We start from the raw sequence: 55,244 nt of genomic DNA, 5'->3' as shown, positions 1-55,244 counted from the left end.
CCCGCCGCACCACCCAGATCAGCCTGGTGGCCAGCGTGGCCAATGCCTACCTGACCTGGCAGGCCGACAAGGAACTGCTCAAGCTGACCCAGGACACCCTGGCGGCTTACGAGGAGAGCTACAAGCTGACCGCCCGCAGCAACGAAGTCGGCGTGGCTTCCGCCCTGGACCTGAGCCAGTCGCGGACATCGGTGGAAGGCGCGCGGGTCAAACTGGCGCAGTTCACCCGCCAGGTGGCCGAAGACCAGAACAGCCTGGCCCTGCTGCTCGGTAGCGGCATCCCGGCCAACCTGCCGGCGGCTCAACCGCTGTCGGCCAAACTGCTCAGCGACATGCCGGCCGGCCTGCCGTCCGAACTGCTGCAACGGCGTCCGGATATTCTCGGCGCCGAGCATCAGTTGCAGGCGGCCAATGCCAATATCGGCGCCGCCCGCGCGGCGTTCTTCCCGAGCATCAGCCTGACGGCCAATGCCGGGACCTTGAGCCCGGATATGGGTGGTCTGTTCAAGGGTGGCTCGGGGACCTGGTCGTTCGCACCGAGCATCAACATTCCGATCTTCAACGCCGGTAGCCTGAAAGCCAGCCTGGATTACTCGAAAATCCAGAAAGACATCAGCGTCGCCAATTACGAGAAAGCCATTCAGACCGGCTTCCAGGAAGTCTCCGATGGCCTGGCCGCACGCCAGACCTTCAACCAGCAGTTGCAGGCCCAGCGTGACCTGGTCGCCGCCAACCAGGATTACTACCGCCTGGCCGAGCGTCGCTATCGCATTGGTGTCGACAGCAACCTGACCTTCCTCGATGCCCAGCGCTCGTTGTTCAGTGCCCAGCAATCGCTGATCAGCGATCGCCTGTCGCAGCTCACCAGCGAGGTCAACCTGTACAAGGCCCTCGGCGGTGGCTGGTACGAAAACAGCGGCCAGGCCAAGCCGATCTCCGAGGAACCGCCGAAAGGCTGACCCCTCACCAGCCCACCGCTTCCAGGTGGGCTTTTTTTTGCCTGGACAAAAGGGCTAGTGGGAATCGCCGTCCCACCACCAATTCCAGAACCCCGGCAGGTGCACGGGCACGGTGCTGTCATGCACCGTGCGCGCCATGATCGCTCGCAACAAGGCCGAACTGTCCGTATAGAAAGGCTGCTCGGCGGTCCGCACACCGGTGTCCCGCGCGCAGTCCATCAGGATTTGCAGATATTCCTGCATATGCCGGGCGGTGTAGCGATTGAGGTCGTGAAAGGTCACCACCACCGGAATCACCCCATCGACCACCGGCATTTCACCACGGGCGATCTGCTCGCGGACTTCGGCCAGGTGCTTGAGCAGGTTGGCTCGCCGCTGCGGGCTGGCGGTGATGCCCCAGACCTTGCCGTCGTTGGCACTCAGGTCGGTCAACAACACGTGCAGGCCATGCTGCTGGTAAGCGGCGAAGGTGCGCTTGTCGTAGTTCCAGAACGGCGGACGCAAGATCGTCGGCGGCGCGCCGGTGATCGCCGTAATGTCCGCAATGCCATTGTTGAGCGACTGCTCCAGTTCTTCCGGGCTCAAGGAGCGGTGATTGGTGTGCGAGGGGGTCGCGGTATGAAAGCCGAGGATATGCCCTTCGGCATGCTCGCGACGCATCAGCGCACGACCGATATCGCTGTTACCCGCTCGGGTGGCACGGGTCTGGACGAAAAATATCGCCTTGATTCCCGGTTGGATCGGGTTATGCGCCAAGTCATCGAGCACCGACGCTGTCGGGTTCCAGAAACTCGAGGCGTTGGGACCGTCATCGAAGCTCAGCAGAAAACGGATCGGCGGCTGCGAACGCAGGGCCTGTTCGGTTTGGGGTGTCAGGGGCATCGGCGGACCGATGCAAGCGGCAAGGCTCGTGGCGATCACAAGCCCTGACAGCAATGCAGCAAACGACTTCATGGATAGGGTGGGTCCGGATCAAGGCAATGGCAGAAGGGCCATCGCCCTTATCAGAGCACAACATCCGCGAAGGCGTTCAGGCCGCGGTGAAAGTTTCATCTAAAAGAGAAGGATTTCACTCGGAACGTTTCACACCCTGGCGGACAGGAAATCCAGCACCCGCTGGCTGAAGCCGTCGCCGGCCTGCACGTTGGACAGGTGCGCGGCATGGAACTCGGCGTATTCGGCGCCCTCGACGTGCTGCTGGATAAAGATCCCGCCCGAAGGCGGCGTCACCGCGTCCTCGCTGCCGGAAATCACCAGCAACGGCAGTTGGATCTGCGTCAACTGATCGCGAAAATCGGCGTCGCGCACGGCGCAGCAGCTGGCCGCATAGCCCTCGGGCGAGGTGGCCGCGAGCATCTCGGTAATCGGTTTGACCCGATCCGGGTGCGCCTCGGCGAATGCCGGGGTGAACCAGCGTGAAACCGCCCCGTCGCGCAGGGCCAGCATCGCCGCCTGGCCGCCCGTCGAAACGGCTTCGATCCGTGGATTCCAGCCGGCCGCATCGCCGATCTTGGCGGCCGTATTGCAGACAATCAGCCGGTGCAGGCGATGGCCGGCATTGATGCCCAACCATTGGCCGATCAGACCGCCCATGGACAGGCCGCAGAAGTGCGCCCGCTCGATCTCCAGCGCGTCGAGCAACGCCAGGACGTCATGCCCCAGTTGCTCGATGCTGTAAGGCCCCGGTGTCACCAGCGAGCGACCATGACCGCGGGTGTCGTAACGCAGTACCCGAAAGTGCTCGGCAAACAGCGGAATCTGGGTGTCCCACATCCCCAGGTCAGTCCCCAGCGAGTTGGACAGCACCAGTACCGGAGCCTCGGGCGGTCCATCAAGCTGGTAATGCAGTTCACCTTCGGCAAGTCGTACGAAACCCACGGTTATCCCCTTCAAATAAAAACCCAACGTATTGACGCGCGTCCGTAAAGGACGCGCGCGAACCGATCAATGATCGTGGTGCAGGTAGGCCGCTTCTTTCGGCAGGCGCAGGCTGAACAGGAAGGCCACCGCCATCATCACCGTCACATACCAGTAGAAGGCGTTTTCCATCCCTACCGACTTCAGGTTCAGGGCCACGTATTCCGCCGAACCACCGAAGATCGCATTCGCCACCGCGTAGGCCAGGCCCACGCCCAGTGCGCGCACCTGGACCGGGAACATCTCGGCTTTGACCAGGCCGCTGATGGAGGTATAGAAACTCACGATCGCCAGTGCCAGGGTGATCAGCACAAAGGCCAGGAACGGGCTGGTCACGGTCTTCAGGGTCAGCAGGATCGGCACGGTGCACAGGGTCCCCAGGGCGCCGAACCAGAGCATGCTGTTACGCCGGCCGATGCGGTCCGAGAGCAGGCCGAACAACGGCTGCATGCACATATAGAGGAAGAGTACGGCGGTCATGATGAAACTGGCGGTCTTGGCCGTCATGCCGGCGGTGTTCACCAGGTACTTCTGCATGTACGTGGTGAAGGTGTAGAAAATCAGCGAGCCGCCGGCGGTGTAGCCGAGCACGGTGATAAAGGCGGCCTTGTGATCGCGGAACAACGCCCGAATGCTGCCGGCGTCCTTGTCCTGGCGGGTTTCCTTGCTGGTGGTTTCCTTCAGGGCGCGACGCAGCAACAGCGAGATCACCGCCGCGATGGCGCCGATCACAAACGGAATCCTCCAGCCCCAGGCCTTGAGCTCAGGTTCGGTGAGGAACTGCTGCAGGATCACCACCACCAGCACCGCCAGCAACTGGCCGCCGATCAGGGTCACGTACTGGAACGAGGCGAAAAAGCCGCGCTGGCCGCGCAGGGCCACCTCACTCATATAGGTCGCGGTGGTGCCGTATTCACCGCCCACCGACAGGCCCTGGAACAGTCGCGCCACCAGCAGCAACACCGGTGCCCAGGCACCAATGGAGGCATAGGTGGGCAGGAAGGCGATGACCAGGGAGCCGCCGCACATCATCAGCACCGAGATCATCATCGAGTTCTTGCGGCCGTGCTTGTCGGCCACGCGACCGAACAACCAACCACCGATGGGCCGCATCAGGAAGCCGGCGGCGAACACCCCGGCAGTGTTGACCAGTTGCACCGTGGGGTTGTCGGAAGGAAAAAACGCCGGAGCGAAATAGATCGCGCAGAAGGCATAGACGTAGAAGTCGAACCACTCGACCAGGTTGCCGGAAGAAGCACCGACAATCGCAAAAATTCTCTTGTTACGTTCTTCGGAGGTGTACGGCATCGTTGTTGTTGTCATGTCTCATCACTCGAAGGAGGTAAGTTGCAGTCTAGACATACTTTGCAACAGACCTGTTTTGCAAGAACATTCGCCCGAATGACAGTGCGTGGCAGTCATCCGGGCGCCTGTTTTGTTGCTCGCGGATCTCAGATCCGTTCGATCGCCAGCGCCAGCCCCTGCCCGACGCCGACACACAGGGTTGCCAGGCCTTTGCTGCCGCCGGTTTTTTCCAACTGGTGGAGTGCTGTCAGCACCAGGCGGGCCCCGCTCATGCCCAGCGGATGACCGAGGGCGATGGCACCACCGTTCGGGTTGACCTGCGGCGCATCGTCAGCGATGCCCAGTTCGCGCAGCACCGCCAGGCCCTGGCTGGCGAAGGCTTCATTCAGTTCGATAACGTCGAAGTCGCTGACGGCCAGCCCCAGCCGCTCGGTCAACTTGCGCACGGCCGGTACCGGGCCGATCCCCATGACCCGGGGCGCGACACCGGCACTGGCCATGCCGAGCACCCGGGCACGGGCTGTCAGGCCATGTTTCTTCACGGCCTCGGCGGAGGCCAGGATCAGCGCGGCGGCGCCATCGTTGACACCCGAGGCATTGCCAGCGGTGACGGTCTTGTCCGGACCGTTGACGGGCTTGAGCCGGGCCAGGGCCTCCAGCGTCGTGTCCGCCCGTGGATGCTCATCGTGCTCGACCAGGGTTTCGCCTTTTTTGTGGGCGATTCGCACCGGCACGATTTCCTCACTGAAGAAACCGGCGGCCTGGGCGACAGCCGTGCGTTGCTGGCTGCGCAGGGCAAAAGCGTCCTGGTCGGCGCGGGACACCTGATAGTCGTCCGCCACGTTGTCGGCGGTCTGCGGCATCGCATCGACACCATATTGAGCCTGCATCAGCGGGTTGATAAAACGCCAGCCGATGGTGGTGTCTTCCAGTTTCATATTGCGGGAGAACGCCGCGTCGGCCTTGCCCATCACGAAGGGGGCACGGGACATGGACTCCACGCCGCCGGCAATCGCCAGCTCCATTTCGCCGCTGGCAATGGCGCGGAACGCGGTGCCGATCGCGTCCATTCCCGAGGCGCAGAGACGATTGAGGGTCACGCCGGGCACCGTCTCCGGCAACCCCGCCAGCAACAGCGCCATACGGGCGACGTTGCGATTATCTTCGCCAGCCTGGTTGGCACAGCCGAGAAACACTTCATCGAGCTCGTTCCAGTTCACCGACGGGTTGCGTTCCATCAGCGCCTTGATCGGCACAGCCGCCAGGTCATCGGCGCGCACACCGGCCAGGCCGCCACCGAAACGACCGATGGGGGTACGAATGGCGTCACAGATAAAGACATCGCGCATCAGGCTTCTCCAGGGGTTTGGCCGTGGGCCGCGGCGGTGCGGGTTTCGAGGTCACGCAAAGCGTTCAGTTCGATCTCGCTGGGGGCATCGCTGACCGCAACCTGATCGGCAAAGCGCACGGCCCAGCCGGTGGCGGCGATCACTTGCTCGCGGGTCACCCCCGGGTGCAGCGCGGTCACCACGAACTCGTGGCTGGGGGCTTGCGGCTCCATGATGCACAGGTCGGTGATGATCCCCACCGGGCCAGCCCCCGGCAGACCCAGGCGTTTGCGCGAATCACCACCTTCGCCGTGACCGACCGAGGTGATGAAGTCCAGCTTGTCGACGAAGGAACGTGCCGACTGCTTGAGGATGATCAGTACGCTTTTCGCCGAGCCGGCGATTTCCGGGGCGCCACCGGCACCGGGCAGGCGGACCTTGGGCGAGAAATAGTCGCCAACCACAGTGGTGTTGATATTGCCGAAACGATCGACCTGGGCCGCGCCGAGAAAGCCGACATCAATGCGCCCGCCTTGCAGCCAGTAGCGAAAGATCTCACCGGTCGGCACCACGGTGTCGGCGGTTTCCGCCAGTTCGCCGTCACCGATGGACAGCGGCAATACACTGGGCTTGGCGCCAATCGGCCCCGACTCGTAGATCAGCACCACATCCGGCGAAGAGGTCAGGCGCGCCAGGTTGGCGGCCTTGGATGGCAGGCCGATGCCGACGAAGCAGACCGAACCGTTCTTCAGGCGGCGGGCGGCGGCCACCGTCATCATTTCATTGGTGGTGTAGGTCATCACTTAACCTCCGAAGCGTGGGCCAGTTTGCTCTGGAACTCGGCAAAGTTCGCGGTGCCATGGATGTACTCGTCGATCCAGGCAGTGAAGGTGGCGCGGTCGCGGGCGATCGGGTCCCAGGCCTGGTAGAAACGGTTATCACGTTCGGTATAGCCATGGGCGTAGGACGGATGGGCACCGCCGGGGACATGGCAGACGGCGCTCAGGGCCCAGGTCGGCAGGACACAGGCGTTCATCGGCGCCTGCAGATCGTCGACGATTTCCTCGACGGTGACGATGCAGCGCTTGGCCGCCAGGGCCGCTTCCTTCTGCACCCCGAGAATGCCCCAGAGCAGCACATTGCCCTTGCGGTCGGCTTTCTGCGCGTGGATCACGGTGACGTCCGGGCGTACCGATGGTACGGCGGCCAGCACTTCACCGGTGAACGGACAGGTGACCGTCTTGATCAGCGGATTGACCTTTGGCAGGTCGGAGCCGGCGTAAGCCCGCAGGACCGCGAACGGCAAGCCGGAGGCGCCGGCCACATAGGCGTTGGCCAGGTCGGCATGGCTGTGCTCTTCGATTTCCAGCGGGTGCGGCCAGTGTTTCTCGACGGCATCGCGCAGGCGGTGCAGCGAGCCCACGCCCGGATTGCCGCCCCAGGAGAAAATCAGCTTGCGGGCGCAACCGGCACCGATCAACTGGTCATAGACCAGATCGGGCGTCATACGTACCAGCGTCAGGTCTTTCTTGCCCTGACGAATGATTTCATGACCCGCCGCCGTCGGAATCAGATGGGTGAAGCCTTCGAGCGCGACGGTATCGCCGTCGTTGACGAACTGCTTCACCGCGTCATGCAGCGAAAGGATTTCAGCCATGGATGCAGACTCCCGGTTTCAACACACCTGAGGGGCGGCGCGAAATTCAGCGCCGTGATGAGCTCAGGGTAAGCCGGGGGTCGGCGGCCAAACAATCCGATAATCGATTAACTGTTCGGTAATCGAACAGATTGTTTGCAAGCTACCGTTTAATCCTTCAAGCGATTCGTCCAGGAAGGCGCAGCCGCGTCGACTCAGGAAAACAGCTGCGCACTCAGTTCACGACTGGCCTTGAGCATGCTCGGCAGGAAACGTTGCTCCAGTTCGCTACAGCTGACACGCCCGGCATGAGCGCTGACGTTCAGCGCCGCCAGCACTTGCCCGGAGGCGTCGTAGACCGGCACGGCAATCGAACGCAAACCTTGCTCCAGTTCCTGGTCGACAATACACCAGCCTTGCTGGCGAACCTGTTGCAGGCATTCGAGCAAGGCGTCGGGGGTATGCAGGGTCCGACTGGTCTTGGCCTGCAGGTCGGCGTGTTCGAGATACTCGTGCAAGGAAGCATCGTCCAGCGCCGCCAGGAGGATTCGGCCCATGGACGTGCAATAGGCCGGCAAGCGGCCGCCCACCGAAAGATCGACCGAGATCAGCCGCCGGGTGGTGGCCGAGCGGGCGATATAGAGGATGTCGTCGCCTTCCAGGGTCGCCATGTTGCAGGCTTCGTGCAGTTGCTCGCTCATGCGATCGAGATAGGGCTGCGCCGACACCGCCAGGGGCGTGGACGACAGGTACGCGTGTCCCAGGGTCAAGACCTTGGGCAACAGCGAATAGGTCCGTCCGTCGGTGGTGGCATAACCGAGCTTGATCAAGGTATGCAGGCAGCGTCGCACCGCCGCCCGCGGAATTTCCGTACGGTGGCTGATCTGCGCGATGGTCAGGTGCCGCTTGCGTTCCTGGAACGCCTGCACCACCGCCAGGCCACGGGCCAGCGAAGTCATGAAGTCGGGGTCGCCGGTAAACGCCTGGATACGCTTGGCCGGCGAGGCGACGATGGGCGGTGCCACGGAGGCGAAGGCATCACGCAGTTGGTCGTTCATTACAAATTCCTTGTCTGCCGTGGAGGCCCATTACAGGCCGGGCCCGGGCAGATAGGCAAGCCGGGGCCACTCAACTTTGTGCGATTATCGAACCACTGGCCGATAATCGCAATTGACCCTGATCGCCGCAGCTTATACCTTGGACGCGCCGCTACGGTTTTCCCGGGATACTGGTCAGGTACCCACCGGGAGGGCTGCGTCGGTCCGGCCTCACCCACGAAGTGAGGCCGTTTTTTTTAATCCTCTGGCGGTCACGCCCAGGGCGTCGATCAAGAAGTTGAACAACGGCGCCTCAACAGAACCGGGATTGTATTTCCAAGTATCGGGTTTATTGCACTGCAACTTGAATTGATAACTGTCGTCAAAAAACAGGCAGCGGTTACCTCGCCCTCAAGTTACAGTTAAAAACTCCTACACCACAAAACTCACCAACAAAGTTGACGAATTCCCTTATCTTCGCGATAGTATCAGTCAAACCGACCGCTATAATACCCTGTACGACCTCAAGGCCGTCTGGCCCGACAGGGGTTCCGACTCTCAGCGCTCAAGCCCGAGATTGAACGTCTCGTCAGGGCGGTTGTGTTTAATTGAACACAATAACTCAACTCAAATTAGGTAGTACTGTGACGAAAGACGAACTGCGCGCGGAACTTGAGCGCCAGGAACAACGTTACAAGGATGTTTACGGCGGGGCTGTCACCACCTACGCCGCGCAACCCGATCCGGAGCGCAAACCCTGGCGCAAACGAGCCAGTCTTCTGGACCAGGCATTTACCCAGGAACTGCAAAAAATGGAAAAGGAACTCAAGGCCGAAGAGCCTTAGGCTTATCGGTATTGATACCTTGCGGGCCTCGCCCCTCGCCGCCAGGCCTTTCCTACCCGGACAACGCCTGGTCCGCTGGACACCAAGACCTACGCCATCCGCGTGTCAACCGTCGGGCCTGACCGCCCACCCAGGTCAAATGGCGTCAGGCAGGCCCTCACCTGAAAGTTTTCTGGCATAATCGCGCCCCCTTATGACCGGGTCAGAAAACCTTCATGATCGATTTATTCAGCGGACTGGATGCCTGGGTGATTGTAAGCCTGGTGCTCGCCCTGGCCTTTGTCCTCAGCTTCGAGTTCATCAACGGCTTTCATGACACCGCTAACGCGGTGGCCACTGTTATCTACACCAAAGCCATGCCACCTCATCTGGCGGTGTTCTTTTCCGGTGTATTCAACTTTCTCGGCGTGCTGCTGGGCGGGGTCGGCGTCGCCTATGCGATCGTCCACCTGTTGCCGGTGGAACTGCTGATCAACGTCAACACCGGACATGGCCTGGCCATGGTGTTCTCGCTGCTGGCGGCGGCCATCGCCTGGAACCTGGGCACCTGGTACTTCGGTATCCCGGCCTCCAGCTCCCACACCCTGATCGGCTCGATCCTCGGTGTCGGCCTGGCCAATGCCCTGCTCAACGGTATTCCCGTGAGCGAAGGGGTGAATTGGCAGAAAGCAGTCGACATCGGCGCCTCGCTGATCTTCTCGCCGATTGCCGGCTTGCTGGTGGCGGGCCTGATACTGGTCGGCCTGAAATGGTGGCGCCCGGAGTCCAAGATGCACAAGACCCCGGAACAGCGGCGCAAGATCGACGACAAGAAACACCCGCCGTTCTGGAACCGCATGGTGCTGGTGATCTCCGCCATGGGCGTGAGCTTCGTGCACGGTTCCAATGACGGCCAGAAAGGCATCGGCCTGATCATGCTGGTGCTGATCGGTATCGTCCCGGCGCAGTTCGTCCTCGACCTGAGCACCACCACTTACCAGATCGAACGTACCCGCGACGCGACCCTGCACCTGAGCCAGTTCTATCAGCGCAACAACGCCACCCTGAGCGAATTCCTCGCCCTGGGCAAGAATGTTGCCGACGATATGCCGGGCAAGTTCCGCTGCAACCCGCAACGCACCGAAGCGAACATCAACGCCCTGATGAGCAACCTCACGGGCGTGACCGACTACCATTCGCTGTCGCCGGACAAACGCATTGAAGTGCGTCGCGACCTGCTCTGCCTGGATGACACCGCCAAGCAAGTCGGCAAGTTGCCGGGCCTGGATTCCCGGGAAAAGGCCGACCTGGAAAAACTGCGCAAGGACCTGACCGCCACCACCGAATACGCCCCGTTCTGGGTGATCATGGCGGTAGCCCTGGCCCTGGGCCTGGGCACCATGATCGGTTGGAAGCGCGTGGTCCTGACCATCGGCGAGAAAATCGGCAAACAGGGCATGACCTATGCCCAGGGCATGTCGGCGCAAATCACCACCGCCGGTTTGATCGCCCTGGCGAATATCGTCGCCCTGCCCGTCTCGACCACCCACGTATTGTCGTCAGGCGTGGCCGGGACCATGATTGCCAGCAAGAGCGGCCTGCAAGGCAGCACCATCAAGACCATCCTGCTGGCCTGGCTGCTGACCCTGCCAATGACCATCGGCTTGTCCGCCGGCTTGTTCTGGCTGGCGACGAAGGTGCTCGGCAGCTGATTCCGGGCGGATAACAAAAAAGGTGCGCTCCCATCGGGACCGCACCTTTTTTATTGTCGATAAAAAGAGCAAAAAAAAGGGCGACCGAAGTCGCCCAAAATGCCTTGCGTGCTCGTTCCCTGGAAGCTCTACGGTTTTTTCCGTTTATGTGAGTCTTTCCAGATAAAAAATCCAAAACCGGCGAAGAACATCACCATGAGGCCGACGGTCAGCACTCCGGCGATCACCACGTTATCGAAGAACATGACTGGCCTCCTGCACTTGCCCTGTTGCGATGGGGCTAAGTTAGCCCAGGGGGCACAGTGAAAAATTGACCAGGATCAATGCCGCCCAAGGCCGGGCGCGGGAGAAGGGGAATAACTGATCCATATCAAGAATCAGCGGGGGTATCAGCGCTTTTTCGGTTTGTTCTTCGGTTTTTTCTTGCCCTTGCCCAGCGGCATGGCCTGTTCGAACGCCTGGCGAACTTCATTCAGGCGTTTTTCATTGAGATCATGGACACGCTTGGCCCGTTCGGCATTAAGGTCGATCAACTTGTCATCTTGGTTCATGGTCAGATTACATCGCTATCCGTCGAGTTACATCAAAGGGCCACTATCGGTAACCTTCAACACGCGCTATGGGTTAATAATGCGGGCAAGTCGGTCGGTTATCCAGACCTCACGCACAACAAGGCCTGGGCAGTCCCGCAATTTCCCAGCACAATCCCCCGACCACGATCAAATGCAAAGGAGCGCCGAAGTGGCGTTACACCGGGATCTGCCGCCCTTGATGGCCCTGCGCGCCTTCGAGGCCGTGGCCCGCCACCTGAGCTTCATCAAGGCCGCCGATGAGCTGTGCGTCAGTCAGAGCGCTATCAGCCACCAGGTGCAGAAACTCGAACAGCATCTGGGTCGACAACTATTTATCCGACGCACCCGCGCCATTGATCTCACAGAGGATGGCGACCAGTACTACCAGCAAATACGCCCGGCCCTGGAGCAGATCGCCCTGGTGACCCGCCAGCTCAGCCTGCCCCGAGCCAACCAGGTGCTGCGCATTGGCCTGCTGGCCTCCTTCGCCACTCTCTGGTTGGCCCCACGCCTGACCGGCTTCACGATTCGCCACCCGCAAATCAGGGTCGAGCTGGAACCCACGATCCAACTGGCCGATGTGGCCGGCGCCCAAGTGGACCTGGCGATCCGCTATGGCAAAGGCGGCTGGCCCCATGTCGACGCTGTACGCTTGATGGGCGAGCGCCTCTTTCCAGTCTGCAGCCCGGCCTTCAAGGCCAACGGCATCGAACACGGTCCGCTGCTCATGTCACAGGCACCGCAACCGTTCGAATGGATCGACTGGTCCCGCCACTATCACCTGGACGTTCAGCACTACCCCAGCGTCATGCTCCACGACTACAACATAGTGGTCGAAGCGGCCATCGCCGGGCAGGGTATTGCCATGGGGCGCCAGCGCCTGATCGAGCGCCGCCTCAAGGAAGGTGTGCTGGTGAATGCCTTCGACCAACCGGCCTTTGAAAGCGAGATCGGCTACTGGCTGGTCAAACCCAACAGCGCATTGAGCCCCGCCGCCGAATGCTTCTGTGAGTGGTTGCTGGAGCAGTGCAGCGCCGCCGACCCATGAGTTATCTGGATACGTCGGATTGAATCTATCCGTTTGTCGGCCCCAGGCCGGCCCAGCATGCTCAGGCCTCTTTCCCTGAGGTTTGCCCAATGAATCATTCCCTGTCCGACCGAGTGGCCCAGCTAGGCCTGAACCTGCCGCAACCGGGGCAGCCGATCGCCAACTATGTGAACTACGTCATCAGCCAGAACCAGCTGTTCATTTCCGGACAGATTCCCCTGCAAGACGGCAAGACGGCCTTTATCGGACGCCTGGGCGACAGCCTGGACGAGGCCCAGGGTGCACAGGCCGCCGAACTCGCCGCGCTCGGCCTGCTGGCACAACTGGGCCACGCCCTTGACGATGATCTGTCGCGCCTGGTGCGGATCGTCCGTCTGGGTGTCTTTGTCGCCAGCAGTCCCGACTTCCAGCGCCAGGGAGCCGTGGCCAACGGCGCCTCCAACCTGCTGGTCAATGCCCTTGGCGACAAGGGCCGCCATGCGCGCACCGCCGTCGGCGTCGCCAGTCTACCCAGCGGTGTGGCCGTGGAGATCGACGCGATTTTCGAGCTGCGGCCATGAACGATCTGCTTGCGGACGAAATCGTCCGCCTGCGTGCCGCCACCCCTGGCTGCGCCCGGGTGATCCATTTCAATCACGCCGGCGCCTCCCTGCCCAGCCAGGCCACGCTGGACGCCATCAACGCGCAACTGCTGCGCGAAGCGACCATCGGGCCCATGGAAGCCGGCGTTGAAGGGGCCAGGCTGCAAGAGCAGGCTCGCCACTGGGCGGCCCGACTGCTGGGCACCGACAGCGCCGCCATCGCCTTTACCGGCAGCGGCTCGGCGGCCTGGGGCATGGCCTTCAGTGCCCTGGGGGAGTGGCGCCCGGGCGACCGGATTCTGGTGGGGCGGCATGAATGGAGCGGCAACCTGGCCTGCATGACCCAGGCCGTCCAATCCGGAGCCCGGATCGAGGTGATCCCCTGTGACGAGAGCGGCGCGGTGTCGGTGCCCGCCCTGGAACAAATGATCGATTCGCGCGTGAAGCTGATCGCCCTGACCTGGCTACCGGCCAACGGTGGCCTGATCAACCCGGCCCGGGCCATCGGCGAAGTGGCACGCCGACATGGCATTGCCTACTTCATCGACGCCGGACAAGCACTGGGCCAGTTGCCCTGTGATGTCCAGGCCCTGGGCTGCGATGTGCTCAAGGGCGCCGCCCGCAAGTTCCTCCGCGGACCGAGGGGAACAGCGCTGATGTATATACGCCCGGAATTCATGGCACGACTCAAGCCGGTCCAGCTCGATGTGCTCTCGGCCCCCTGGGACGGCCATGCCTTCACCCCGAGGAACGATGCGCGCCGCTTTGAAACCAGCGAAGTCTCCCTGGCGCTGCTGGCCGGACTGGCAAATGCGCTGAAAGAAGCCGTGGAGGTGGGAATCGAGCGCATTTATCAGCGAATCCAGGCGTTAAGCCAGCCACTGCGCCAGGCACTGGGCCAGATCAATGGCCTTGAACTGCGCGACCTGGGCCTGCCCGGGCAGCAATCAGGACTGATTGCGTTCACGCTGGAAGGTTGGGATGTTTTTGAATTGAAACAGCGGCTGGCCGCAAGCGGCATCAACCTGGGAGCCAATGGCACGGCTTATACGCCACTGGATATGCAAGCCCGGGACCTGCCGGCCATTGCGCGGATCGCCGTCAGTCATCTCAATACCGGAGAAGAAATCGACACCTTGCTCCGGGCCCTGCGGCTACTGGTCAACGAGCGCCGTCAGACCTCAACGTCCACCAGCAGGCCCTGACGCGGCTGATCGTCCATCAGCGCCACCACCGGTACGGTGTTGTCGGCATTCAACTCATCGCCAGGGACGGCCAGATGCAACTCGGGGTCGTCGTCGGCTTCGCGGCGGCGTTGTTGCTGTTCCTGCTGGCGCCGCTGTTCCTCGCGCAGCAGCCAACCGGCCTCGTCCGGGTCACGCTTTTGCAGGTCGATGGTGCTCTCATTGGAGCTTTGCTGGACCGGCACCACGGGGGGGATATTCGGTTGCGGTCGAATCGGATCCGTCTGGGACGTAATCGGTACGACACTCAAGGGCAATATGGGTGGCAGCATTATGGCATTCTCCTGTCGTCAGGCTGTCGGCGGCGCGCTCGGCGACTTGAGCCCAGGATGGTCAAACTGTGACCGGATTAACAGACAAAGGTGCCCGAGATCCCGATGAGCTACCCTTTCCTTCAGGTCTCGCACCGACTAAAGGCGGGATGCTCGCTAAAAGCGCGGTATTTGTGAGCTTCTTTTGGCCTGAAAGCGTCGATTCCGTTAACATAGTCGGCTTTTTCAAGGCGGGAGTCAGGCAGCATGGCGCAGCAGTATCAACCGGGGCAACGCTGGATCAGTGACAGCGAAGCGGAGTTGGGTTTAGGCACCGTTCTGGCACAGGACGGCCGCTTGTTGACCGTGCTCTACCCGGCCACTGGCGACACCCGCCAGTATGCGCTACGGAATGCGCCCCTGACCCGCGTGAGGTTCTCGCCGGGCGACACCATCACCCACTTCGAAGGTTGGAAGATGACCGTGCGGGAAGTCGACGATGTCGACGGCTTGCTGGTCTATCACGGCCTCAACGCGCAGAACGAAGCCGTCACGCTGCCGGAAACCCAGCTGTCGAACTTCATCCAGTTCCGCCTGGCCAGCGACCGCCTGTTCGCCGGGCAGATCGACCCGTTGGCCTGGTTCTCGCTGCGCTACCACACCCTGGAACACACCAGCCGCCAGTTGCAATCCTCGCTCTGGGGCCTGGGCGGCGTGCGCGCGCAACCGATCGCCCACCAGTTGCATATCGCCCGGGAAGTCGCCGACCGCATCGCGCCACGGGTCTTGCTGGCCGACGAAGTGGGCCTGGGCAAGACCATCGAAGCCGGCCTGGTGATCCATCGCCAGCTGCTCTCGGGCCGCGCCAACCGCGTACTGATCCTGGTGCCGGAGAACCTGCAGCACCAATGGCTGGTGGAAATGCGCCGGCGCTTCAACCTGCAGGTCGCGCTGTTCGACGCCGAACGTTTTATCGAAAGCGATGCCAGCAACCCGTTCGAAGACACCCAGTTGGCCCTGGTGGCCCTGGAGTGGCTGGTGGAAGACGAGAAGGCCCAGGATGCGCTGTTCGCCGCCGGCTGGGACCTGCTGGTGGTCGACGAAGCCCACCACCTGGTCTGGCACGAAGACCAGGTCAGCCCGCAATACGCCCTGGTCGAACAACTGGCCGAAACCATTCCCGGCGTCCTGCTGCTGACCGCGACCCCGGAACAACTGGGCCAGGACAGCCACTTCGCCCGTCTGCGCCTGCTTGACCCGAACCGTTTCCACGACCTCAAGGCCTTCCGCGCCGAGAGCGAGAACTATCGCCCGGTGGCCGAAGCCGTCCAGGAACTGCTGGATAAAGGTCGCCTGTCGCCTGCCGCGCACAAGACCATCCAGGGTTTCCTCGGTGATGAAGGTGAAGCCTTGCTGACCGCGGTCAACGACGGCGACGCCGAAGCCAGCGCGCGCCTGGTGCGTGAGCTGCTCGACCGCCACGGCACCGGCCGCGTGCTGTTCCGCAACACCCGCGCCGCCGTGCAGGGTTTCCCGGAGCGCAAGCTGCACGCCTACCCGCTGCCATGCCCGGACGAATACCTCGAACTGCCCCTGGGCGAACACGCCGAGCTGTACCCGGAAGTCAGCTTCCAGGCCCAGCCGGACACCGACGACGAAGCTCGCTGGTGGCGCTTCGACCCGCGTGTCGAGTGGCTGATCGACCAGCTGAAAATGCTCAAGCGCACCAAGGTCCTGGTGATCTGCGCCCATGCCGAAACCGCCATGGACCTGGAAGACGCCCTGCGCGTTCGCTCCGGGATTCCGGCCACGGTGTTCCACGAAGGCATGAATATCCTCGAACGTGACCGCGCCGCCGCCTACTTCGCCGACGAAGAGTTCGGTGCCCAGGTGCTGATCTGCTCGGAAATCGGCAGCGAAGGCCGCAACTTCCAGTTCTCCCACCACCTGGTGCTGTTCGACCTGCCGTCCCACCCGGACCTGCTGGAGCAGCGCATCGGCCGTCTCGACCGGATCGGCCAGAAGCATGTGATCGAACTGCATGTGCCGTACCTGCAGACCAGCCCGCAAGAGCGCCTGTTCCAGTGGTACCACGAAGCGCTGAACGCCTTCCTCAACACCTGCCCGACCGGCAACGCCTTGCAGCACCAGTTCGGCCCGCGCCTGCTGCCGCTGCTGGAAAACGCCGACGACGGCCAGTGGCAGGCGCTGATCGACGAAGCCCGTGGCGAGCGTGAGCGCCTGGAAGCCGAGTTGCACACCGGTCGCGACCGCCTGCTGGAACTCAACTCCGGTGGCGCCGGCGAAGGTGACGCGCTGGTCGAGGCGATCCATGAGCAGGACGACCAGTTCGCCCTGCCTATCTATATGGAAACCCTGTTCGACGCCTTCGGCATCGACAGCGAAGACCATTCGGAAAACGCCCTGATCCTCAAGCCGAGCGAGAAGATGCTCGACGCCAGCTTCCCCCTGGGCGACGACGAAGGCGTGACCATCACCTACGACCGCAACCAGGCGCTGTCGCGCGAAGACATGCAGTTCATCACCTGGGAACACCCGATGGTGCAGGGCGGCATGGACCTGGTGCTGTCCGGTTCGATGGGCAACACCGCCGTGGCGCTGATCAAGAACAAGGCGCTCAAGCCCGGTACCGTGTTGCTGGAGCTGCTCTATGTCAGTGAAGTGGTCGCGCCGCGCTCGCTGCAACTGGGCCGCTACCTGCCGCCGGCGGCATTGCGCTGCCTGCTGGATGCCAATGGCAACGACCTGTCGACACGGGTGGCCTTCGAAACCCTGAACGACCAGCTGGAAAGCGTGCCACGGGCCAGCGCCAACAAGTTCATCCAGGCCCAGCGCGACAGCCTGACGCCGAAGATCAACGCCGGTGAAGCCAAGATCGCACCACGTCACGCCGAGCGTGTGGCCGAGGCCCAGCGACGCCTGGCGGCGGATACCGATGAAGAGCTGGCACGCCTGACCGCGTTGCAGGCGGTCAACCCGAGCGTGCGAGACAGTGAGCTGGTGGCCTTGCGTCAGCAACGTGAGCAAGGTCTGGCCATGCTGGAAAAAGCCGCGCTGCGCCTGGAAGCGATTCGGGTGTTGGTGGCGGGCTGATAACTACCTGACGGTCCTGCATCGTTAGAACTGACGTCTTCGCGGGCAAGCCCTGCTCCTACAGTGCTGTGTCGTACACACCATCAGTGAACGACAATGTACTGTAGGAGCAGGGCTTGCCCGCGAAGAGGCCCTTGAACCTTGCGAGGATCTGGCGTCAGGCGGTAACCGGCGCCACAGCCGGCGCATCCGCCACCATCCCCTCGCGCATACGCTGCGCATCCTTGCTGAAACACCGCGCCGCCTGGAACAGGAACGCCAGCGTCAGCAACAAGGCGCCCGGGATCAAATACATCGCGTCATGCAGCCCGACCGCCTTGAACGCCTCGCTCATCTGCTCGGCCCCCGCCGCCAGCATCGCCGCATGGGCGAAATGATCGGACAGCAAACCCACCACCACCGGCCCCAAACCACCGCCCAACAGATACAAACCGGCAAAGTAGACGGCCATCGCCGTCGCCCGCAGCCGTGGCTCGACCACGTCCTGAATCGCCGTATAAACACAGGTGTAGAAGTTATAGGCAAACAGCCAACCGACGCTGAACACCGCCACGAACACGCCGATCTCGATCCGCCCGGCATGCAGCGCCCAGCCGGTGGTCAACGTCGAGATCACCAGGCTTACCGCTGCGAACAACAGCCGACCATTGGCAACACGCTGGTGCAGCTTGTCCGCGACCCAACCGCCCAGCGTCAAGCCAACCAAGCCGGTGACCCCGACAATAAAGCCGGTCGCCACCGCGGCTTCCTGCAAGGGCATGAGGAAATAGCGCTGCAGCATCGGCACCAGAAACGAGTTGCAGGCGTAGGTGGCAAAGTTGAAGGTCAGCCCCGCCAGCACCAGCCAGAGAAACGTCGGGATCGCCATCAGGCGACGCACAGGACGGTCGACCTTCTCCTGGGAGACCTTCACCGTTTCCGCCGCACCGCGCTTCGGTTCCTTGATCAAAAACATGAACCCCGCCAGCAGCAACCCCGGCACCGCCGCGATAAAGAACGGTGCGCGCCAGCTGTCGAAGGCCTTGACCATGGCCCCGGTGGTGAAGAACGCCAGCACCAGCCCCAGCGGCAAGCCGAGCATGAAGATGCCCATGGCCCGCGCCCGGCGGTGCGCCGGGAACAGATCGCCGATCAGCGAATTGGCGGCGGGCGCATAAGCGGCCTCGCCGATGCCGACACCCATGCGCACCAGCAGGAAGGTCGCGAAGCTGCCCACCAGGCCGTTCGCCGCCGTCAGCCCACTCCAGACCGCCAGGCCCCAGCCCATCAGCTTGCTGCGCGAACCGTTGTCGGCCATCCGCCCCAGGGGCAGGCCGGCAATGGCATAGACAATGGTAAATGCGGTGCCGATGATGCCGATCTGGAAGTCGCTCAGATGCCACTCCATGCGGATCGGCTCGATGATGATCGCCGGCAGGGTACGGTCGTAGAAGTTGAAGAGGTTGGCGAGGAACAGCAGGAACAGAATGCGCCAGGCATTCGCCGCTTGGGTCGAGTTCTGCATGGGGTCCGTCTCTTTTATTGTTATAGGGGCCAGCCCGCCAGACGCGTTGAGCCCGGAGCCCTCAATCTAGTGAGCGGCGCCGGGACTGTCTGCCACCATTCGTGGCGCTGATACCCGGCAATGCCCCGCGCGCCCTGCCCTATCGCCTGATTGCCGCAGCCCCGGAGGTCGGCAAAGGTTATGCAAAAAAATACCTTTCAAAGCCCGGGCCGAAGCCTAGAATAGCCCTCGATTGACTCCCCCCACCTTCTCCGTGACCTTCCATGCCCGACGCCAATCCGTGTCTGAATTGTGGTGCCTGCTGTGCGTATTTCCGCGTGTCCTTCTATTGGGGTGAATGCGCCTCGGCCGGCGGCCTGGTGCCCGACGAACTGGTCACCCAGGTCGGCGTCAACCACGTGGCCATGCTCGGTACCGAACGCAGTGCCCCACGCTGCACCGCCCTTGAAGGCAAGGTCGGCGAGCAGGTCAGTTGCTCGATCTATCATCAACGTTCAAGCACCTGCCGGGAATTCGAGGCCTCATGGGTCGACGGCGTGCACAACGAGTACTGCGACAAAGCCCGCGCGGCGGCCGGACTGCCACCGCTGGAGCCGGAACAGGCCGGTTTTTTAGTACCCATCGCTATTTAGGTCATTTCCAAATCATTGGTGTCGCTCTGCCATGCCCCCTTGCAGCCTGAGGTGAGCCTCTATACTCCACCGCACTGGTCGGTGCTGAGTCACCGGTAGTCCAAGGCGTCAAGTAGGGCATGCTATGGAATGGCTGGGCTTGCATTTTGTTAACGAGCTTCCCGAAACCGGGCAGCTGCTGCTCAATTGCAGCCACAATCCGTTGTTGGTGCTGCTGGCTTATCTGGTCGCTTGTGCCGCCTCTTTTGCCATGCTGGATATGGCCGAGCGCGTCGGTCATGTGGAAAAACCGTCACAACAGCGGATCTGGCGCTGGGTCGGTGCCTGTTGCCTGGCCGGTGGCATCTGGGCCATGCACTTCATCAGCATGCTGGCATTCCAAGCGCCCATCGACATTCAATACGACCTGTCGATCACCCTCTCCTCCCTGCTGATCGCCCTGCTGGCCTCCTTCCTGGCCATGCACACCCTGGGGCATCCCGAGCTGCGCACCTCACAGTACGTGCGCGCCGCGCTGTTCATGGGATTGGGCATCGCAGCCATGCACTACGTCGGCATGTCGGCGTTGCAATCGAGTGCGGTGCAGTACTACAACCCCGGCCTGGTCGGTCTTTCTGTCCTGGTGGCCATCGGCACCAGTCTCGCGGCCCTGGTCTTGTCACGGCGCTTTCGCACCGGCAGCGGGATCTTTCACCAACTGCTCAAATACACCGCCAGCCTGGTGATGGGCGCCGGCATCTTCAGCACCCACTTCATCGGGATGTGGTCGTTGCACCTGATGCTGCCGGCAGGCAGCGCCTTGCCCGCACTGGCGGACAACCATCACCAGCAATTGGGCATGACCATCGCCCTGATCACCCTGCTGATCATCGGCAGCAGCATCAGCGCGGCCCTGGCGGACAAGAAGCTGCAGAGCAAGGAACATGACCTGCGACGGGTCAACGCCCTGCTCAGCCAGCTCGACCAGGCGCGCCTGTCACTGGCGCAAGTGGCCCACTACGACGCCCTGACCAACCTGATCAACCGCCGCGGTTTCAACCAGATCTTCGCCGAACGGCTGATGGAGCGCAGCACCAACGGCGGCATGCTGGCGGTGATGTTCCTCGATATCGACCACTTCAAGCGGATCAACGACAGCCTCGGCCACGATGCCGGCGACGAACTGCTCAAGGTCATCGCCGGACATATCAAGAGCGCGACCCGCAGTCACGACGATGTGGTGGCACGCTTTGGCGGCGACGAGTTCTGCATCCTCATCGGCCTGCACAACCGCGAAGAAGCCCGGCACATGGCCCAGCGCATCATGCTGAAAATGAAGGAGCCCATCGAGCTGGCCGGGCGACGCATGGTCATGACCACCAGCATCGGCATCAGCGTGTTTCCCGATGACGGCAAATCCTGTGAGGAACTGCTGAAAAACGCCGACCTGGCGCTGTACCAATCCAAGGGCGCGGGGCGCAACAGCCTGCACTTCTTCAGCTCCAACCTGAAAACCCGCGCCACCCTGGAGCTGCAACTCGAGGAGGAACTGCGCCAAGCCCTGCGCGACGGCAGCGGCCTGGCGCTGCACTACCAACCGATCTACGACCTCAAGAACGGCCAGGTCGCCAAACTCGAAGCCCTGGTGCGCTGGCAACACCCCCAGCACGGACTGCTCTCGCCCGACCGGTTCATCGGCATCGCCGAAGCCAACGGGATGATCGCCGAACTCGACGGTTGGGTCATGCGCAAAGCCTGCGAGGACCTGGCCTGGCTCTCCGAGCGCGGCTGCGACGAACTGAAGATCGCGGTGAACTGCTCGGCCCTGAACCTGGCACGGGAAGAACTGGCCGATGAAATCGAAAATATCCTGTGTGCCGCCGGCATGCCCCCCCAGCGCCTGGAACTGGAAGTCACCGAGAACGCCCTGATGGGCAATATTTCCAGCACCCTGCAACTGTTGCGGCAGATCCGCAGCCTCGGCGTGTCACTGTCCATCGATGATTTTGGCACCGGCTACTCATCCCTGGCCTACCTCAAGCGCCTGCCCCTCAACACCCTGAAAATTGATCGCTCGTTCATCCTCGATGTGCCCAAATCGACCCAGGACATGGAAATCGTCCAGGCGATCATCGTCATGGCCCACACCCTGCACTTGCAAGTGGTCACCGAAGGCGTCGAAACCCAACAGCAGTACGAGTTCCTCGCGCAGTACGACTGCGACTTTATCCAGGGCTACCTGCTCAGCCGACCGGTTCCGCTCGAGGAGTTGTTGCCGGTGCTGCGCCAACTCAACCTGCGCCGGCAACTCCCCAGCACCGCGTTCAATCCGCTGATAGTACAAAATTCATAAAAAGTTCCACGCCAATTAAAGAACGCCAATTTTTGGCCGATCCATCGGTACTACAAGCAAGGATTCCCCCTAGGGGAGCCTAGGGATAAACCCTATCGCTCAGGCCAATATCGCGAGGTACAGTCGCGATCTCTCACTCCGTGATGGCGCGTTGATACCCCTTCGACCGCCGAACCAGACCAGGCAAATGGCGCACAATGACCTCTAAAAATACTCCAGCCAACGCAGTATCCGATCTGATAGCGCCCACGGTCGCGGAAAAACCCTACAAGGCCTATTCAACTCCCCGTCCGCTGTCGACTCAGCAATACCTGTACTTCACCGAAACCAACACCGACCGCATCCTCGACAACCTCGACGGCCTGCGCGACATGGTGTTCCCCCGTTCGCCCCATACCGAAGGTGAAAGCGAGGCGCGCCGCGAGCAGGAATTCCCATCGGTATGCCTGATCGGCCTGGGTCGCTGCGGTTCGAACATTGCCCTGGATGTCGCGGAACTGGTGTACAACGCCCGCAAGTTCTACCTCAACGAGTTCAACAACGAAGACAAGGTCAGCGACAAGGGCTACCGCCCGGCGCAATGGATCCGCAACAACCTGCGCCTGGTACAGAACAAATCCGCCAAACCGGTGTTCCTGGTGGAGCCGCTGGTGATGCTCGGCGACCTGGACAAGGACATCGCCGGGCGTATCCGTTTCTCGCGCAAGGGCGAGAAAAGCGGTTTTATCCGCGACTACAGCAAGATGAAGATCATGGACCTGTCGGAAGTCCATGCCGGTGGTGCGGGCAACGCGCCGATCCTCGGCCAGTACCTGGCCAAGATCATCCTGAACAAGGACACCCAGCGCTTCTCCAGCCCCGACTGGAAGATGATCCACTCGTACCTGATCGACTCCTGCGGCATCAAGGCCAACCAGTCACGTCTGTACTTTTCGATCTTCAGCGCCGGCGGCGGTACCGGTTCAGGCATGGCCTCGGAATTCGGCCTGGCCCAGCAATACTCCTACATGAACAAGACCTTCGACACCAAGCCGGCCGACGAGCACGACAGCAAGAGCGGCCACTCCTTCGTGTTCGAACCGATCTTCACCAGCGGCATCTGCGTACTGCCGAATATTTCCGACCACCGCAGTGAAATGTCCGAAGCACTGCACATCAACGCCGGTCGCCTGCTCTGCAAGTACCTGTCCGAAGAGTGGGACTTCTCGTACAACTTCGACAATGACGACAGCAGCGAAGCCAGCGTCATGGGCCGTATTCGCCCATGGAACGCGATGATGCTGATCTCCAACGACATCATGCGTTATGCCGAAGAAAGCGATGACGGCAACATCCAGAACATTGATGTCAATGCCATGGAGAAACACGCCAACCAGTACATCTCCCAGCAGATCTTCAACATCCTGACCGCCCAGGCGGTAACCACTGACTACGACCAGAACTATTTCCGGCGTGCCGGCATCGACATCGGCGAGACCATTCGCCTGGATGCCAACGACCTGTTTATGAGCCTGGCCGGCCCGGTGGCGATTGCCTACGCCGAATCCGTGGTACCGGAACAGCCGGCGCCCACCGGCGACAAGTTCAAAGTGTTCGAGAAAGAACCCCAGCGGCTGAATATCGACGACCTGTTCTTCCGTTCCATCGACCTGCCGCACTTCAACAAAGTGACCCAGGCGATCGAAGGCATCAGCCTGCTACCGATCGAGTCCAAGCGCTATCGCGCGGCCCTCGACCAGTACAAGACCTCGGGCTACGACGCCGCGGCGCTGCACGACCTGCACTTCTTCAAGAACTGCTCGTCGGTGGTCTCGATCGTCTCCCTGCCCAAGGACTACAAACTGTCCTATATGGACCTGAACCGGCTCAAGACCCACCTCAACAGCCTGTTCCCCAACACCACGCTCAAGCGCTACGCCCTGGTGATCGGTGCCTCGGCGAACCTGTCGCTGACCACCCTGATCGCCAAGAGCCCGTGCCTGTCGGACGACTTCCTGACCCTGATCGTGGCTTTTATCAAGCGTTGCTTCGCACGTAACCCGTACCGTTTCGACGATACGCTGGACAACTCGATGCTGGACTTCATCACCCGCGATGAGTTCGACGAAGACAGCCTCGACGAATTGCTCAACGAGTTCGAAAACCCGGCGAAAATCCTCGATACCAACTGGTACGCGATCAAGCCGATGTACGAGAAGAAGTACCGCGAGCTGATCAACGACAAGGAAAAGTTCGTCTCGATCAACGATATCCGCCTGTCCCGCGACTGCGTGAAGAAGGCCATCAAGTACCTGCGCGAGATCTACCGTCACCGCATCGGCAAGACCAAGGTCATTTCGCTGAACAACCACACCGGCAAGACCGAGTACTAGAAAAGCTCCCACGAGCCGCAAGCCATTGGCTGGCGACTCGTGGGGTGCATCTGTCTCTGTGCATTTTCTCCACGGGCAAACTGCCATTACTGCGCAACGCAGTTACTGACCTACACACCGGCAAGCTATAAACGCACAAGGGTTATGCACTATTAGTGGGCGCTGAATTATTTTGTTGCTCTTTCCTGGATCATCACCCAGGGCGAAACCACCACCGCCCACAACTCCGGATCGCGTTCGAAAAGATCCAGCGCCCGCGACTCAGACACCTTGGCGAGATCCCCGCTCGCCAGCCATGCGGCGACTTTCCCAGCCTGGTTCTCGGCCACGGCCTCGGCGGCGGCGATCAGATCCAGTGCCGGCTCGACCCACAATAGGGCACCCCGGGCAAAGAACGGTTGCAGCTCTTCCCAGCGAATAGATGCAGTTTCACCAAGCAGCTTGGCATAGAGGGTGCTAGGTTCTTGAATCATGGGGTTCCACCTGAGAAAAAATCGGCGCAATCATAACGTCGAGGCTCGCTTGGAAACACCCAGATGAAACTGAAGGGGTGATCGAGGGGATGGAAGGCGCCAGGGATTGCAGCTGAAAGCTAGCAACATCCAGACAAAAATCTGCATGACAATCTGCCGCCATTCTGTCTCTTTCTTTCACTTAAGCGACATATCTCGATTTTGCCTCCGGCTGCCCGCTATCCAATCGATGAGGGCGCACACTAAACTGTATCGGTACAGTTGCCGGGGCAAGAACCGGGATATCGGCGTTAAATCTGACCCGGTCCCACAGCTCCGGCCGTAGGACTCTAAAAACTACAACAGCAAGAGTGGAGCACTAATGACTAAGCAGATTTCCAAACTGTTCGCCGCTATGGTTCTGGCCGGGGTTGCCAGCCATTCTTTCGCTGCAGACACCATCAAGATCGGCATTGCCGGCCCGAAAACCGGCCCTGTGACCCAATATGGCGACATGCAGTTCATGGGCGCGAAAATGGCCATCGAACAGATCAACGCCAAGGGCGGCGTCGACGGCAAGATGCTCGAAGCCAAGGAATACGACGATGCGTGCGACCCTAAACAGGCCGTAGCCGTGGCCAACAAAGTGGTCAACGACGGCGTCAAATTCGTAGTCGGTCACCTCTGCTCCAGCTCTACCCAACCGGCTTCGGATATCTACGAAGACGAAGGCGTGATCATGATCACTCCGGCTGCCACCAGCCCGGAAATCACCGCTCGCGGCTACAAGATGGTGTTCCGTACCATCGGCCTGGACAGCGCCCAGGGCCCTGCCGCCGGTAACTACATCGCCGATCACGTCAAACCGAAAATCGTTGCTGTCCTGCACGACAAACAGCAATACGGTGAAGGCATCGCCACCGCGGTCAAGCAGACCCTCGAGAAGAAAGGCGTGAAGGTTGCCGTCTTCGAAGGCCTGAACGCCGGCGACAAGGACTTCTCCTCGATCATCCAGAAACTCAAGCAAGCCAACGTCGACTTCGTCTACTACGGCGGCTACCACCCGGAACTGGGCCTGATCCTGCGTCAGTCCAAGGAAAAAGGCCTGAACGCCAAGTTCATGGGTCCGGAAGGCGTCGGCAACGACTCCATCTCGCAAATTGCCCAGGACGCTTCCGAAGGCCTGCTGGTGACCCTGCCGAAGTCCTTCGACCAGGATCCGGCCAACAAGGCCCTGGTAGATGCGTTTGCGGCCAAGAAAGAAGACCCGACCGGCCCATTCGTATTCCCGGCCTACTCGGCTGTGGAAGTCATCGCCGAAGGCATCAAGGCCGCTAAGAGCGAAGACACCGCCAAGGTGGCAGCCGCCATCCACGCCGGTACCTTCAAGACTCCGACTGGCGACCTCAGCTTCGACGCGAAGGGCGACCTGAAGGACTTCAAGTTCGTGGTCTACCAATGGCACTTCGGCAAACCGAAAACCGAAGCATCCCCTCAGTAAGCCAGGCCTGACCGGTCAAGAAGCCCACTGTGCAAGCAGTGGGCTTTGTTTTACGAGGTTTATGGGCCCGACACCCGCGATCCGGGAGCTGGCTCACCTGAAAATCTTAAAACCGTCACCAGCGGTTCGCTGGCAAACGCTCGTGCCGACGTGGCCACAGACCACGGCACCGGGCCGGAACATGACTCCACCAGTGAAATGCGTATCGGGTTTTTAGGAGCGCTGTAATGCCTGAGATCTATCACTTCTTCCAACAGCTGGTTAATGGCCTGACCATTGGCAGCACCTATGCCTTGATTGCCATTGGCTACACAATGGTTTACGGCATTATTGGAATGATCAACTTCGCCCATGGCGAGGTGTACATGATTGGTTCCTACGTGGCCTTCATTGCCCTTGCCGGGCTGGCCATGCTGGGTATCCACTCACTGCCGCTGTTGATGACCGCCGCGTTTATCGCGTCGATCGTCGTGACCAGTGCCTATGGCTACAGTATCGAGCGCGTTGCCTATCGCCCCTTGCGTGGCAGCAACCGCCTGATACCACTGATTTCCGCCATCGGCATGTCGATTTTCCTGCAGAACACCGTACTGCTGTCCCAGGACTCCAAGGACAAGTCCATCCCCAACCTGATCCCGGGGAGCTTCTCCTTCGGTCCAGGCGGCGCAGAGGAAGTGCTGATTTCCTACATGCAGATCCTGGTATTCGTCGTCACCCTGGTGGCCATGACCGGACTGACGCTGTTCATCTCCCGTTCACGCCTGGGCCGCGCCTGCCGCGCTTGCGCCGAAGACATCAAGATGGCCAACCTGCTGGGTATCAACACCAACAACATCATCGCCCTGACCTTCGTCATCGGCGCCGCCCTCGCGGCGGTAGCGGCCGTGCTGCTGAGCATGCAATACGGCGTGATCAACCCCAACGCGGGCTTCCTCGTGGGCCTGAAAGCCTTTACCGCGGCAGTCCTGGGCGGCATCGGCAGTATTCCGGGCGCCATGCTCGGCGGGCTGGTGCTGGGGGTGGCCGAAGCCTTTGGCGCCGACATCTTCGGCGACCAGTACAAAGACGTAGTGGCATTCGGTCTTTTGGTTCTGGTGCTGTTGTTCCGGCCGACCGGCATCCTGGGCCGTCCGGAGGTTGAGAAAGTATGACTAAATATCTCAAATCGGCGCTGTTCAGCGCCTTGCTGGTGTGGGCAGTAGCGTTCCCAGTACTCGGGCTCAAGCTGAGTATCGTCGGGATCAACCTCGAAGTGGAGGGCTCGGGTCCCGTCACCCTGGGCATCATCGCCCTGTGCTCGATCCTGATGTTCCTGCGGGTGCTCTTCAGCCAGCAGTTCAGTGCAATGTTCAAGTCGAACCGTGGTCCGCTGGTTTCGCCCAAGGTCGGTCAGTTCCTGACCCTGCCGCGCACCCAGCGCTGGATCATCATCGGCCTGATCGTGACCGCGTTGATCTGGCCGTTCTTCGGCTCGCGCGGCGCGGTCGACATCGCCACCCTGATCCTGATCTACGTGCTACTGGGCCTGGGTCTGAACATCGTGGTCGGCCTGGCCGGCCTGCTCGACCTGGGTTATGTCGGCTTCTACGCGGTAGGCGCCTACACCTACGCACTGCTGTCGCACTACTTCGGCTGGAGCTTCTGGATCTGCCTGCCGCTCGCCGGCCTGATGTCGGCCACTTTCGGCTTCCTGCTGGGCTTCCCGGTCTTGCGCTTGCGCGGTGACTACCTGGCCATCGTAACCCTGGGCTTCGGGGAAATCATCCGGCTGTTCCTGCGTAACCTCACCGACCTCACCGGCGGCCCCAACGGCATCAGCAACATTCCCAAGCCGACCTTCTTCGGGCTGTCGTTCGAACGTAGCGCCGCAGAGGGCGCGCGGACCTTCCACGAATTCTTCGGGTTGGCCTACAACCCGGTGAACAAGGTGGTGTTCCTGTACCTGGTGGCCCTGTTGCTGGCCTTGCTGGCGTTGTTCGTGATCAATCGCCTGCTGCGCATGCCCATCGGCCGCGCCTGGGAAGCCCTGCGCGAAGACGAAATCGCCTGCCGTGCATTGGGCCTGAATCCGACCGTGATCAAGCTCTCGGCCTTCACCCTGGGCGCCTGCTTCGCCGGTTTCGCTGGCAGCTTCTTCGCCGCGCGCCAAGGCCTGGTGACGCCGGAGTCGTTCACCTTCATCGAGTCGGCGATCATTCTCGCCATCGTCGTGCTGGGTGGCATGGGCTCGCAACTGGGGGTGATCCTTGCCGCCGTGGTGATGATCCTGCTGCCGGAGCTGATGCGTGACTTCAGCGAATACCGCATGTTGATGTTCGGCGCCCTGATGGTGTTGATGATGATCTGGCGTCCACAAGGTCTGCTGCCCATGCAACGTCCTCACATGGAGCTGCGTAAATGAGCCGTGAGATCCTGAAAGTAACCGACCTGAGCATGCGCTTCGGTGGTCTCCTGGCAGTCAATGGCGTGGCCCTGACCGTCCAGGAAAAACAAGTGGTGGCCTTGATCGGCCCGAACGGCGCCGGCAAGACCACGGTGTTCAACTGCCTGACCGGGTTCTACAAGCCGAGTGCCGGCAGCATCCTGCTCGACGGCCAGCCGATCCAGGGCCTGGCCGGCCATGAGATTGCCCGCAAGGGCGTGGTACGGACCTTCCAGAACGTGCGTCTGTTCAAGGACATGACCGCAGTGGAAAACCTGCTGATCGCCCAGCACCGGCACCTGAACACCAACTTCCTCGCCGGCCTGTTCAAGACCCCATCGTTCCGCAAGAGCGAACGCGAAGCCATGGAATACGCCGAGTACTGGCTGGACAAGGTCAACCTGACCGAGTTCGCCAACCGCCCGGCGGGCACCCTGGCCTATGGTCAGCAACGTCGCCTGGAAATCGCCCGCTGCATGATGACCCGCCCGCGGATCCTCATGCTCGACGAACCCGCGGCCGGCCTGAACCCGCGGGAAACCGACGACCTCAAGGCGCTGATCAGTGTGCTGCGCGAGGAACACAACGTCACGGTGCTGCTGATCGAGCACGACATGAAGCTGGTCATGAGCATTTCCGACCATATCGTCGTGATCAACCAGGGCACACCGTTGGCCGACGGCACGCCACAACAGATCCGCGACAATCCCGACGTGATCAAAGCCTACCTGGGGGAAGCGTAAATGCTGCAATTCGAAAACGTTTCCACCTTCTACGGCAAGATCCAGGCCCTGCACAGTGTCAACGTGGAGGTTCGCCAGGGTGAAATCGTCACCCTGATCGGTGCCAACGGCGCGGGCAAATCGACGCTGCTGATGACCCTGTGCGGTTCACCGCAGGCCCATAGCGGCAGTATCCGCTACCTGGGCGAAGAGCTGGTGGGGCAGGAATCTTCGCAGATCATGCGCAAAAGCATCGCGGTGGTGCCGGAAGGCCGTCGCGTGTTCTCCCGCCTGACCGTGGAAGAAAACCTCTCCATGGGCGGCTTTTTCACCGACAAGGGCGATTATCAGGAGCAGATGGACAAAGTCCTGGGACTGTTCCCACGTCTCAAGGAACGTTTCAACCAGCGCGGCGGCACCATGTCCGGCGGTGAACAGCAGATGCTCGCCATTGGCCGGGCGCTGATGAGCAAGCCGAAACTGTTGCTGCTGGACGAACCGTCCCTGGGTCTGGCGCCGATCATCATCCAGCAGATCTTCGATATCATCGAACAGCTGCGCAAGGACGGTGTGACGGTGTTCCTGGTGGAACAGAACGCCAACCAGGCACTGAAAATCGCCGACCGTGCCTATGTGCTGGAAAACGGCCGGGTGGTGATGGAAGGCAGCGGCAACGACCTGCTGACCGATCCTAAGGTGCGTGAAGCGTATCTGGGCGGTTGATGCCCCGGCGAAACCCGCAAAGCCCCGATTTATCGGGGCTTTTCTTTGACCGGCGAAACATCGGGAAAGTCTGCCGGGTACCGCCGCGAAAAATAATCGATTATTTTTGCCGCTGGCTGTAACAACCACTAGCCTCGAGGCTCAAGTAAAGCAAGAAAGCAATGAAACCCAACCTACCCCTGCTTTCATCATTGAAGACACATCGGAGATCGACCATGAGCACTTCCACTACCCGCACCCTGTCCGCCGCCACCCTCGCCCTGGCTCTCGGTTCTGCCCTGAGCATGGCGGCATTGCCGATGAGTGCCCACGCCGCCGACGGCGTGGAAAAATGCTTCGGTGTGGCCATGGCAGGCAAGAACGATTGCGCCGCAGGTGCCGGTACCACCTGCGCCGGCACTTCGACCAAAGACTTCCAGGCCAACTCCTGGAAGTCCGTGCCAAAAGGTACCTGCTTGAGCACGAAAAGCGATACCTCGCCCACCGGCAAGGGTCAGCTGGAAGCCTTCACCCCCAAGGCCTGATCAACCAGAGCCTTGCCACCCGTCAGCCTGAGCGCCGAAGATGCCCATGTCACTGCAACCCATCCCTCTTCACCGCGCTCAGGCCCTCGGGCCCGGGCTCCCGCCCCGTGCCGGGCTGGGGCTCAAGACCGAACATTTTCAGACGGTACTCGAAACGCGCCCCGATCTCGGTTTCTTCGAGGTCCACGCCGAAAACTACATGGGCGCCGGCGGGCCGTTTCATCATTACCTGGGTTTGATCCGCGAACAGTATCCGCTGTCGTTGCACGGCGTCGGTTTGTCCATTGGTGCCGAAGGCCCGTTGGACCGCGAGCACCTGAAGCGCCTGGCAACACTGATCGAGCGCTATCAACCCCAATCCTTTTCCGAACACCTGGCCTGGTCGACCCACGGCCCGGTGTTTCTCAACGACTTGCTGCCGCTGGCCTACGACCACGCCACCTTGCAGCGGGTCTGCGAGCATGTCGACCAGGTGCAAAGCACCTTGAAACGTCCGATGTTGCTGGAGAACCCGGCGACTTACCTGCAATTCCAGCGCTCGACCCTGGACGAAGCGGACTTCATCAGCGAAATCATCCGCCGCACCGGTTGTGGGCTGCTGCTGGACGTGAACAACGTCTACGTCTCCAGTATCAACCACCAGCGCGATCCGCTTGCCTACATTGAGGCCCTGCCGCTGCACGCCGTGGGAGAAATCCATCTGGCCGGCTTTGCCGAAGATGCCGATAGCCTCGGTGACCGTCTGCTGATCGACGATCACGGCGCCCCCATCGACCAGGCGGTCTGGGCCCTTTATCAACAGGTGCTGGCGAAGATCGGGCCGATGGCGACCCTGATCGAACGCGACAACCGGCTCCCCGCCTTCGCCGTGCTCCTGGCCGAAGCCGGGCAGGCCGAGGAATTGCTGAAACAGGCCGAGGTGAGAACATGAGCGACCAGGCCAGCTTCAGCGCCGCGCTGCTCGACCCGCAGTTGCCTTGCCCACCCGGCCTGTGCAGCCGCAACGGGGCCGACCCGGCCAGTCGTTTCGCGGTGTATCGCAACAATGTCCAGAGTTCGCTGATCAACGCCCTGGCGGACAGCTACCCGGTGGTCATGGCCCTGGTCGGCGAGGAGTTCTTCCGTGCCATGGCCGGCCTTTATATCCAGCACTTCCCGCCCACCAGCCCGATCCTCAACGACTACGGCCAGGACTTCGACAGTTTCATCCAGGGCTTCGCCCCGGCGGCGAGCGTGCCTTACCTGGCCGACGTGGCCCGCCTTGAGCGCTTGCGGATCAACGCCTATCACGCCGCCGATGCAACGCCCCTGAGTCCGGAACAGATTGGCGTTTACCTCGCCGATCCCGAGGCCCTCAATCGCCTGCAGGTTCACCTGCACCCCAGCGTCGCCGTGCTGAATTCGCCCCATGCGGTCGTGTCGTTATGGGAGGCCCATCAAGGCGAAGGCCATCTGGAACAGCTCGACCCGACGCAAGCCGAAGCCGCACTGGTCCTGCGCCTGAACTGGCGGGTCGAGGTGTTCAAGATCGATATCGGCACCCTGGTATTTATCCAGAGCCTGCAAAACAACTGTCCGCTGGAGTTGGCCCTTGCCTACGCTTATGACGCCAGCACTGCGTTCGATCCGAGCCATGCCCTTGCCCTGTTGATTCGCTACAGCGCCATCATCCACCTGCACCCAGAACAAAAGGCCCGCCCATGAACACTTACACTGAATCGCAGAACCCCATCGCGCGCCTGATCGGGCGAATCATCCAGCTGTTCGAGATGATCCCCTACAGCCTGATTGCCTTTGTCGCACGCTTCTCCATCGCAGCCGTGTTCTGGAAGTCCGGACAGACCAAGGTCGAGGGCTTTGCCGTGGACCTGATCTCCGGCACATTCGATATCGGCCTGCCGCGCCTGGCCGACTCCACCATCCCGCTGTTCGCCAGCGAGTACAAGGTGCCGTTGCTGTCGCCGGAAGTGGCCGCCCACCTGTCGGCCTTTGGTGAACACTTTTTCCCGGTGCTGATCCTGCTGGGGTTCGCCACGCGCTTTTCGGCATTGGCGCTGTTCGGCATGACCTTGACCATCCAGCTGTTCGTCTACCCGAATGCCTACCCGACCCATGGCACCTGGATGGCTATCCTGCTGCTGTTGATGGCCAAGGGACCGGGTGTGTTCTCCATCGATCACTTGATCGCCAAGCGTTATCGCTGAAGCCGCTCCAAGGCCTCGCCGCTACGCTTGAACCAGCCGATCAGATAGTCGGCCAACACCTGCGTACGGCGCGGCAGGCCGCCCTGGTAAGGGTGCACCAGATATAGCGGCATATCGCGGGTACGGTAGTCGCGCAACAGCCAGCGCAGACGGCCATCAGCCAGTTCCGCGGGCAGGACGTAGGACGGCAGGCGGGCGATACCGGCGCCCACCAGTGCCGCTTTCTTCAGCAAGTTGTAGTGATTGCTGGCAAAGGGGCCACCCACCCGCACCCGTAGCAGCTCATGCTGCCGGTGGTATTGCCACTCCTCGCGGCCACTGTAGTGGCTATTGAGCAGACAACGGTGATTGGCCAGCTCCTGGGGCGTCTGCGGCTCGCCGTAACGTTCCAGATAGGCCGGGCTGGCACAGGTCAGTTCGTTCATCACCAGCAATGGCCGAGCCACCAGGCGTTCGTCGTTGCCGACTTCGGTGCGAATCGCCAGATCGAAGCCCTCGCGGGCCAGATCGCGGAAACCGTTGTTCAGGTCCAGCTCGATCTGGACATCGGGATAATCCCGGGAAAACTCCAGCAACAAGCCATCAAAAAAGGTTTCCCCCAGGGACACCGGCACGGTCATGCGCACGGGACCGGCGATATCGTCCTTGAGCCGGGCCAGGGCCTGATGCGCCCGCTCCACTTGCACCACCAGCGCCTGGGCCTGGGGCAACAAGGCCGCACCGGCGGCGGTGAGGCTCAGGCGCCGCGTCGTGCGGTGCAACAACACCACCGAGAACTGCGCCTCCAACTGGCTGATGCGCTTGGACAATTGCCCCTTGCTGCAGCCCAGTTGCTGGGCGGCCAGGGTAAAGCTGCCGGCCTCGACCAACACTGCGAACGCCGCCAGATCATCCATCTCGCTCACTGGATTGTTTCCAAAAGAAAACCAAAGGTTGCCTATTAGCGCGCTTATCAATGGAAAAATCCACTCTAGACTGAAAGCTCAATCACCCACTGGAGGAACCGCACCATGAAAATCCTATTGATTGGCGCCCATGGCACCATCGGCTCGGCCGTGGCAGAGGAACTGGGCCAGCGTCACGAGATCATCAAGATCGGCCGCAACAGCGGTGACCTGCACGTGGACATCAGCGACAGCGCGTCGATTCGCAAGCTGTTCGAGCAAACCGGCAAGTTCGACGCATTGGTCTGCGCCGCCGGTAACGTGAACTTCGTGCCGTTGGCCGAGATGAGCGAGAAGGACTTTGCGCTGGGTCTGCAGGACAAATTGATGGGCCAGGTCAACCTGGTGCTGATCGGTCGCGAGTACGCCAACGACGGCGCCTCGTTCACCCTGACCAGTGGCATTCTGAACCGCGATCCGATCCGTACCGGTGCCTCGGCCAGCCTGGTCAACGGGGCCATCGACGGCTTCGTCAAGGCCGCCGCCATCGAGTTGCCGCGCGGTCTGCGGGTGAACTCCATCAGCCCGAACGTGCTGGTGGAAGCCATGGCCAGCTATGCACCGTACTTCCGTGGATTCAAGCCGGTGCCGGCGGCAGATGTGGCCTTGGCCTACGCCAAGAGCGTGGAAGGATTGCAGACGGGTCAGACCTATCAGGTCGGTTAAGGGCCGGGGATTTTTATCGATCTCGAGGGCCTCTTCGCGGGCAAGCTCCGCTCCCACGGGTTCTCGGTCGCACACAAACTTGAGGTTCGAAGCGAATTACTGTGGGAGCGGAGCTTGCCCGCGAAGAGGCCCTTGATGTCGCCGCAAACCCCATGGCAGCCAACCTCAAGCTTGTGCAGCCTTCCTGGCCTGAGTAACGTGGCGGCACTTGCCAGGAGATCCCACGATGCGCGTTGCCCGTTCCTTGATGATTTTCGCCCTGCCGCTGTTCGCCGCCGGCTGCCAGATGCTTGCACCGGCCACCTCGCATCCCACGGCGGGCCTGAGCCGGATGCAAGGCGAACTCACCAGCGTCGATGGCAAGCTGATGTTCCAGCCCTGCCAGGAACAGCGTCGCTTTGTCGTCAGCGACAGCGGCAACACCAGCGTCCTGCAGCAGGCCGCCAGCCTGTCCGGTCCGTCTGGCAAGCTGTTCGCCGACCTGCGCGGCAAGTTTTCCTCCAGTACGACCGACGGCAGCGACGGCCAGTTGAACCTGCAACAGTACTACCGCCTGGAACGCGGCACCGCCAGTTGCGACGAGCCCAACTTCAAATTCCAGACCGTGATTGCCAGCGGCCACAGCCCGGAATGGAGCCTGAAGGTCGGCGGCAACGGCATGATACTCGAACGCGAAAACCAGCCGCCCCTGGCCCTGCCCTATCTGGAAGAACAACTGGGTGACGGGCGCTTCAGCCTGAGCAGCGAAGCCAATGCCCAGCACATCGAGCTGTGGGTCGCGCCGCAGTCCTGCGTCGACAGCAGCACCGGCAGCGTGCGCCACCTGAGCGCCGAACTGCGGGTCAACGGCCAGGTCCAGCGTGGCTGCGGCTATTTCGGCGGCGCCCGTAACGACTGATTCGACGAGCTGCTGTTTTAGCCTCACGGAATCTGGCCGTTGGGGCTTATAATCACCGGTTTGATGTAAAGCCGGCGCGCCCGCGTGGCCCGCACACTGGACCCTGTCATGTTACGAATCACCGAACTCAAGCTGCCGATCGACCATCCCGACGAAGACCTGCGCCCGGCCATCGTCCAGCGCCTGGGCATCGCCAGCGATGACCTGCTCGATTTCACCTTGTTCAAGCGCAGCTACGACGCCCGCAAGAAATCCTCCGAGCTCTGCTTCATCTACACCATCGACCTGTCGGCCCGTGGCGAAGATGCGCTGCTGAAAAAGTTCGCCGAGGACCGCAATGTCAACCCGGCCCCGGACGTCAGCTACAAGGTGGTCGGCCAGGCGCCGGCCGATCTGCAGGAGCGTCCCGTGGTCGTCGGCTTCGGCCCCTGCGGGATTTTCGCCGGGCTGCTGCTGGCGCAGATGGGCTTCAAGCCGATCATCCTCGAACGCGGCAAGGAAGTGCGCGAGCGGACCAAGGACACCTGGGGCCTGTGGCGTAAAAGCGTGCTCAACCCCGAGTCCAACGTGCAGTTCGGCGAAGGCGGCGCCGGGACCTTCTCCGACGGCAAGCTCTACAGCCAGATCAAGGACCCGAACCACCACGGCCGCAAGGTCCTGCACGAGTTCGTCAAGGCCGGCGCGCCGGAAGAAATCCTCTACGTCAGCAAACCGCATATCGGCACCTTCCGCCTCACCGGCGTGGTGGAGAACATGCGCCAGCAGATCGAAGCCCTGGGCGGCGAAGTGCGCTTCCAGCAGCGGGTCACCGATGTGCTGATCGACGACGGCCAACTGACCGGCGTGCAGCTCGACAGCGGCGAACAGATCCACTCCCGGCACGTGATCATGGCCCTGGGTCATAGCGCCCGCGACACCTTCCGCATGCTCCACGGCCGTGGCGTGTACATGGAAGCCAAGCCGTTCTCGGTGGGTTTCCGTATCGAACACCCGCAATCGCTGATCGACCGCGCGCGCCTGGGCAAATACGCCGGGCACCCGAAACTCGGTGCGGCCGACTACAAGCTGGTGCACCACGCCAAGAACGGCCGTTCGGTCTACAGCTTCTGCATGTGCCCGGGCGGCACCGTGGTGGCGGCGACCTCCGAGCCGAACCGGGTGGTCACCAACGGCATGAGCCAATACTCGCGCAACGAGCGCAATGCCAACTCCGGGATCGTCGTCGGCATCACCCCGGAAGTCGACTATCCGGGCGGCCCGCTGGCCGGTATCGAGCTGCAGGAGCGCCTGGAATCCCACGCCTTTATCCTCGGTGGCAGCAACTACGAAGCCCCGGCGCAACTGGTCGGTGACTTTATCGCCGGCAAGCCTTCCACCGCCCTGGGCAGTGTGGAACCGTCCTACAAGCCAGGCGTGGCCCTCGGCGATCTGGCCCTGGCGCTGCCGGACTTCGCCATCGAAGCCATTCGCGAAGCCTTGCCGGCGTTCGAGCGGCAGATCAAGGGCTATTCCCTGCATGACGCGGTGCTGACCGGGATCGAAACCCGTACCTCCTCGCCGCTGCGCATGACCCGTAACGAGTCGATGCAGAGCCTGAACGTCAAGGGCCTGTTCCCGGCGGGTGAAGGCGCCGGTTATGCCGGCGGGATCCTCTCGGCGGGTGTCGACGGTATCCGTATCGCCGAAGCCGTGGCCCGGGACATGCTGGGGATCGGCGCCTGAGGGCCGGACCATGGCCTATAGCGTCTCCCCCATCGGTTTCGTGCGCTCCTGCTTCAAGGAGAAGTTCGCCATCCCGCGCCAGCCACAGTTGGCGCCGGCTGCCCGCGGCGTGCTGGAGCTGGTCGCGCCGTTCGACCAGGGCGAGGCCGTGCAGGGGCTGGAGCAGGTCAGTCATGTCTGGCTGCTGTTCCTGTTCCATCAGGCCCTGGAAGACAAACCACGCTTGAAGGTGCGCCCGCCGCGCCTGGGCGGCAATCAGTCCATGGGGGTCTTCGCCACCCGGGCGACCCACCGGCCGAACGGTATCGGCCAGTCGGTGGTCAAGCTGGACCGGGTCGAAGCCCAGCGCCTGTGGATTTCCGGCATAGACCTGCTGGATGGCACGCCGATTCTCGATATCAAGCCGTACGTGCCCTACGCCGACATCATCCCTGGCGCCGTCAATGCCATCGCCAGTGCCGCGCCGGGGCTGATTCCCGTGCTCTGGACGGAGGGTGCACTGCAACAGGCCCATGACCATGCTCAGCGCCTTGAAGAGCCCCTGGTCGAACTGATCGAGCAATGCCTGGCCCAGGACCCGCGTCCGGCTTATCAGAAGCCAACCCCCGAACGGGAATACGGCGCCCAGTTCTGGGATCTGGATGTACGCTGGCATTACCCGGAAACCGGGACGATACGCGTACTGGAAGTGATCCCCGCCCGCTAGAAACGCCAGAAACACAAAAGCCCGCGCTGCCTTTCCAGGCAACACGGGCTTTTTGTTTCAACGCCGACGCTTTTTTCTGTAGGAGCAAGCTTGCTCGCGATGAACGATGACGCGGTGTACCTGAAAAACCGCGCTGCCTGCATCGCCAGCAAGCCGGCTCCTACAGATAAACCGAGGTTTATTTTTCGACGAACGCGCGCTCGATCAGGTAATCGCCCGGCTCACGCATGCGCGGCGAGACTTTCAGGCCGAAGCTGTTGAGCACTTCGCTGGTTTCGTCGAGCATGCTCGGGCTGCCGCACAGCATGGCGCGGTCGTCCTGCGGGTTGATCGGTGGCAGACCGATGTCACGGAACAGCTTGCCGCTGCGCATCAGGTCGGTCAGGCGGCCTTCGTTCTCGAACGGCTCGCGGGTCACGGTAGGGTAGTAGATCAGCTTCTCACGCAGGGCTTCGCCGAAGAACTCGTTCTGCGGCAGGTGCTCGGTGATGAACTCGCGGTAGGCCACTTCGTTGACGTAGCGCACACCATGGCACAGGATGACCTTCTCGAAACGCTCGTAGGTTTCCGGGTCCTGGATCACGCTCATAAAGGGCGCGAGGCCAGTACCGGTGCTGAGCAGGTACAGGTGCTTGCCCGGCTTGAGGTCGTCAAGCACCAGCGTACCCGTAGGTTTCTTGCTGATGATGATCTCGTCACCTTCCTTCAGGTGCTGCAACTGGGAGGTCAACGGACCGTCCGGCACCTTGATGCTGAAGAATTCGAGATGCTCTTCCCAGTTCGGGCTGGCAATGGAATAAGCACGCATCAGTGGTCGGCCGTTTGGCTGCTGCAGGCCGATCATCACGAACTGACCGTTTTCAAAGCGCAGGCCCGGATCGCGGGTGCACTTGAAGCTGAACAGGGTGTCGTTCCAGTGGTGAACACTGAGGACACGCTCGTGATTCATGTTGCTCATTTGGATGGGGCTCCTGGAAATGTGGCCTGCGCCGTCAATTAGCGCGATTGCATAGCATTCTAATGGCGGCGACAATATCTGTTAACTGAATTATCAAGATAAGGGTTATCGGTTATATAGATATGCGATTTACTCTCCGTCAACTTCAGGTCTTCGTCGCCGTCGCCCAGCAGGAAAGCGTGTCCCGGGCAGCCGGGCTGCTGGCCTTGTCGCAATCCGCCGCGAGCACCTCGATCACCGAGCTGGAACGCCAGTCGAGCTGTCAATTGTTCGACCGTGCCGGCAAGCGCCTGAGCCTCAACGCCCTGGGCAAACAGCTGCTGCCCCAGGCCGTGGCGCTGCTGGACCAGGCCAAGGAAATCGAGGACCTGCTCAACGGCAAGTCCGGTTTCGGCTCGCTGGCGGTGGGCGCCACCCTGACCATCGGCAACTACCTGGCAACCCTGCTGATCGGCCGCTTCATGCAGATCCACCCGGAAAGCCAGGTCAAGCTGCATGTGCAGAACACCGCCAATATTGTGCAACAGGTCGCGCACTACGAAATTGACCTGGGTCTGATCGAAGGCGATTGCAGCCACCCGGACATCGAGGTGCAAACCTGGGTCGAGGACGAACTGGTGGTGTTTTGCGCCCCCCAGCATCCGCTGGCCCAGCGCGGCCAGGCCAGCCTGGAAGAACTGACCCGTGAGGCCTGGATCCTGCGTGAACAGGGCTCAGGCACGCGCCTGACCTTCGACCAGGCCATGCGTCATCATCGCAGCGCGTTGAATATCCGCCTGGAGCTGGAGCATACCGAAGCGATCAAGCGTGCGGTGGAGTCGGGGCTGGGGATTGGCTGCATTTCGCGTCTGGCCCTGCGCGATGCGTTCCGCCGTGGCAGCCTGGTGCCGGTGGAAACCCCGGACCTGGACCTGGCGCGCCAGTTCTATTTCATCTGGCACAAGCAGAAGTACCAGACCTCGGCCATGCGCGAATTCCTCGAACTGTGTCGTTCCTTCACCGCCGGGGTTCAACGCAGCGATGAGATCGTCCTGCCGACCATTGCCTGACGCCACCGGCGCTTAAAGCAGAATCACCGCCCAGACCAGGGCGATCATGCTCAAGGCCACGAATTGCGCGGCACTGCCCATGTCCTTGGCATTCTTGGACAAGGGGTGACGATCGAGGGAAATGCGGTCAATGGCCGCTTCGACCGCCGAATTGAGCAATTCGACGATCAGCGCCAGCAGGCATACGGCAATCAACACCGCGCGCTCGACCCGACTGACGTGGAACAGGAACGTCAGCGGGATCAACACCACGTTAAGCCAGACTAACTGACGAAAAGCCGCTTCGCCGGTAAAGGCCGCACGTAAGCCATCGAAAGAGTAGCCCACCGCGTTGAGCATGCGTTTAAAACCGGTTTGACCTTTGAAGGGCGACGGCATAGGTAAGCAACTACGTGAAGTGGAGTAGGAAAACTAACTCAACCGACGTCAAACAAAGATGAAAGAACCCACGCTACTGGCTCGAAATTGACTCAAGTTGTTGCAGCAGCAGTGCGGCCTGGGTCCGGGTGCGCACCCCCAGCTTGCGGAAGATCGCCGTGACGTGGGCCTTGATGGTCGCCTCTGAAACACTCAACTCGTAGGCAATCTGTTTATTCAACAAACCTTCGCAGACCATGGTCAACACCCGGAACTGCTGGGGCGTCAGACTGGCCAGGCCGGCACTGGCGGCCTTGGCCTCGGCGGACACGCTGACCGCTTCGAATGCCTGGGGCGGCCACCAGACATCGCCATCGAGGACACTGCGCACCGCTTGCTGGATCACTTCCAGGGAACTGGACTTGGGGATAAAGCCGCTGGCGCCGAACTCACGGGAGCGCACCACCACCGAGGCTTCTTCCTGGGCCGAAACCATCACCACCGGAATCTGCGGGTATTGCCCGCGCAGCAGCACCAGGCCGGAGAAGCCGTAGGCGCCCGGCATGTTCAGGTCGAGCAGGACCAGGTCCCAGTCGGCTTTCTCGGTGAGGCGGGTTTCCAGCTCGGCAATGCTGGCCACTTCCACCAGGCGTACATCGGGCCCCAGGCCCAGGGTCAGCGCCTGATGCAAGGCGCTGCGAAAAAGAGGATGGTCGTCGGCAATCAAGATGTCGTACGTGGTCATTTTTCCAATGATCCTGTTTTTATGCGTCAGGCTCGACGCTGTGCGTCCATTAGATTACAGGAAAGTCTTCAGATGCTCGTGGGCTTCGTCTTCAGTGTTGATCGGCAGCTGAAACTTGGCGCCCAGGTAGTGCGCGGTAAACACGTCCAGTAACGCGTCCAGCCCCTGGGCCGCACGGGTGTCCCCGGCCAGTTCCAGGCACAGGGCCGCCACTTCCGCGGTACAGAAATGATCATCGCGTTTGGAACGACGCAATTTGTAGCGGGACAACTGTTCGGATTCCAGGCTCAGCACCGGAAAACGCTCCAGATAAGGGCTCTTGCGAAACATCTTGCGCGCCTCGGTCCAGGTCGCATCCAGCAGGATGAACAGCGGGCGCTTGCCGGGTGCCGGGTGTACCTGCGTCACCACCCGTTCCGGCGCCACGAACTCCCCCGGGAATACGATAAACGGCTGCCACTGCGGATCGTCCAACAGGGCCAGCAGTTGCGGATCGACTTCGGTCCGCGACCAACTGAAGGCGCTGGTGTCGGCGATCACATCGGCGATCAGCCAGCCGGTATTGCTCGGTTTCATCGGTTCGACGTCGTGCATCAGCAGGCACATGGCGGAATTCGACGCCACCCTGGGGCGCCAGGCGCACAGGCAATACTGAGGAATCACACGGCAGCCCGGGCAACGCTCGGCGCGTGAGCCGCGCGCGAGGAAGGGTGTTTTGGCACGGGCCAGGCGCTCGGCACGTAAACGGGATACGGCGTGGCTCATCGTGAAGAAAGTCGGCGGGAGGAAGGGCTGAACACGAACAATACGACTCGCAAGGGCAAAAGTGCACGGAGTTTACCAGAGAGCCCGGCGAGGTTTGAGCGCTCATCCGTCGACATTTCCGTCAGTAGCGCCCTAGTAGGGCCTACAACCGCCCTCTATACTTCGCGACCACTGAACGCACGCCCCGGTAACGGGTCGAAGCACCAGTTACCGAATCAGGAGAGTTGCATGCTGCGCCTTATCGTACCGTCCCTGGCCCTTTTGCTGGCCCTGCCCTTCAGTGCCCAGGCGGCGTCGCTGAAGGATTTCGAACTGAACAAGATGCTCAAGGACGTGGCCGAGCAGAGCAACGAAGGTCTGCCCCGTGAGATCGACGAGAACATCCTTGACGTCGGCTACACCGTTGAAGGCGCCGAACTGATCGACCACCTGAGCGTCCAGGCCGATTACGCGCAAAATATGCGCGATAACGCCAAGGCGGTTTACCTGCAACTGGGGGCCAGCGTGTGCCGTAACGCCAACTACCGCAAATTGATGGCCAAGGGCGCGGTCATGCGTTACGAGTTCACCGAGAACAAGACCAACCGTCCTGTGGCCTCCGCCCGTTTCGTGGAAAGCGACTGCCCGACGGAAACCCCGGTGAAGAAGAAAAAGTAACCCCTGCCATATCGCGCGCCGCCGTTCATCTTCGGCGCGCCGTTTCACCCCCGCGCCTGCGCGCAACGCCACTGACAAGCTGCTAAAGTCCTTTGCAAAGAGGCAATAAGCGGTTGCCAGACATGACTTTACAGGCTCATCATCAAATCGACATGGCACACATGCGACACATGCAGTGACGCGGCCTTGGCGAACTTTTCTTTCGGCCAAGCCAAGGGTTCCGTGCAGAAGGAGACGTTGAATGCCTTACCAACCGAATGACTTGCTGTCCCGTCATTTCCAGAAGAATGGGATCGACCTCAGCCGGATCGAAGAGCAACTCGACCAGGTTGCTCCCAACAGTCCGAACCTTGAGCTTTACCGCGACATGATGCTGACCGTCCTGCGCATGGCCCAGGATGACCGCAACCGCTGGAATGCCAAGATAGTCCTGCAGACCCTGCGTGAACTGGAGAACGCCTTTCGCGTACTCGACCAGTTCAAGGGCCGGCGCAAGGTCACCGTGTTCGGCTCGGCGCGAACGCCCACCGAACACCCGCTCTATGCCCAGGCCCGCGCCCTGGGGACCGCGCTGGCCCAGTCCAACCTGATGGTCATCACGGGCGGCGGCGGCGGCATCATGGCCGCGGCCCACGAAGGTGCCGGCCTGGAACACAGCCTCGGGTTCAATATCACCCTGCCCTTCGAACAGCATGCCAATGCAACCGTGAACGGCACGCACAACCTGCTGTCCTTCCACTTCTTCTTCACCCGCAAGCTGTTCTTCGTCAAGGAAGCCGATGCACTGGTGCTCTGCCCCGGCGGCTTTGGCACCCTTGATGAAGCCCTGGAAGTACTGACACTGATCCAGACCGGAAAAAGCCCGCTGGTCCCGGTAATTCTGCTGGATGCCCCTGGGGGCGGCTTCTGGCAAGGCGCGCTGGACTTTATCCGCAATCAGTTGGAGGCCAATCACTACATCCTGCCTGCCGACCTCAAGCTGATGCGCCTGGTCTACAGTGCCGACGAGGCCGTGGAAGAGATCAAGCAGTTCTACAGCAACTTCCACTCCAGCCGCTGGTTGAAGAAACAGTTCGTGATCCGCATGAATCATCCGCTCAACGACCGCGCGATGGCGCAGATGCAAAAGGACTTTGCCGACCTGTGCCTCAGCGGGTACTTCTATCAGGGCCCCTGTAGCGAACCGGAACACGATGAACCCCAGTTCAGTCACCTGACGCGCTTGTCGTTCGCCTTCACGGCTCGGGACCAGGGGCGCTTGCGGGAGCTGGTGGACTTTATCAACCGGACGGAAAACTGGAGCAAGGCCAAGGCGCCGGCACAGGAGCACGCGCGCGAGCCGATCAAGGCGACGTGATTACCACCCAGCCTCAGTCATCCAGCCCTCGGCCGCTGAACAGGCGGCCGATCATCTCCATGGAATAACCCCGATAACTCAGGAAGCGTCCCTGTTGGGCACGCTCACGGGCGTCGGTGGGCAAATGCCCGGCGAACTTTCGGCGCCAGGTGTCTTCCAGCTGGGCTTGCCAGTCGAAACCGCTTTCACGCAGGGCCAACTCGATATCGGCACGTTGCAGGCCGCGTTGGCCCAGCTCTTCGCGAATACGCAAAGGGCCGTAGCCGGAACGGGCACGGTAGGACACGAAGCTTTCGAGGTAACGGGATTCGGACAGCAGCCCCTCTTCCGTCAAGCGGTCGAGTTCGGTGTCGATCATTTCAGGGGAGGCGCCGCGCTGACGCAGTTTACGCGTCAGCTCGACTCGACCGTGCTCGCGTCGCGCGAGCAGGTCCATGGCAGTGCGCCGTACGGCGACCGGGGTATCCAGTACGGCGGTCATCGTCTTACTCAGAGATCAGCGTCAGCCAGGTCGTCTTCGGTTGCGACGACAGCAGCCGCACCGGAGTTGGCCTTGGTGTCTACGCCTGGAGTCAGCAGCTTGTCACGCAGTTGCTTCTCGAGGGTCGCGGCGATTTCCGGGTTATCCGCCAGGAACTTGGCCGAGTTGGCCTTGCCCTGACCGATCTTGCTGCCGTTATAGCTGTACCAGGCACCGGACTTCTCGACGAAACCGTGCAGCACACCCAGGTCGATCATCTCGCCATTGAGGTAGATGCCCTTGCCGTAAAGAATCTGGAACTCGGCCTGACGGAACGGCGAAGCCACCTTGTTCTTCACGACCTTGACGCGGGTTTCGCTACCGACCACTTCGTCGCCTTCCTTCACCGCGCCGGTACGGCGGATGTCCAGACGCACCGAGGCGTAGAACTTCAGCGCGTTACCACCGGTGGTGGTTTCCGGGCTGCCGAACATCACGCCGATCTTCATGCGGATCTGGTTGATGAAGATCACCAGGCAGTTGGCGTTCTTGATGTTACCGGTGATCTTGCGCAGGGCCTGGGACATCAGACGGGCTTGCAGGCCGACGTGCATGTCGCCCATTTCGCCTTCGATTTCCGCTTTTGGCACCAGGGCGGCCACGGAGTCGACGATGATCACGTCCACCGCGTTGGAGCGCACCAGCATGTCGGTGATTTCCAGGGCCTGCTCGCCGGTGTCCGGCTGGGACACCAGCAGGTCGTCAACGTTGACGCCCAGCTTGCCGGCGTATTCAGGGTCCAGGGCGTGTTCGGCGTCGACGAAGGCACACGTTGCACCGGCTTTTTGCGCCTGGGCGATGACGGAAAGCGTCAGGGTGGTCTTACCCGAGGATTCCGGGCCGTAGATCTCTACGATACGGCCTTTCGGCAGACCGCCGATGCCCAGCGCGATGTCCAGGCCCAGGGAACCGGTGGAGATCGAAGGGATCGCCTGACGGTCATGATCGCCCATCCGCATGACGGCACCCTTGCCGAATTGACGTTCGATCTGACCCAAGGCCGCAGCCAAGGCTTTCTTCTTGTTGTCGTCCATTAAAGTCCTCACGTAATCAATAAGGCCTGACGGCCAACACCTGTATAAGTAGCCAGTATTATTCCACAGCGTTGGCGGATCGCCTACCCCTGATTTGCGATTTCTGCTTCCGCCCGTCGTAACAGGCCTTCCAGGGCGGCCTGCACCGTCTGTCGACGGACGGCGTCGCGGTCGCCGGGGAAGTTCCGGAGTTCGGCGCTGACGTCGTCGCCGCAGCCCCAGGCCAGCCAGACGGTACCCACGGGTTTCTCGGCGGAGCCGCCATCCGGTCCGGCCACGCCGCTGACCGCCACGGCGTAGCGCGCATTGCTGTGGGCCTGGGCACCCCGGACCATGGCTTCGACCACTTCCCGGCTGACGGCACCGACCTGATCGAACAAGGCCTCCGGCACCTTCAGTTGAAGGCTCTTCTGCCGGTTGGAGTAGGTGACATAGCCGGCCTCGAACCAGGCCGAGCTGCCGGGAATCCGGGTGATCGCCTCGGCGATGCCGCCGCCGGTACAGGACTCGGCGGTGGTGACATCGGTCTTGAGCGTCTGCAAGCGTTTGCCGAGTTCAGCGGCAAGCCGGGTGATTTCGTCCATGTTCCTCTCCAGGTGAGGCGGCCCTCCCCCCTGTAGGAGCGAGCTTGCTCGCGATGGTAGCCCAGGCACAGCGGGGTATCAGGTCCCCCGCGTTATCGTTGACGACCATCGCGAGCAAGCTCGCTCCTACAGGGGAGCGAAGCTGGCCAATCAGTATTGGGTCAAAATGAACACCCTACACGAGCGGATCGCGCTTTCAAGACACAACATTGCATCCGGATGTCAGTGAGAGACCGCCCCGGCATACGTCTGACAGGCCTTCAAGGCAATCAGGGCGCGATCGCCGTCGTCGGTGATGGCGATAATTCGTTGAGCATGCGCCGGGTCAAGTCGGGCTCTTGTGGCTGCATGAACCACGCCGCCGGTGGCGGTGGCGGCTGGCACGTCGCAGCCACTGGCAGGATCGTTGGCGTCGAGGAGGACTGACAGCCGCAGATCAGCAGTGGCAATACGATCACGCAGGCGAGCTTGATCCTGTTGCACATCGTTCAGCTCCTTGGAATGGGTTTGGTCGCTGGCCTGGAGCCGTTGCTCCAGGGCCAGGCGTTTGTCCTGCTCGGCCCGCTGTTGCGCGGCCGCGGCGAGGGAAATCTGGTTAAGCGTGTCGGCCTGCAACCGGGCTTGATGCTCCAGTTGCTGGCCGTAGCGCCAGTCTTGAATATGCCAGGCGCCAGCCGCCGCAGCGCCGGCCAACAAGGCCAGCAATGCGACGACAACGCCCAGGCGCCAGGGCGTCGGGATCAGGTCGAGGAGGCGCATAGCACCGCCCTCGCCCGGGCCCAGATTTGCAGTCGATCCTCGAGACCGTTCAGGCCGCCGTTGATCTTGCGGGTGATGCTGTTGAACTGATCGGCGTCGGCCAGTGCGTTCAACCCTTGTTGCTCCCAGAACCAGGCCGCCGACTCGGCCGCCCATTGCGGTTGCTCCAGCAGTTCCGGTTGCTGCAACAGACGTTCGTCGCCGAACAGCCCGAGGCTGCATTGGCGATAGTTGCTGCGACCGGTGATCTGGATCAGCCCGCGACCGCGATAGCTCCAGCCGTCACCGGACGATGCATCGCCGTTATCCATACGCGATGCATAGACGATGTTCGCGATCTGCTCCGGCTGCCGGGCGACCTGCGCGGCCAGGGCCGGAGTAAACCGGCTGGGCCAGGTGGCGAGCAGGGCCTGTGCGCCATAGTTCAGGTTCTCGACCACCGACCGCAGTTGGCCTGACTCGTGGCCAGCTTGCGCCAGGAATGCTGCAACGCGCTGCATGGTGACAATCTGATAGGCGTTCATCGCTGTGTTGAGCGCAGGCACAAAAACGCCGGCTTGGTCGCCGGCGTTCGGGAGGATCTGCAGCAATTGCTGCTGGGTAATCGGCATGGTTTTCTCCAAGCGTAAAAAAGCCGCCCAAGGCGGCCGGTGGTGGTCTGGATGTGGCTACTTCACAGCTTGATCGTCCGGAATCACCGCGTCAGCACCGGCATATGGCTCAAGCGCTTTTTTGCAATGGTCTTTCTGGAGCCGGTTCAAAAACCTGCACATGACGCAACCCCAGCGCTTTCCAGCCATCTGAGCCTTTGCCGAACGCGAGCTGATCGTCTCGCCAGGATCACCCAGCAGTAGTGTATTTCCTCCCTCGTCCAGCCAAACCAACAGGTTCAGCCCGAATCGTTTGATTTTCCTCATGCTCAGCTCCAGACCACGGCATGGACCGCCTCCAGACTAGCGGCGGCCATGATGTTCCCTTCCAGCACGATCTTGCGACTGATAAAGCCAGAAATCGCCGCTTTACCACACAATCCGACAGCCTGAATCTGCGCGGCGGTGTGTGAGCGGAAAGCCCAGACCCCGGCCTCGTCCGAACACCAGAATGGCGTCGACCAGTCGGCGCCAGTGCCCGACAACAAGGAGGCCAATACCGAAGACGACAGATTGGCCTGGTCGGTTATTTTCGACGGATAGGTGTAGGGCGTGCCGCTGACCAGAGCATCACAGCTGAAGCCGGAGACGATGGCAGCGGCGCATGCTGCATCCACCAACTGCACCTGAGCCGTTTGCGCTAGGACCAGCAGATCGGCCGGCGTCGGCGCCACTGGCGCCACCAACTGGTCATTGACGACCCGATAACCCTGCGTGGCAATACAGAGCTGCCAGTCCGCATCGCTGATTTCAAGGAGGTTGCCGATCCCAGACGGCGGCGGACTGTCGAGGCTGTCATAGAAAGCGCTGATCGCACCGTCGGCGGCATAGACTGCGTATTTTTGTCCCATGATGTTTCCTCAGTATCCGATTGCAATCCACGGCACGTTCGGCGAACCAACCGTACCGTTTGCATAAAAAGTGCATTGCGAAGCGCCGCCGTATTTCACGCCGACCGTGCAGGTGTTGGCGGTAGAACCAACGGCGGCCGAGTTGCCCGGTAAGGTCATAAGGGCGGCATTGGGGAAAGTCAGTGGATAGGCCACGGTGAGTGAACCACCTGCCGCAATGGCCGACGCCGTGCCCCACTGAATAATCCAACTGCCCAATTTCTGATAACCACTTAGCCCGATACTGGCAGCAAAATCGGCGCTACTGCTGTTGACCGCGTTGCCGGTGATAAACCATGTGCCACTGCCGACATGGGTGAACTCAGCCGAAGCCCCCGACACGAGCGTAAACGAGCTGCTGGTGGCCGGCAGGCTAGGCGTCTGGGTCTTGTCGGTGCCCTGCGGCACGATGGCCATAGAGTTGCTACCAAAGTTGGCGAGCGTGATCACCGCACCGACCGGGATTGCCAGCGAAACCGTGTTCGGCAGGCTGTAGGAGTTAGCGGTGGCGCTCCAGCCGTAGAGGAACCCACCGACATGCGACGCCCCCCCCGTCAGCGCACCGGTGAACGGCACCACGCCCGACAGTTGCTTGCCAGAGCGGGCCAGGAACGCTGTGGTGACCAACTTGAGGCTGCTGTCGAACTGCGGCGCAGTGGTACCAATAGCACCAGCCAACTGCCCGAGTGCAACGGCGTGTTGACTCTTGCTTGCATTGGCGACCTGGAATGCACCGCCAGTGCTATCGATCAGCACCCACGAGCCGGTTCCGATTGAACTGTTCCACTGCACCCATACATCACCATTGGCAACAATCTCGCCGCCCTGGAGCGCGGAGTGCGCAGCACCGACAATAGGTGCTGCGGTCAGTCCGTTCGGACTAAAGGTGCTTGCCCCTGTGTTGCCATTCTGGGCTTTGAAACATAGCACCACACCGTCTACGAGTGCCTTAAGGGCTGGAGCATAACTCGCAACATAAGTGCCGCTCGCACCTGTATCCAAAGCATATTTAGCCGAGTCTGATTGACTTATTTTTTGAATAGAAAGTAACAGTTGTCCAAGATCAGCTTCATCAGGAACCAGACCAGCAGCTTTTACTACATTCACAACTTCATCAGTGATCGAATTCCCCCATGCCGCCGGAATCAACGACCCCGGCGTTCCATTCACCGGGTTCTCATCAACAAACTTGCCATTCACCAACCCAACGCTGGGCACACTTTTTGGATAATCCACGTTTCTATCCTCTAGTCATAATTGATATGCACCAGCGTATGCGCCGGTGCACTGCGATGTATCAGGCATTCCAGGGCACTTCCGGGGTTGGCGCCAAAACGCTCACCCCAATAGCTCGCACCAAAACGCCGGCCCATAAGCAGTCGACCGCCGGTGTTGAGCGTCCACATGAACTGCGCCTGCCAGGTGCCGAAGTGCGCCTTGCCAAAGCGTGCCCGGCCCATGCGCGGAGTTTGCAGTTCGGTCACGCTGGCGTTCGGATACCCCTGACTGCGGGCGATATCGATGAAATAGCCGACACTCTGGTCACCCACTGCCAGTAACCGCCGACGCACCGCCACACGGCGATCATCGAACAAGGGATTGGGCCCCAGGCACGGGTCGGGCAGGTTCATCACCCGCTCCCAATCCGGCACCAGTTCACTGACCGTCACCGGGTCCACTTCGTTGAGCAAGTCCACAGCCCGAGCATCGACACGGGCCAGTTCCTGGGCAATGCCCGACAGCACCTGCTGGATCTCAGGCACCCGCTCCGGGTCCCAGGCGGGGCCCGCCGGTAGCAGGCTGCGCAACTGCTCCTGGTATTGCTCGACCATTCTTACTCCAGCCATACGCAACCTCCGAAGGCCAGCAACTGATTGGCGGCGGCTGGCACATCGGCGGACGGCGAGACCAGCAGGTGATCCTGCTCACCGCTGGCACTGCTGATGGACTCGGCGATATGGGTCAGCAACAGCGTCTCACCCAAGCCTCCCTCACGATCGTGCAGGTCCTGCAACTCAGCTTCGACCGCAGCGCGGGTGGCGGTGGTATCGGGGATCAGGCGCAAGGTGTAGGTCACCGGGACCAGCACCGGCGCCAGTACATGCAACTCGGCGGTCACCGGGCGCAACGGGTCGATATAGGCCTGGACCAACGCCAGTTGCCCATCGTCCGGCAGCGGCACCGGATCATCATCGCGCATCACGAACAAGCCAACGGTGCCCGGCCCCAGGTAGCTGCCGCGACACCAGGCACGGGTAATCCCCGGACACTCCAGTGCCCAGGTTTCATAGTCGGCCGCCGAACCACCGTTGGGAATAATGCGATAGGAACTGATCACCCTAGCCCGCAACGATTCGATACTTTCCGCCGCGACACCACCGCTCAAGCCCGGATCCAGCACCGTGAAGGTGTTGCCGATTCCTTGCACCGGCTGCACCGGAAACAGGGTCAGGCCGGCATCGCCATTCCCCAGGCTGCCGGCATCCAGCGCCTGGATCTGCGCGGTATTGGTCCCGCCACTGGTGGTGCCACCCACCGTCACGGTGTAGCTGCGCCCATCACTGGTCTGCAGCAAGGTCCCGGCATCGAGCACTGCCCCCGCCGCCGCGGTATAGCTGACGCTGCCGCTGGCCGATTGCGCCGCCTTGCGGGGTTGATGCAAACGCAGCTCGGCAATGCGTTCCAGGGTGGTGTCATCGGCGGTGTCAGGCAGGATCTGATCGGCGATCCAGTCGAGGTAGCCATAGAGGCCGAAGGCCGCGCCACCCAGGGTGCGGGCCAGGACCTGTGCATCGGACTGGCGCAGCGAATCGCCGGCCAGGTCGCCTTGGGTGCGGTTGATCAACACCGGTAGCGAAGGGGTTTCAAACGGCATAAGTCACCTGCCAACTATGGTTCGGGTTGATATCCAGGCGCTCGCCGCTGGCCAGGGTCAGAACCGTACGCAGGTTCAGTCGCTGGGCGTCGAGCCGTTCGGTTTGAATGTCGATGGCGCTGCAATGGCCGTCGTCGAGCAGCCATTGCAAGGCTTCGCGGGCATAGAACTCGGCGTCGAGCTGGGTCTGCGCGGTGAGCCTGACCCGCCGCAACAGCCACAGCCGCGAGCCGATACGGTCGTCGGTCACCGAGGGAAAACTGTCGCCCCACCAACCGAAACGCTCGTCGTCATCGATCGGGTCATCGGTATTGGCGCGACGCCAGGTAAACAGGCTGATCAGCACCGAACGGGTCAGCGCCGTCTTCAGGTCGTTGGACACGAACATCAGGCACCTCCCGTCGGCGCGCCGGTCTGGCCGTTACCCGGCTGGATGCCGCCGTGCACATGTTTCATCTGGCTGATGCCGCCGGCGACCTGGTCGCCCTGGGAGACGATCTTGCCGGTCTGGGTCAGGCTCGGGGTGTCGATGTTCACCGCGGTACCGGCGCGGATGTTCAGGGTGCCGGTTTCGATATCGATGATCCGGCCACGCTTGAAGTGGATCTTGTCGCCCTCATCGGTGTAGAGGGCGATTTCGCCGGGGGCGAGGTTCTGCAGGCGGTAACGGCGGTCGGCGACCACCAGGACGATAGCGTGGGAACGGTCGCCGCCGAGAAAGGTGGCAATGCCTTCGGCGCCGGCCAGCGGGTTGCTGGTGAAGCCGTAGGGTTCGAAGTGCTCCATGTCGTCGTTCACTTCACCGGCGGTCAGGCGCATTTGCAGCGATTGCAGTTTGTTGGCCGAATTGGCGAGCACGACAGTGCCGCGCGCCAGCAGGCGTGTCAGTAGGCTCATAGGGGGTCCTTGGGCAAGCGGAGTGTCAGGAAGGCCGCCTTCGCGGGCAAGCCCGGCTCCTACAGTGTCCGAGTTGAAGCTGAGTTTTGTGCGCAACCGAAACCCTGTAGGAGCAGGGCTTGCCCGCGAAGGCGTCGCAACTGCCGCAGTCGTATCAGGAACTTCGGCACTGCCTTCAGGAAGGCCGATTACCTGGCTTTGGGCGGAGCCGGGGTAGCATCGAAGACCTGCGGTGGCGCCACTACCAGGGTGGTGATCGAGCCCTGTGCGGACAACGACCAGGTCACCTTGGAGATAAGCATGTCCTGGTCCACGTCCAGCACCGGATCCTTGACCCGCACGGTCAGGTTGTGTCGCCACAGATCACCGTTGGACTGTCGCCAGCCTTGCACGGTATAGGTGGTCGTCAGGGCCTTGGCGCGGCGTGTCGCCCGTTCCCAGTCAGCCCGTTGCTGGGCCAGTACCGGAGTGATCTGCGCGCTTTCGCTGATCACCGTGACGCGCTGGCGATCCGGACTGGTCTCGCTGGACACCCCGGAAACTTCGCTCACTGCGCTGCCGCTGTTCTGATCGCTGCCCTTGTGCTGGCCGATCACCCGGTACTCGGAAAACACCGCGCTGTAGTCTCTCGCCGTATTGGCCGAAAGAATGTTCTTGCCCAACTCCAGTACATCAGTCGCCCGCCCTGCACTGCCGGGCTTGGCGAGTACCAGGTTGCCGGCCGCATCATCGGTGGAGAACACCCGATACAAAGTCAGCAAACGGTCGATGGACTTGAACACCGTCTCCCCCGGCACGATGCTGTGGGTTTGCAGTTTGCCGGTTTCCGGGATCTCGCTGCGCACGGTGACCTTGTAGGGCTTGGCCAACGCCTCGACGATCTTCAGCACGCTCTGTTCACGCCATTGGCTCGGCTGGTTGATGGCCGCGCAATCCACCAGGTCCTGGGTCAGCGAACTGCCCTCGACGGTCAGGCTGATCTGATTGCCGTCATAGCTGATGGGCGCCTTGAACACGTAACCGGTCAAGACCTGGTCGCAGCCGATCATGACCGAACAACGGGCACCGGCCTTGATCGGCAGGGCCTGGGTCTGTCCCGGCCATTTCCAGGTGATACCGAGCTTGAAGGTACGGAACTGACGCTCGAGATCGGCCGTGATCTCGATGGTCTTCCAGCCCTCATAACTCAGGCCGTCGACCAACAGGACGACAGCATTGTCGATGTCGTTCATGGTTTACTCCTGAGAGATCTGCAACGACACCGGCGGTATGAAACCGGGGTGCGAAATCCGGTTGCGCTGCACCACTTCACCCACTCGCGTCGCATCACCGAGTTTCTGGTAGGCCACGACCAGGGCCGGCTGGTTGCTCTTGGGAGTCAGGTCAATCAGCCGCACTCCGTTGGACGCCACTGCATTGAGATGCTGTACCAGCGCCTGACGTACGCTAGTCAGTGCCTGGTAATGCACCGCGTCGGCCTTAAGCGCGGCCTGCCAGATCGCTTCGTTGAGACTGTCACGCAGCGCCAGCACGTCGTCGATCACAGGCACATCGGCGCGTTGCACCGGCTGCTGGGCTTGTTGGGCCAGCGACGGTGTGGTCATCAGCTTCACCGCCGGCGTCGCCACCGGTATCAGCGACACAAACTGGGCGATCTGTACCAGCAACGCGTCCTGGATCAGGTTCACCGTGGCCTGCGAGGCCGCAGCCGAGTCCTTGCCAATAGTCAGTTGCGACGCGTCGAGGGACTTGGCGTCTTCGACCTGTTTCGAGAGGTCGGCAAGCATTCCGTGATAGCCCTGGACGGCAAAATCTTTCAAGCCCCGGACTTCGCCCGCAACGCTCTTGACTTCACCCACCAAGCCCTTGAATTCGCCCAGCACACCTTTGACTGCGGCGCTGACTTGCTGGGGGAACTCCTTGATCGTGCGGACCAGGGCATAGATATTCGCGTACGTCTGGATCAGCGGCTGCAACTCGTGCTCGACCACCTGATACGCCAAGGTAATCCCCTTGCGCAGGTTTTCCAGGCCGACCCGAGCCTCGTTGACCAGCGCCATCGCCCCGTCGAAACGCACCACCGAGGAATCGAGCAATTTGTCCGACGCCACCTGCAATTGCTTCTGGGTGTTGACGATGGCCTTAGGGAATGGCAGTGGTTCATCCGGGTAGAATTTCAGGCTGAAGGTCACCAGCCCACCATCCTTGCGGCTCTGGGTCATGTCGCAGGCACCGACCTTGACCTGCATCCGGCCGAGCCACGGATGGACCAGTTCCCCGCTGCCCTCCTCCAGCGCCTTGAGCAGGCTGTCACGCTGCTCAAGGCAATCGGCGCCGACGATAAACGCCGTCAGATCATGGATCTTCGCCTGCTGGCCAAGACTTTCGAAAAATGCCTGATCGCGCTGGGGGTATTCATGCAACTGGCCTTTCTGGCCGACCGGGGTTTTCGCCACGTCGACCCAGAACGGTACGCCGCGAAACGACGCCGGCAACAAACGATCACGCCAGCTAGTCGCCATAGGAACCTCCGTAGGAAAGCGAGCGATAGCCGACGCGAGGCGTCAGGTCCAGGCCCGGTTGATTGGTTTGCGCTTGGTCGACGCGCAAGCCCGCTGGCGCGTCCTTGAAGCTCACGGTCAAGCCGCCTTCGAGTTGCGTGCGGTTGTTGGCGGCGGTTTGCTGGACCAGGCTATTGGCGCTGTTCGTCAGACCGGAGTCAGTACTGCTCGACGAGTCGCCCCAGTTCCAGAAAGAAGAACCGCCGTCCTGGCCCGCCTTGGTATTGGCCACCTCTTGTTGCTGCGCCAGGCCATCGACCTTGTCGGTGACCTTGGCGACAAAGTCACCGAAACCACCACTGAACAATTCCTTGATCGGCGTGATAAAGGTTTGCAACTTGCTCCACCAGCCGGCGAACCAGGCGACAATCGGATCCCAGTTCTTGATGATCATCCCCAGCGGAGACCAGTCGAACATCGTCTGGAAAAAGTCCATGACAGGTGCTGCCAGGCTTTGCAGTACCTCCCACAAGGCAGAAAAGACCCTGCCGATGGGCTCCCAGTTGGCAACGATCAGCCCGACGGGAGACCAGTCGAACAAGGTCTGGAAAAAGTCCTTGAGCATCTGCGCGGGGTCTTGCAGGGCTGCCCAGATCGTGTCGAAGTAAGCGCTGATAGCACCCCAGTTATTAATGACCATCCCTACCGGCGACCAGTCGAACAGTGCCTTGAGAAAGTCCACCAGCGGTGCGCTCAGTACTTTGATCGTGTTCCAGGTCTCCTCGAAAAAGACG

57 protein-coding genes and 1 pseudogene (1 of these 58 running past the window's edge) are annotated in these 55,244 nt (G+C 61.5%); 26 read left to right on the top strand and 32 right to left on the bottom strand.

What is annotated here, in order from left to right; translation table 11 throughout:
- Nucleotides 1–959, top strand: partial view of an AdeC/AdeK/OprM family multidrug efflux complex outer membrane factor gene (locus M5C71_RS10440; protein WP_248767780.1) — the 3' portion only. The gene continues 493 nt to the left of window position 1, outside the view; only the last 959 of its 1,452 coding nucleotides appear in the window; its start codon lies off the left edge, out of view; the stop codon is at nt 957–959.
- Nucleotides 960–1,013: 54 nt separating this feature from the next.
- On the opposite strand, the gene M5C71_RS10435 is transcribed toward M5C71_RS10440, so the two are convergent.
- The 7 genes from M5C71_RS10435 to pcaR all read right to left on the bottom strand — a co-directional run bounded on the left by M5C71_RS10435 (nt 1,014) and on the right by pcaR (nt 8,203).
- Nucleotides 1,014–1,913 (bottom strand): polysaccharide deacetylase family protein, encoded by a 900-nt coding sequence (locus tag M5C71_RS10435; protein ID WP_248767779.1) that lies wholly within the window; start codon nt 1,911–1,913, stop codon nt 1,014–1,016.
- A 129-nt stretch (nt 1,914–2,042) separates the two neighbouring features.
- On the bottom strand, nt 2,043–2,837 hold the full coding sequence (pcaD, locus tag M5C71_RS10430) for a 3-oxoadipate enol-lactonase (RefSeq protein WP_248745129.1): 795 nt from the start codon (nt 2,835–2,837) through the stop codon (nt 2,043–2,045).
- A gap of 66 nt (nt 2,838–2,903) precedes the next feature.
- Nucleotides 2,904–4,199 carry an MFS family transporter gene (locus tag M5C71_RS10425; RefSeq protein ID WP_152737940.1) on the bottom strand — a complete coding sequence of 432 codons (1,296 nt, stop codon included), beginning with the start codon at nt 4,197–4,199 and terminating at the stop codon, nt 2,904–2,906.
- Between the two features lie 128 nt (nt 4,200–4,327).
- On the bottom strand, nt 4,328–5,533 hold the full coding sequence (pcaF, locus tag M5C71_RS10420; RefSeq protein WP_177100219.1) for a 3-oxoadipyl-CoA thiolase: 1,206 nt from the start codon (nt 5,531–5,533) through the stop codon (nt 4,328–4,330).
- The gene (locus M5C71_RS10415; RefSeq protein ID WP_178129803.1) at nt 5,530–6,312 is read right to left on the bottom strand and encodes a CoA-transferase subunit beta; all 783 of its coding nucleotides are present in this window, start codon (nt 6,310–6,312) and stop codon (nt 5,530–5,532) included. Before M5C71_RS10415 ends, pcaF begins: the two co-directional genes overlap by 4 nt.
- Nucleotides 6,309–7,166, bottom strand: coding sequence for a CoA transferase subunit A (locus tag M5C71_RS10410; protein WP_103496331.1), 858 nt, complete (start codon nt 7,164–7,166; stop codon nt 6,309–6,311). Before M5C71_RS10410 ends, M5C71_RS10415 begins: the two co-directional genes overlap by 4 nt.
- Before the next feature lie 194 nt (nt 7,167–7,360).
- On the bottom strand, nt 7,361–8,203 hold the full coding sequence (gene pcaR / locus M5C71_RS10405; protein ID WP_152737931.1) for a pca regulon transcriptional regulator PcaR: 843 nt from the start codon (nt 8,201–8,203) through the stop codon (nt 7,361–7,363).
- 623 nt (nt 8,204–8,826) lie between these two features.
- Between pcaR and M5C71_RS10400 the strand changes: the two genes are divergently transcribed.
- Both M5C71_RS10400 and M5C71_RS10395 read left to right on the top strand, forming a co-directional pair.
- Nucleotides 8,827–9,027 (top strand): hypothetical protein, encoded by a 201-nt coding sequence (locus M5C71_RS10400; protein WP_040064907.1) that lies wholly within the window; start codon nt 8,827–8,829, stop codon nt 9,025–9,027.
- A 215-nt stretch (nt 9,028–9,242) separates the two neighbouring features.
- The gene (locus M5C71_RS10395; protein WP_248767778.1) at nt 9,243–10,718 is read left to right on the top strand and encodes an inorganic phosphate transporter; all 1,476 of its coding nucleotides are present in this window, start codon (nt 9,243–9,245) and stop codon (nt 10,716–10,718) included.
- A gap of 128 nt (nt 10,719–10,846) precedes the next feature.
- On the opposite strand, the gene ccoM is transcribed toward M5C71_RS10395, so the two are convergent.
- On the bottom strand, nt 10,847–10,963 hold the full coding sequence (gene ccoM / locus M5C71_RS33650) for a cytochrome c oxidase subunit CcoM (protein WP_017127681.1): 117 nt from the start codon (nt 10,961–10,963) through the stop codon (nt 10,847–10,849).
- A gap of 144 nt (nt 10,964–11,107) precedes the next feature.
- On the bottom strand, nt 11,108–11,269 hold the full coding sequence (locus tag M5C71_RS10390; protein ID WP_177099862.1) for a hypothetical protein: 162 nt from the start codon (nt 11,267–11,269) through the stop codon (nt 11,108–11,110).
- 190 nt (nt 11,270–11,459) lie between these two features.
- Between M5C71_RS10390 and M5C71_RS10385 the strand changes: the two genes are divergently transcribed.
- The 3 genes from M5C71_RS10385 to M5C71_RS10375 all read left to right on the top strand — a co-directional run bounded on the left by M5C71_RS10385 (nt 11,460) and on the right by M5C71_RS10375 (nt 14,124).
- Complete coding sequence (locus tag M5C71_RS10385) at nt 11,460–12,338, top strand: LysR substrate-binding domain-containing protein (protein ID WP_248767777.1); 879 nt, start codon at nt 11,460–11,462, stop codon at nt 12,336–12,338.
- A gap of 89 nt (nt 12,339–12,427) precedes the next feature.
- Nucleotides 12,428–12,898, top strand: coding sequence for a RidA family protein (locus M5C71_RS10380; RefSeq protein WP_248767776.1), 471 nt, complete (start codon nt 12,428–12,430; stop codon nt 12,896–12,898).
- A complete protein-coding gene (locus tag M5C71_RS10375; RefSeq protein ID WP_248767775.1) occupies nt 12,895–14,124 on the top strand; it encodes an aminotransferase class V-fold PLP-dependent enzyme in 1,230 nt (409 codons plus the stop codon). Before M5C71_RS10380 ends, M5C71_RS10375 begins: the two co-directional genes overlap by 4 nt.
- Here M5C71_RS10375 and M5C71_RS10370 read toward each other — a convergent pair.
- Nucleotides 14,094–14,435, bottom strand: coding sequence for an aspartate-semialdehyde dehydrogenase (locus M5C71_RS10370; RefSeq protein WP_100938707.1), 342 nt, complete (start codon nt 14,433–14,435; stop codon nt 14,094–14,096). The two genes, M5C71_RS10375 and M5C71_RS10370, sit on opposite strands and share 31 nt — an antisense overlap.
- A gap of 246 nt (nt 14,436–14,681) precedes the next feature.
- Between M5C71_RS10370 and rapA the strand changes: the two genes are divergently transcribed.
- Nucleotides 14,682–17,528 carry an RNA polymerase-associated protein RapA gene (gene rapA / locus M5C71_RS10365; RefSeq protein ID WP_103496325.1) on the top strand — a complete coding sequence of 949 codons (2,847 nt, stop codon included), beginning with the start codon at nt 14,682–14,684 and terminating at the stop codon, nt 17,526–17,528.
- Between the two features lie 157 nt (nt 17,529–17,685).
- Here rapA and M5C71_RS10360 read toward each other — a convergent pair whose 3' ends face one another.
- Nucleotides 17,686–19,032 (bottom strand): MFS transporter, encoded by a 1,347-nt coding sequence (locus tag M5C71_RS10360; RefSeq protein WP_103496324.1) that lies wholly within the window; start codon nt 19,030–19,032, stop codon nt 17,686–17,688.
- 263 nt (nt 19,033–19,295) lie between these two features.
- Between M5C71_RS10360 and M5C71_RS10355 the strand changes: the two genes are divergently transcribed.
- The 3 genes from M5C71_RS10355 to M5C71_RS10345 all read left to right on the top strand — a co-directional run bounded on the left by M5C71_RS10355 (nt 19,296) and on the right by M5C71_RS10345 (nt 24,368).
- Entirely contained in the window at nt 19,296–19,664 is a 369-nt protein-coding gene (locus tag M5C71_RS10355; RefSeq protein WP_103496323.1) for a YkgJ family cysteine cluster protein, read from the top strand.
- Between the two features lie 124 nt (nt 19,665–19,788).
- Nucleotides 19,789–21,996 carry an EAL domain-containing protein gene (locus M5C71_RS10350; RefSeq protein WP_248767774.1) on the top strand — a complete coding sequence of 736 codons (2,208 nt, stop codon included), beginning with the start codon at nt 19,789–19,791 and terminating at the stop codon, nt 21,994–21,996.
- 197 nt (nt 21,997–22,193) lie between these two features.
- Nucleotides 22,194–24,368, top strand: a complete 2,175-nt coding sequence (locus tag M5C71_RS10345; RefSeq protein ID WP_103496321.1) for a hypothetical protein — start codon at nt 22,194–22,196, stop codon at nt 24,366–24,368.
- Nucleotides 24,369–24,535: 167 nt separating this feature from the next.
- Here M5C71_RS10345 and M5C71_RS10340 read toward each other — a convergent pair whose 3' ends face one another.
- A complete protein-coding gene (locus M5C71_RS10340) occupies nt 24,536–24,841 on the bottom strand; it encodes a DUF2288 domain-containing protein (protein WP_248767773.1) in 306 nt (101 codons plus the stop codon).
- Between the two features lie 361 nt (nt 24,842–25,202).
- Here M5C71_RS10340 and M5C71_RS10335 point away from each other — a divergent pair, with 361 nt between their 5' ends.
- From M5C71_RS10335 to M5C71_RS10295, 9 genes are all read left to right on the top strand, one after another.
- Complete coding sequence (locus M5C71_RS10335) at nt 25,203–26,321, top strand: branched-chain amino acid ABC transporter substrate-binding protein (protein ID WP_103496319.1); 1,119 nt, start codon at nt 25,203–25,205, stop codon at nt 26,319–26,321.
- A gap of 227 nt (nt 26,322–26,548) precedes the next feature.
- Entirely contained in the window at nt 26,549–27,472 is a 924-nt protein-coding gene (gene livH / locus M5C71_RS10330; protein WP_103496317.1) for a high-affinity branched-chain amino acid ABC transporter permease LivH, read from the top strand.
- Nucleotides 27,469–28,722 carry a high-affinity branched-chain amino acid ABC transporter permease LivM gene (locus M5C71_RS10325; RefSeq protein WP_248767772.1) on the top strand — a complete coding sequence of 418 codons (1,254 nt, stop codon included), beginning with the start codon at nt 27,469–27,471 and terminating at the stop codon, nt 28,720–28,722. Before livH ends, M5C71_RS10325 begins: the two co-directional genes overlap by 4 nt.
- On the top strand, nt 28,719–29,486 hold the full coding sequence (gene livG / locus M5C71_RS10320) for a high-affinity branched-chain amino acid ABC transporter ATP-binding protein LivG (RefSeq protein WP_103496315.1): 768 nt from the start codon (nt 28,719–28,721) through the stop codon (nt 29,484–29,486). Before M5C71_RS10325 ends, livG begins: the two co-directional genes overlap by 4 nt.
- Nucleotides 29,487–30,188: an ABC transporter ATP-binding protein gene (locus M5C71_RS10315; protein WP_103496314.1), complete on the top strand. Its 702-nt coding sequence runs from the start codon at nt 29,487–29,489 to the stop codon at nt 30,186–30,188.
- Nucleotides 30,189–30,403: 215 nt separating this feature from the next.
- On the top strand, nt 30,404–30,712 hold the full coding sequence (locus M5C71_RS10310) for a DUF2282 domain-containing protein (protein WP_248767771.1): 309 nt from the start codon (nt 30,404–30,406) through the stop codon (nt 30,710–30,712).
- Between the two features lie 46 nt (nt 30,713–30,758).
- Nucleotides 30,759–31,643: a DUF692 domain-containing protein gene (locus M5C71_RS10305; RefSeq protein ID WP_248767770.1), complete on the top strand. Its 885-nt coding sequence runs from the start codon at nt 30,759–30,761 to the stop codon at nt 31,641–31,643.
- A complete protein-coding gene (locus M5C71_RS10300) occupies nt 31,640–32,416 on the top strand; it encodes a DNA-binding domain-containing protein (RefSeq protein ID WP_248767769.1) in 777 nt (258 codons plus the stop codon). The genes M5C71_RS10305 and M5C71_RS10300 overlap by 4 nt, the downstream gene beginning before the upstream one ends.
- A complete protein-coding gene (locus M5C71_RS10295; RefSeq protein WP_248767768.1) occupies nt 32,413–32,916 on the top strand; it encodes a DoxX family protein in 504 nt (167 codons plus the stop codon). Before M5C71_RS10300 ends, M5C71_RS10295 begins: the two co-directional genes overlap by 4 nt.
- Here M5C71_RS10295 and M5C71_RS10290 read toward each other — a convergent pair.
- Nucleotides 32,907–33,821, bottom strand: coding sequence for a LysR family transcriptional regulator (locus tag M5C71_RS10290; RefSeq protein ID WP_103496310.1), 915 nt, complete (start codon nt 33,819–33,821; stop codon nt 32,907–32,909). The genes M5C71_RS10295 and M5C71_RS10290 overlap by 10 nt on opposite strands.
- 105 nt (nt 33,822–33,926) lie before the next feature.
- Between M5C71_RS10290 and M5C71_RS10285 the strand changes: the two genes are divergently transcribed.
- The 4 genes from M5C71_RS10285 to tsaA all read left to right on the top strand — a co-directional run bounded on the left by M5C71_RS10285 (nt 33,927) and on the right by tsaA (nt 37,852).
- Nucleotides 33,927–34,526 (top strand): short chain dehydrogenase, encoded by a 600-nt coding sequence (locus tag M5C71_RS10285; RefSeq protein WP_248767767.1) that lies wholly within the window; start codon nt 33,927–33,929, stop codon nt 34,524–34,526.
- Between the two features lie 226 nt (nt 34,527–34,752).
- Nucleotides 34,753–35,424 (top strand): hypothetical protein, encoded by a 672-nt coding sequence (locus M5C71_RS10280; RefSeq protein ID WP_103499715.1) that lies wholly within the window; start codon nt 34,753–34,755, stop codon nt 35,422–35,424.
- A 108-nt stretch (nt 35,425–35,532) separates the two neighbouring features.
- The gene (locus M5C71_RS10275) at nt 35,533–37,146 is read left to right on the top strand and encodes an NAD(P)/FAD-dependent oxidoreductase (RefSeq protein ID WP_152737890.1); all 1,614 of its coding nucleotides are present in this window, start codon (nt 35,533–35,535) and stop codon (nt 37,144–37,146) included.
- A 10-nt stretch (nt 37,147–37,156) separates the two neighbouring features.
- On the top strand, nt 37,157–37,852 hold the full coding sequence (tsaA, locus tag M5C71_RS10270; protein WP_248767766.1) for a tRNA (N6-threonylcarbamoyladenosine(37)-N6)-methyltransferase TrmO: 696 nt from the start codon (nt 37,157–37,159) through the stop codon (nt 37,850–37,852).
- A 178-nt stretch (nt 37,853–38,030) separates the two neighbouring features.
- Here tsaA and fpr read toward each other — a convergent pair whose 3' ends face one another.
- Complete coding sequence (gene fpr, locus M5C71_RS10265; protein ID WP_047526369.1) at nt 38,031–38,810, bottom strand: ferredoxin-NADP reductase; 780 nt, start codon at nt 38,808–38,810, stop codon at nt 38,031–38,033.
- Between the two features lie 122 nt (nt 38,811–38,932).
- Here fpr and M5C71_RS10260 point away from each other — a divergent pair, with 122 nt between their 5' ends.
- Nucleotides 38,933–39,859 carry a LysR family transcriptional regulator gene (locus M5C71_RS10260; protein WP_152737885.1) on the top strand — a complete coding sequence of 309 codons (927 nt, stop codon included), beginning with the start codon at nt 38,933–38,935 and terminating at the stop codon, nt 39,857–39,859.
- Between the two features lie 12 nt (nt 39,860–39,871).
- On the opposite strand, the gene M5C71_RS10255 is transcribed toward M5C71_RS10260, so the two are convergent.
- From M5C71_RS10255 to M5C71_RS10245, 3 genes are all read right to left on the bottom strand, one after another.
- A complete protein-coding gene (locus M5C71_RS10255) occupies nt 39,872–40,237 on the bottom strand; it encodes a diacylglycerol kinase (protein ID WP_103499721.1) in 366 nt (121 codons plus the stop codon).
- Nucleotides 40,238–40,310: 73 nt separating this feature from the next.
- Nucleotides 40,311–40,961, bottom strand: coding sequence for a response regulator transcription factor ErdR (gene erdR / locus M5C71_RS10250; protein ID WP_100938685.1), 651 nt, complete (start codon nt 40,959–40,961; stop codon nt 40,311–40,313).
- A gap of 54 nt (nt 40,962–41,015) precedes the next feature.
- Nucleotides 41,016–41,726 carry a tRNA-uridine aminocarboxypropyltransferase gene (locus M5C71_RS10245; protein ID WP_248745140.1) on the bottom strand — a complete coding sequence of 237 codons (711 nt, stop codon included), beginning with the start codon at nt 41,724–41,726 and terminating at the stop codon, nt 41,016–41,018.
- A 228-nt stretch (nt 41,727–41,954) separates the two neighbouring features.
- Between M5C71_RS10245 and M5C71_RS10240 the strand changes: the two genes are divergently transcribed.
- Both M5C71_RS10240 and M5C71_RS10235 read left to right on the top strand, forming a co-directional pair.
- On the top strand, nt 41,955–42,383 hold the full coding sequence (locus M5C71_RS10240; RefSeq protein ID WP_103499723.1) for a PA3611 family quorum-sensing-regulated virulence factor: 429 nt from the start codon (nt 41,955–41,957) through the stop codon (nt 42,381–42,383).
- 241 nt (nt 42,384–42,624) lie between these two features.
- On the top strand, nt 42,625–43,740 hold the full coding sequence (locus tag M5C71_RS10235; RefSeq protein WP_248767765.1) for a TIGR00730 family Rossman fold protein: 1,116 nt from the start codon (nt 42,625–42,627) through the stop codon (nt 43,738–43,740).
- Between the two features lie 13 nt (nt 43,741–43,753).
- On the opposite strand, the gene recX is transcribed toward M5C71_RS10235, so the two are convergent.
- From recX to M5C71_RS10160, 15 genes and pseudogenes are all read right to left on the bottom strand, one after another.
- On the bottom strand, nt 43,754–44,221 hold the full coding sequence (gene recX, locus M5C71_RS10230; RefSeq protein ID WP_103499725.1) for a recombination regulator RecX: 468 nt from the start codon (nt 44,219–44,221) through the stop codon (nt 43,754–43,756).
- Nucleotides 44,222–44,229: 8 nt separating this feature from the next.
- A complete protein-coding gene (recA, locus tag M5C71_RS10225) occupies nt 44,230–45,294 on the bottom strand; it encodes a recombinase RecA (protein WP_103499726.1) in 1,065 nt (354 codons plus the stop codon).
- An 83-nt stretch (nt 45,295–45,377) separates the two neighbouring features.
- Entirely contained in the window at nt 45,378–45,878 is a 501-nt protein-coding gene (locus tag M5C71_RS10220; protein WP_248767764.1) for a CinA family protein, read from the bottom strand.
- Nucleotides 45,879–46,100: 222 nt separating this feature from the next.
- Nucleotides 46,101–46,637: a lysis system i-spanin subunit Rz gene (locus tag M5C71_RS10215; protein WP_248767763.1), complete on the bottom strand. Its 537-nt coding sequence runs from the start codon at nt 46,635–46,637 to the stop codon at nt 46,101–46,103.
- The gene (locus M5C71_RS10210) at nt 46,619–47,248 is read right to left on the bottom strand and encodes a glycoside hydrolase family 19 protein (RefSeq protein ID WP_248767762.1); all 630 of its coding nucleotides are present in this window, start codon (nt 47,246–47,248) and stop codon (nt 46,619–46,621) included. Before M5C71_RS10210 ends, M5C71_RS10215 begins: the two co-directional genes overlap by 19 nt.
- 57 nt (nt 47,249–47,305) lie before the next feature.
- Nucleotides 47,306–47,554: a hypothetical protein gene (locus tag M5C71_RS10205; RefSeq protein ID WP_248767761.1), complete on the bottom strand. Its 249-nt coding sequence runs from the start codon at nt 47,552–47,554 to the stop codon at nt 47,306–47,308.
- 2 nt (nt 47,555–47,556) lie between these two features.
- Complete coding sequence (locus tag M5C71_RS10200) at nt 47,557–48,138, bottom strand: hypothetical protein (RefSeq protein ID WP_248767760.1); 582 nt, start codon at nt 48,136–48,138, stop codon at nt 47,557–47,559.
- A 9-nt stretch (nt 48,139–48,147) separates the two neighbouring features.
- Nucleotides 48,148–49,413, bottom strand: a complete 1,266-nt coding sequence (locus M5C71_RS10195) for a hypothetical protein (protein ID WP_248767759.1) — start codon at nt 49,411–49,413, stop codon at nt 48,148–48,150.
- 11 nt (nt 49,414–49,424) lie between these two features.
- Entirely contained in the window at nt 49,425–50,024 is a 600-nt protein-coding gene (locus M5C71_RS10190) for a putative phage tail protein (RefSeq protein ID WP_103498934.1), read from the bottom strand.
- Complete coding sequence (locus M5C71_RS10185) at nt 50,012–51,052, bottom strand: baseplate J/gp47 family protein (protein WP_248767758.1); 1,041 nt, start codon at nt 51,050–51,052, stop codon at nt 50,012–50,014. The genes M5C71_RS10190 and M5C71_RS10185 overlap by 13 nt, the downstream gene beginning before the upstream one ends.
- Nucleotides 51,042–51,440 (bottom strand): phage GP46 family protein, encoded by a 399-nt coding sequence (locus tag M5C71_RS10180; protein ID WP_103498936.1) that lies wholly within the window; start codon nt 51,438–51,440, stop codon nt 51,042–51,044. Before M5C71_RS10180 ends, M5C71_RS10185 begins: the two co-directional genes overlap by 11 nt.
- Nucleotides 51,440–51,949: a phage baseplate assembly protein gene (locus tag M5C71_RS10175; RefSeq protein ID WP_100938670.1), complete on the bottom strand. Its 510-nt coding sequence runs from the start codon at nt 51,947–51,949 to the stop codon at nt 51,440–51,442. Before M5C71_RS10175 ends, M5C71_RS10180 begins: the two co-directional genes overlap by 1 nt.
- A 188-nt stretch (nt 51,950–52,137) precedes the next feature.
- On the bottom strand, nt 52,138–53,181 hold the full coding sequence (locus M5C71_RS10170) for a phage baseplate assembly protein (protein ID WP_248767757.1): 1,044 nt from the start codon (nt 53,179–53,181) through the stop codon (nt 52,138–52,140).
- A gap of 3 nt (nt 53,182–53,184) precedes the next feature.
- Nucleotides 53,185–54,471 (bottom strand): DNA circularization N-terminal domain-containing protein, encoded by a 1,287-nt coding sequence (locus M5C71_RS10165; protein ID WP_248767756.1) that lies wholly within the window; start codon nt 54,469–54,471, stop codon nt 53,185–53,187.
- Nucleotides 54,461–55,244, bottom strand: a pseudogene (locus M5C71_RS10160) (phage tail protein); the annotation flags it as partial. The pseudogene M5C71_RS10160 and the gene M5C71_RS10165, both read right to left, overlap by 11 nt.

The sequence above is a fragment of the Pseudomonas sp. MWU12-2345 genome, assembly GCF_023242385.1.
Lineage (GTDB): Bacteria > Pseudomonadota > Gammaproteobacteria > Pseudomonadales > Pseudomonadaceae > Aquipseudomonas > Aquipseudomonas gingeri_D.
This window is presented reverse-complemented; position numbering and strand designations above follow the sequence as displayed.

What these genes read in the sequence shown, in the direction of transcription:
- M5C71_RS10240 (WP_103499723.1), top strand. Translation starts at nt 41,955, where the DNA reads ATGCTGCGCCTTATCGTACCGTCCCTGGCCCTTTTGCTGGCCCTGCCC.
- fpr (WP_047526369.1), bottom strand. Translation starts at nt 38,810, where the DNA reads ATGAGCAACATGAATCACGAGCGTGTCCTCAGTGTTCACCACTGGAAC.
- M5C71_RS10275 (WP_152737890.1), top strand. Translation starts at nt 35,533, where the DNA reads ATGTTACGAATCACCGAACTCAAGCTGCCGATCGACCATCCCGACGAA.
- M5C71_RS10310 (WP_248767771.1), top strand. Translation starts at nt 30,404, where the DNA reads ATGAGCACTTCCACTACCCGCACCCTGTCCGCCGCCACCCTCGCCCTG.
- M5C71_RS10325 (WP_248767772.1), top strand. Translation starts at nt 27,469, where the DNA reads ATGACTAAATATCTCAAATCGGCGCTGTTCAGCGCCTTGCTGGTGTGG.
- M5C71_RS10335 (WP_103496319.1), top strand. Translation starts at nt 25,203, where the DNA reads ATGACTAAGCAGATTTCCAAACTGTTCGCCGCTATGGTTCTGGCCGGG.
- M5C71_RS10280 (WP_103499715.1), top strand. Translation starts at nt 34,753, where the DNA reads ATGCGCGTTGCCCGTTCCTTGATGATTTTCGCCCTGCCGCTGTTCGCC.
- pcaR (WP_152737931.1), bottom strand. Translation starts at nt 8,203, where the DNA reads ATGAACGACCAACTGCGTGATGCCTTCGCCTCCGTGGCACCGCCCATC.
- M5C71_RS10175 (WP_100938670.1), bottom strand. Translation starts at nt 51,949, where the DNA reads ATGAGCCTACTGACACGCCTGCTGGCGCGCGGCACTGTCGTGCTCGCC.
- M5C71_RS10390 (WP_177099862.1), bottom strand. Translation starts at nt 11,269, where the DNA reads ATGAACCAAGATGACAAGTTGATCGACCTTAATGCCGAACGGGCCAAG.
- M5C71_RS10165 (WP_248767756.1), bottom strand. Translation starts at nt 54,471, where the DNA reads ATGGCGACTAGCTGGCGTGATCGTTTGTTGCCGGCGTCGTTTCGCGGC.
- M5C71_RS10190 (WP_103498934.1), bottom strand. Translation starts at nt 50,024, where the DNA reads ATGGCTGGAGTAAGAATGGTCGAGCAATACCAGGAGCAGTTGCGCAGC.
- M5C71_RS10235 (WP_248767765.1), top strand. Translation starts at nt 42,625, where the DNA reads ATGCCTTACCAACCGAATGACTTGCTGTCCCGTCATTTCCAGAAGAAT.
- M5C71_RS10410 (WP_103496331.1), bottom strand. Translation starts at nt 7,166, where the DNA reads ATGGCTGAAATCCTTTCGCTGCATGACGCGGTGAAGCAGTTCGTCAAC.
- recA (WP_103499726.1), bottom strand. Translation starts at nt 45,294, where the DNA reads ATGGACGACAACAAGAAGAAAGCCTTGGCTGCGGCCTTGGGTCAGATC.
- M5C71_RS10210 (WP_248767762.1), bottom strand. Translation starts at nt 47,248, where the DNA reads ATGCCGATTACCCAGCAGCAATTGCTGCAGATCCTCCCGAACGCCGGC.
- M5C71_RS10360 (WP_103496324.1), bottom strand. Translation starts at nt 19,032, where the DNA reads ATGCAGAACTCGACCCAAGCGGCGAATGCCTGGCGCATTCTGTTCCTG.
- M5C71_RS10305 (WP_248767770.1), top strand. Translation starts at nt 30,759, where the DNA reads ATGTCACTGCAACCCATCCCTCTTCACCGCGCTCAGGCCCTCGGGCCC.
- rapA (WP_103496325.1), top strand. Translation starts at nt 14,682, where the DNA reads ATGGCGCAGCAGTATCAACCGGGGCAACGCTGGATCAGTGACAGCGAA.
- M5C71_RS10370 (WP_100938707.1), bottom strand. Translation starts at nt 14,435, where the DNA reads ATGCTGCCACCCATATTGCCCTTGAGTGTCGTACCGATTACGTCCCAG.
- M5C71_RS10215 (WP_248767763.1), bottom strand. Translation starts at nt 46,637, where the DNA reads ATGCGCCTCCTCGACCTGATCCCGACGCCCTGGCGCCTGGGCGTTGTC.
- livG (WP_103496315.1), top strand. Translation starts at nt 28,719, where the DNA reads ATGAGCCGTGAGATCCTGAAAGTAACCGACCTGAGCATGCGCTTCGGT.
- M5C71_RS10340 (WP_248767773.1), bottom strand. Translation starts at nt 24,841, where the DNA reads ATGATTCAAGAACCTAGCACCCTCTATGCCAAGCTGCTTGGTGAAACT.
- livH (WP_103496317.1), top strand. Translation starts at nt 26,549, where the DNA reads ATGCCTGAGATCTATCACTTCTTCCAACAGCTGGTTAATGGCCTGACC.
- erdR (WP_100938685.1), bottom strand. Translation starts at nt 40,961, where the DNA reads ATGACCACGTACGACATCTTGATTGCCGACGACCATCCTCTTTTTCGC.
- M5C71_RS10425 (WP_152737940.1), bottom strand. Translation starts at nt 4,199, where the DNA reads ATGACAACAACAACGATGCCGTACACCTCCGAAGAACGTAACAAGAGA.
- M5C71_RS10170 (WP_248767757.1), bottom strand. Translation starts at nt 53,181, where the DNA reads ATGAACGACATCGACAATGCTGTCGTCCTGTTGGTCGACGGCCTGAGT.
- ccoM (WP_017127681.1), bottom strand. Translation starts at nt 10,963, where the DNA reads ATGTTCTTCGATAACGTGGTGATCGCCGGAGTGCTGACCGTCGGCCTC.
- M5C71_RS10315 (WP_103496314.1), top strand. Translation starts at nt 29,487, where the DNA reads ATGCTGCAATTCGAAAACGTTTCCACCTTCTACGGCAAGATCCAGGCC.
- M5C71_RS10380 (WP_248767776.1), top strand. Translation starts at nt 12,428, where the DNA reads ATGAATCATTCCCTGTCCGACCGAGTGGCCCAGCTAGGCCTGAACCTG.
- M5C71_RS10220 (WP_248767764.1), bottom strand. Translation starts at nt 45,878, where the DNA reads ATGGACGAAATCACCCGGCTTGCCGCTGAACTCGGCAAACGCTTGCAG.
- M5C71_RS10245 (WP_248745140.1), bottom strand. Translation starts at nt 41,726, where the DNA reads ATGAGCCACGCCGTATCCCGTTTACGTGCCGAGCGCCTGGCCCGTGCC.
- M5C71_RS10350 (WP_248767774.1), top strand. Translation starts at nt 19,789, where the DNA reads ATGGAATGGCTGGGCTTGCATTTTGTTAACGAGCTTCCCGAAACCGGG.
- M5C71_RS10295 (WP_248767768.1), top strand. Translation starts at nt 32,413, where the DNA reads ATGAACACTTACACTGAATCGCAGAACCCCATCGCGCGCCTGATCGGG.
- M5C71_RS10185 (WP_248767758.1), bottom strand. Translation starts at nt 51,052, where the DNA reads ATGCCGTTTGAAACCCCTTCGCTACCGGTGTTGATCAACCGCACCCAA.
- M5C71_RS10255 (WP_103499721.1), bottom strand. Translation starts at nt 40,237, where the DNA reads ATGCCGTCGCCCTTCAAAGGTCAAACCGGTTTTAAACGCATGCTCAAC.
- M5C71_RS10300 (WP_248767769.1), top strand. Translation starts at nt 31,640, where the DNA reads ATGAGCGACCAGGCCAGCTTCAGCGCCGCGCTGCTCGACCCGCAGTTG.
- M5C71_RS10260 (WP_152737885.1), top strand. Translation starts at nt 38,933, where the DNA reads ATGCGATTTACTCTCCGTCAACTTCAGGTCTTCGTCGCCGTCGCCCAG.
- M5C71_RS10180 (WP_103498936.1), bottom strand. Translation starts at nt 51,440, where the DNA reads ATGTTCGTGTCCAACGACCTGAAGACGGCGCTGACCCGTTCGGTGCTG.
- tsaA (WP_248767766.1), top strand. Translation starts at nt 37,157, where the DNA reads ATGGCCTATAGCGTCTCCCCCATCGGTTTCGTGCGCTCCTGCTTCAAG.
- recX (WP_103499725.1), bottom strand. Translation starts at nt 44,221, where the DNA reads ATGACCGCCGTACTGGATACCCCGGTCGCCGTACGGCGCACTGCCATG.
- M5C71_RS10395 (WP_248767778.1), top strand. Translation starts at nt 9,243, where the DNA reads ATGATCGATTTATTCAGCGGACTGGATGCCTGGGTGATTGTAAGCCTG.
- M5C71_RS10205 (WP_248767761.1), bottom strand. Translation starts at nt 47,554, where the DNA reads ATGAGGAAAATCAAACGATTCGGGCTGAACCTGTTGGTTTGGCTGGAC.
- M5C71_RS10355 (WP_103496323.1), top strand. Translation starts at nt 19,296, where the DNA reads ATGCCCGACGCCAATCCGTGTCTGAATTGTGGTGCCTGCTGTGCGTAT.
- M5C71_RS10200 (WP_248767760.1), bottom strand. Translation starts at nt 48,138, where the DNA reads ATGGGACAAAAATACGCAGTCTATGCCGCCGACGGTGCGATCAGCGCT.
- M5C71_RS10435 (WP_248767779.1), bottom strand. Translation starts at nt 1,913, where the DNA reads ATGAAGTCGTTTGCTGCATTGCTGTCAGGGCTTGTGATCGCCACGAGC.
- M5C71_RS10375 (WP_248767775.1), top strand. Translation starts at nt 12,895, where the DNA reads ATGAACGATCTGCTTGCGGACGAAATCGTCCGCCTGCGTGCCGCCACC.
- M5C71_RS10345 (WP_103496321.1), top strand. Translation starts at nt 22,194, where the DNA reads ATGACCTCTAAAAATACTCCAGCCAACGCAGTATCCGATCTGATAGCG.
- M5C71_RS10285 (WP_248767767.1), top strand. Translation starts at nt 33,927, where the DNA reads ATGAAAATCCTATTGATTGGCGCCCATGGCACCATCGGCTCGGCCGTG.